This window comes from Streptomyces sp. NPDC028928 (genome assembly GCF_055564915.1).
In genome coordinates this window covers 323077-379648 of sequence record NZ_JBVHVI010000009.1, presented here as the reverse complement: position 1 = coordinate 379648, position 56572 = coordinate 323077, and the positions used below count along the sequence as shown (strand labels likewise).

Below are 56572 nucleotides of genomic sequence, written 5' to 3'. Positions count from 1 at the left end.
CAGCCGAGATGCACGTGCAGCAGTGCGGCGGCGGCGACCGGGCCCGGGTGCGGCGGCAGGAAGGCGTGGGTCATGGACAGGCCCGCCAGGAGGGGCAGGCAGTACAGGAGGATCGACTTGCCGGTGGGGGTACCCCCTGAACCGGAGCTTGTCGGAGGTTCTTGGGGGAGCTTCGCCGCCGCGTAGACGATCGGGGCCAGGACGAAGATGCCGACGTCGAAGAAGACCGGGATGCCGAAGACCAGGCCGGTCAGGCCCATCGCGAGTGGGGCCCGGCGCTCGCCGAACAGGGTCAGCAGGCGTGAGGCCAGTACCTCGGCGCCGCCGCTGACTTCGAGGATCGCGCCGAGCATCGTCCCCAGGCCGATGATGATCGCTACGTGGCCGAGGATGCCGCCCATGCCGGACTCGATGGTGGACACCGCGTCCGAGCGCTGGACCGTGCCGAAGAGTTCGGTCACCGAGAGGCCGGCCAGCAGGCCGACGGCCACGGAGACGGCGAGCAGGGCGACGAACGGCTGGAGCCTGACCCGGATGATCAGGAAGAGGAGCAGGGCTATGCCTAGGCCGGCGACCGTGAGGAGGCCGGGGGTGCCGTCGAGGAGGAGGAGCAGGCCTCCGGTGTGGGGTGGGGTGGCTGGAGCGGGGGCGGCGAGGAAGTAGGACATACGGGGGTCCTCTACGTAAATGCATGCTGCTTTCGGGCAGGGGGGATCGCGGCACGGCGCCCGGGAGCGCGCCGTGCCGGCTATCGCGTGCGTGCGGGAGTTGAGTGGGGGGACGTCAGCCCAGTACGGCGAGCGCGTCGATCTCGATGAGGAGGCCGGCCGGCAGGCCGACGTAGACCGTCGTGCGGGCGGCGGGCGGCTGGGTGAGGCCCTGCTCCTCGAAGTAGGCGTTGTAGATGTCGTTCATCTCGGCGAAGTGGGCCGTGTCGGTGAGGTAGACGCGGATCATCATCACGTCGTCCCAGGTGGCGCCGCCCTCCTCCAGGATCGCCTTGACGTTGGCGAGGGTCTGGAGGGTCTGCTCGCGCAGGGTGGGGCCGGCGGGCGTCGGGGGCTTGCCCTCCTCGGCGGGCAGGAAGCCGACCTGGCCGGCCACCTGGAGGATGTTGCCCTTCTTCACGCCGTGCGAGAACTTCGCGGGCGGAGTGGTGTGGGTCTTCGGGGTGAGCGCGATCTTGTCGGTCATACGGTGGGGTCCTTCACTGGGGTTCGTCCGGAGTACTCGCCGCTGATCGCGTCCGCCTTACGGCGTACCAGCGGGAGCAGGGTGAGGAGTTCCTCGGCGGTGACGACCACGTTCGGCGCGGACACCGACATGGCGGCGACCACCCGGCCGTCGGCGCCGCGGATGGGGGCGGCGACGCAGTTGATGGACTCCTCGTGGCCACCGAGGTCGGTGGCCCAGCCCTGTTCGCGCACCGTGGCCAGTTCCTTCAGGAAGGCGTCGGCGTTCGGGGTCGAACGGGGGGTGTAGAGGGGGTAGTCGAGCCGCTCGGCGAGAGCGCGGCGCTCGGGTTCGGGCAGGTCGGCGAGGAGCAGCTTGGCCACGGCGGCGACGGTGATCGCGACGGGCTTGCCGATCCGGGAGTACATGCGGACCGGGTAGCGGCTCTCCACCTTGTCGATGTAGAGGACCTCGTTCTCCTCGTGGACGGCGAGGTGGACGGTGTGTCCGCACTGCTCGTTGAGCCGTACGAGGTGGGGGTGGGCGATCTCGCGGACGTCGAGGTTCTCCATCGCCTCCTGGGCGAGGGCGAAGAGGCGGGCGCCGAGGCGGTAGCGCTGGTCGGACTGGCGGTAGACCAGGCCGTGTTCGTGCAGGGTGCGCAGGAGGCGGAGGGCCGTGGACTTGTGGACGCCGAGGCGGTCGGCGACCTGGCCGAGGTCGGCGGGGCCCTCGGCGAGCAGCGGCAGGATGCTCAGGGCGCGGTCGACGGTCTGACTCATGGGATGTTCGCCTCCTCCGGGGCCCGATCGGCCTGCGTCCAGCCGGGGCCGAGACGAAGTCTCCCCCATGCGTCGTCGTCCAGGGCGGCGAGGCGGTCGGCGTGGGCGCGGGCGGGGGGTGGGGCGAGGTCTCCGGGGGTGGTGAGGGCGGCGGCGGCGAAGAGGTGGCCGTGGTGGAGGCGGTCCCGCACGGGGAGGCCGCGCAGGGTCGCGGAGAGGAATCCGGCGGCGAAGGCGTCTCCGGCGCCGGTGGTCGCCACGACGGCTGTGCGCAGGGCCGGTTCGAAGGTGCCGGCTCCGCGCTCGCCCGTACACCGTCGTGCGAACGCCGTCGCCCCCTTCTCGCCCTGCTTCACCACCAGCGTCCCCGGCTCCGGCAGCTCCCTCCGGATCGCGTCGGGGCCGCCCGTGACACCCCACGCCTGCTCCGCCTCGTCCTCCCCCACGAACACGAGGTCCGCGCGCCGCGCCAGTTCCAGCAGCACCCGGCCGCCCTCGCCGTCCCGCCACAGCCCCGGCCGGTGATTGACGTCGAAGGACACCAGGGGGCGGCCCGGGGCGGGGGCCGTCAGCGCGTGCAGCAGGTCCAGGCAGTCCTCCGACAGTGCCGCCGTGATGCCGGACAGGTGCAGGACGCGTGCGGCCCGTAGCGCCGCCAGGTCCACGGTGGTCACGGACATCGCCGACGCCGCCGAGCCCGCCCGGTAGTACGCCACCTCGTGCGCGCCCGTGCCCCGGTCCCCGGCGGTGCGGAAGTACACCCCGGTGGGCCGGTGCGGGTCCCGGCGGACGGCGGAGACGTCGACGCCGTACCCGGCGATCCGCTCCACGAGATGGTCGCCGAAGCCGTCCGCGCCGACCCGGCCGACCCAGCGTGCCGTGTGCCCGAAGGCGGCCAGGGCGCAGGCGACGTTGGACTCGGCGCCGCCGATGGCCCGGTCGAAGGAGGGGACGTCGGCGAGGCGGCCGGGGCGGCTGGGCAGGAAGGTGACCATGGTCTCGCCGAGCGTCGCCACGTCCGCGATCTTCCACGCCTGTGCAACGGCCGGGGCGTAAGCAGCGTCGTCGATGATGACTCCTGTCGAGAACTCCTGTCGAGGTCCGGGTGACGGCTCCGTTGACCCGGTGTTCGGCGAGATGCTAGACACCAGTAGCAGTACATGCAATGACCGTTGCAGATAGTGCAACGGTCGAGAGAGGGGCTCCATGGGCACCGAAGCGCTCACCCGCCTTGCCGAGGAACGTGTCGACCACCGCTTCAAGGGCCTCCCGCCGGATGCCGACGGCCTCACCGTCGCCGAGCTGACCGCCCAGCGGCGCAACCTCTTCCGGGACGGCGACGGCTTCACCACGCCCGTGCTCGCCCTCTCCGCCGAGCGCCTGGAGCACAACCTCGCGCTGATGGAGACGTACACCGCCCGGCACGGTCTGGCCTTCGCCCCGCACGGCAAGACCTCCATGGCCCCGCAGCTCTTCCACCGCCAGATCGAGCACGGCGCCTGGGGGATCACGCTGGCCCTGCCCCACCAGGTGCGGGTGGCCCGGGCGTTCGGGGTCCAGCGCGTGTTCCTCGCCAACGAGCTGGTGGACGCCTCCGCCCTGCGCTGGATCGCCGGCGAGCTGGCCGCCGACCCGGAGTTCCGGTTCGTCTGCTACGTCGACTCGGTGCGCGGGGTGGAGCTGATGGACGCGGCCCTCGGCGGCACCGCCCGCCCGGTGGACGTCGTCATCGAGCTGGGCGCCGGGGAGGGGGCCCGGACCGGGGTGCGGTCGGAGGCGGACGCCCGCGCCGTCGCCGACGCGGTGGCCGGCACCGGGACGCTGCGGCTCGTCGGCGTGGCGGGGTACGAGGCGCAGGTGCCGGACGCCTCCCCGGAGCGGGTGCGGGCGTGGCTGGAGCGGCTGGTCGCGCTCGCCGTGGAGTTCGACCGGGCCGGGCGCTTCGCCAAGGCGGGCGGCGAGGGGGGCGAGGCGGGCGAGATCGTGGTGAGCGCGGGCGGCAGCGAGTGGTTCGACGCCGTCGCCGATGTCTTCGCCGGCATTCCGGAACTCTCCCTGCCGGTGCTGAAGCTGCTGCGCTCGGGGGCCTACGTCTCGCACGACGACGTGCACTACCGCCGGCTGACCCCGTTCAACCGGGTGCCCGAGGAGGGCGCGCTGGAGCCCGCTTTCCGGCTGTGGGCGCAGGTGGTGTCGCGGCCGTCCCCGGCCGAGGCGTTCGTCAACGCGGGCAAGCGGGACGCCGCCTACGACCTCGACCTCCCGGTGGCGCAGGTGGTACGCCGGGACGGTACCGAGCGTGCGGCGACCGGGATCGAGGTGACCGCCCTGTCCGACCAGCACCTGTGGCTGCGCACCGGGCCCGGCGCGGATGTCGAGGTCGGCGACTGGATCGGCTTCGGCCTCTCCCACCCGTGCACGTCCTTCGACAAGTGGCAGCTGATCCCGGTGGCCGAGGCGGACGGCACGGTGGTCGACTACATCCGTACCTTCTTCTAGGAGGCCCGTGTGGAGGACCTGGTCATCCGGGACGCCGACGTGGTCGACGGCAGCGGCGCACCGTCGTACCGCGCCGATGTCGTGATCGACGCCGGCCGGATCGTCTCGATCGTCAAGGAGGCCGCGGCGGCGGGCTGCCAACGCCCCAGCGCCATGCGGGAGATCGACGCCGAGGGCCTGGTCCTCTCCCCCGGCTTCATCGACATGCACGCCCACTCCGACCTGGCCCTGCTGCGCGACCCGGACCACAGCGCCAAGGTCGCTCAGGGGGTCACGCTGGAGGTCCTCGGGCAGGACGGGCTGTCGTACGCCCCCGTGGACGACCGCACACTGGAGGAGGTGCGGCGGGCCATCACCGGCTGGAACGGGTACGGCGACGACATCGACTTCGACTGGCGCAGCGTCGGCGAGTACCTCGACCGGCTGGACCGGGGCATCGCCGTGAACGCGGCCTATCTGGTCCCGCAGGGTACGGTCCGGGCGCTCGCCGTCGGCTGGGAGGACCGCCCGGCCACCCCCGAGGAGCTGGCCCGGATGCGGCGGCTGGTGGCGGAGGGACTGGAGCAGGGCGCGGTCGGGCTGTCCTCCGGGCTGACGTACACGCCCGGGATGTACGCCGGGGACGGCGAACTGACCGAGCTGTGCCGGGTGGTGGCGTCCTACGGCGGCTACTACTGCCCGCACCACCGCTCCTACGGCGCCGGCGCCCTGGAGGCCTACGCCGAGATGGTGGAGCTGGCCCGGGAGGCGGGCTGTCCGCTGCACCTCGCGCACGCGACGATGAACTTCGGCGTGAACCGGGGCCGGGCGCCGGAGCTGCTCGCCCTGCTCGACCGGGCCCTGGACGCGGGCGCGGACATCACGCTGGACACCTATCCCTACACCCCCGGCTGCACCACCCTGGCCGCACTGCTGCCGAGCTGGGCGAGCGAGGGCGGGCCGGAGGAGATCCTGGCCCGGCTCGCCGACCCGGAGACGGCCGAGCGGATCCGGTACGGCCTGGAGGTCACCGGCTCGGACGGCTGCCACGGTGTGCCGGTGGAGTGGGAGACGATCGAGATCTCCGGGGTGACGGATCCGGCGCTGGCCGACCACGTGGGCCGTACCGTGCGGGAGGCGGCGCGGACGCGCGGCGAGGAGCCGTGGGTGACAGCGCGTCGGCTGCTGGTCGGCGACCGGTTGGGTACGACGATCCTCCAGCACGTCGGCCATGAGGAGAACGTCCGGGCGATCATGCGGCACCGCGCGCACACGGGCGGGTCCGACGGCATCCTGCGGGGCAGCAAGCCGCATCCGCGGGCGTACGGCACCTTCCCGCGCTATCTCGGCCACTACGTGCGGGAGTTGGGGGTGCTGACGCTGGAGGAGTGCGTCGCCCACCTCACCTCCCGGCCCGCGGCGCGGCTGCGGCTGCCGGACCGCGGGCTGGTGCGCGAGGGCTACCGGGCCGACCTGGTGCTGTTCGACCCGGAGACGGTCGCGCCCGGCGCCACCTTCGCCGAGCCGCGCACACTGCCGACCGGGATCCCGTACGTACTGGTCGACGGCCGGTTCGCCGTCGAGGACGGCCGGCGGACGGACGTCCTCGCGGGAAGGTCCGTCCGCCGTACGCCGCTGTGAACCGTGTTTACGGCTTGGGCAGGGTGCAGCCGGCCGCGCTCAGGTTGAGCTTGTTGCCGGTGGTGAAGCAGGCCGGGATGTTGTAGGTCTCCTGGGCGTAGTTGATGCCCTGGCGGACGGTGACGTTGCCGTTCGCGTCGACCTCGCACGGGTTGTTCACCGTGCACCGCTCGCCGTCCTCGTTGCCGGTGTTGTTCACGGCGACGACCTTGCCGGTGGTGGTGTCGATGACAGGGGAGCCGGAGGTGCCGCCGATGGTGTTGCAGGAGGAGGTGTAGCGGACCGAGTCCTTGAAGGTCCAGTCACCCTCCTTCAGTTGGTACACGAACCCGTCGATGTTGCAGCTGTAGATGCGCTTCCAGTAGCCGGAGACCACCTTGATGGAGGTGCCGGCGACCGGGTGCGTGTCCTGCACGGTGAGCGGGCTGATGCCGTACGTGCTCTTGATCGCCGCGTACGTGGTGGTGGTGCGGTAGATCGTGACGTCCGTGTCCGTCATGGTCGAGTAGACGACCTGGTTGGCGCGGAGCGTGCCGATCCTGGTACCGGCGGAGTTCAGCAGGCCGAAGCTACGGCTGGAGGACTGGCCGGTGATGACCTCGCCGGGCCCCGGCATGCCGGTCTCCAGGCAGTGGCCGTTGGTCAGCACGAGCGCCGGGTCGGTGTCCGCGGAGTTGGGGAAGCGGATGACCGAGCCGGAGCAGTTGCTGAGCGAGACGGTGCCGGCGAAGCTGACGGTCGCTTTGACGGCCTTGGTGGTGTGCGGGGCGGTGGTCTCGGCGGCCGTGTGCGGTGCGGCGACCGCCGGGGTCGCGCCCAGTCCGGCTATCGCCAGGGCGGAGAGCGCGGCAAGGAGAGGCTTGTTCACGTGGGGGTCCCCTCTTACGACTGGGGCGACCGGAGTTCCTTCCGGTCGCCCACTCGGTTGTCATGCGCATTCTCAGCACCGGAGAGGCGCGGGGACAAGACACCGCGTCAGGTCATAGGGGTTTCCCTGTGCGCACGCCCGACGGCGCGACCACCCGCGGCCCGGAACAATCCGTCACCGGCGTGCTGCCCTAGAGGAGTTGAGAGGCACCGCGCCCGCGCCCGCGACCCGGGCCATGGGGAGCGCCGGACGGCAAGCCGCCCGGCGCTCGGACCCTACGGGTGTTTCGTGACAACCGCGGACCTTGGCGCTGACCGTCGCCGTCGGAGCCGACGCCGGGGCCGTCACCCGACCCGCCGCTCGCATACCCGGCGGTGGCGGCGCCCGGGAAGGAGGCTGCGAGGAGCCGACGCCGCCGGGAACACGCCTTCCCGCCGGGCCCGGGGACGCGCACCCGCGCTCCAGCCGGCGCCGGCGCTCGGCGCCACGGGTAGTTCGTGGCGCCGTGCCCGCGCCGCGGCCCGGGACGTCGGAGGTGCCGGGCGGCGACACCGTCGGCGTAATCGTGCTCGCCGTCGGAGCCGACGCCGGGGCCGTCACCCGCCCCACCCCCGCATCCCCGGCGGGGGCGGCACCCGGGGAGGAAGCAGCGAGAAGCCGACACCAGCCGGGACGCCGTGCCTGGCGAGGCGGTGTTCCCGCCGGGGTTCAGGGCGCGCGTCCGCGCTCCAGACGGTGTCGAGGCCGTGGGCCCGGGGGTGTCGTCCGTTCCGTCGCTCGCCGCGCCGGTGCCGGCACCCCTGACCCAGGCGGCGCCGGTGTTCGGCCGCTACGGGTGTTTCGTGGTGCCGTGGCCGCGGCCGCGGCCCGGGACGTCGGAGGTGCCGGACGGCGACAGCGTCGGCGTGGTGGTCGTCGCCGTCGGGGTCGGGGCGTCGGACGCCGACGAGGCCGACGTCGAGGCCGTGGGCCCTGGGGTGTCGTCCGTTCCGTCGCTCGCCGTGTCGGTGTCGGCGCCGGCGTCCGGGGAGGTGACGCCGGGCGGGGCGGAGCCGCCGGGGCCGGAGGCGGCCGGGGAGGTCGCGCCCGGAGAGGGGGTGTCCCCGTCGGGGCTCGTGGGCGCGGAGTCGGCGCCCGCGCTCCGGCCGGACCCGGGACGCGCGCCGTCCGGGGAGTCCGAACCGCCCAGCGCGGCGAACGCCGCGACGGCACCGGCCACGCCGAGGACGCCGGCGACGACCGCCACCCGGCGCCGGCCGCCCGAGCGCCGTGCGGCACGCCGCCGGCCGGCCCTGCCCTCGCCGGGCTCGCGCGGCCCGGCCGGGGCGGACGGAGCCGGCACCCCGGTCTGCTCCGAGGGCTCGGCGAGCGGGGGGAGTTCGCGCGTGTCGTCGTAGGTGTTCTGCCAGCCGTGCGCGGCGGCGGGGTCGGCGTACTGCTCGTACGCGGGGGCCGGAGCCGGCTGCGGGTGGTACACGTTCGGCTGGACGCCGGGCGCGCCGCCCGCCGCCTGCATGCCGTACGCCCCCGCCTCGTACTCCCGTTCCGTGGACATGCCAGCGGATTGTAGGGAAGCAAGAGACTCCTGAGACAGCCAGAGTCGATATCCGGGCAAATCTCTGTGTCTCACGTGGCGGAAAACACGGGCCATGAGGCGTTACCGGGCCGTAAGCTCACGGACATGCAGGTGATCCAGTCGACCAAGCTCGCCAATGTCTGTTACGAGATCCGGGGCCCGGTTCTCGAAGAGGCCATGCGGCTTGAGGCGGCGGGCCACCGCATCCTCAAGCTCAACACCGGCAACCCGGCCGCCTTCGGCTTCGAGTGCCCCCCGGAGATCCTGGAGGACATCCTCCGCAACGTCTCCACCGCGCACGGCTACGGCGACGCCAAGGGACTGCTCGCCGCGCGCCGCGCGGTCGTGATGCACAACCAGACCATCGGGATCGAGACGGACGTCGAGCACGTCTTCATCGGCAACGGTGTCTCCGAGCTGATCGTGATGGCGATGCAGGGCCTGCTGGACGACGGCGACGAGGTGCTCGTACCGAGCCCCGACTACCCCCTGTGGACGGCCGCCGTCTCCCTCTCCGGCGGTACGGCGGTGCACTACCGCTGCGACGAGCAGTCGGACTGGATGCCCGACCTCGCCGACATCGAGCGCAAGGTCACCGACCGCACCAAGGCGATCGTCATCATCAACCCGAACAACCCCACGGGCGCGGTGTACGACGAGGCGGTGCTGAGGGGACTGACCGACATCGCCCGCCGGCACAACCTGCTGGTCTGCTCCGACGAGATCTACGACAAGATCCTCTACGACGGCGCCACACACACCCCGACGGCCGCGATCGCGCCGGACCTGCTGACGCTGACGTTCAACGGCATGTCGAAGGCCTACCGGGTGGCCGGCTACCGCGTCGGCTGGATGTCGGTCTCCGGCCCGCGCGCGCACGCCGACTCCTACATCGAGGGCCTGACGATCCTGGCCAACATGCGGCTGTGCGCCAACATGCCGGGGCAGCACGGGGTGGTCGCCGCGCTCAGCGGACGCCAGTCGATCAAGGACCTGGTGCTGCCGGGCGGGCGGCTGAAGGAGCAGATGGACACGGCGTACGAGCTGCTGACGCAGATCCCGGGCGTGAGCTGCGTACGGCCGAAGGGCGCGCTGTACCTGTTCCCGCGGCTGGACCCCGAGGTCTTCAAGATCAAGGACGACCGGCAGCTGGTCCTGGACCTGCTCCGGCAGGAGAAGATCATGGTCGTCCAGGGCACGGGCTTCAACTGGCCCGAGCAGGATCACTTCCGGGTGGTGACGCTGCCGTCCGTCGGCGATCTCCGGGACGCGGTGACCCGGATCGGGAACTTCCTGGACGGATACAGCCAGCGGTAGTCGACGGACTTCATTCCGTGACCCGACTCAACTTTAGACGAAATCCAAGCTAGGATGGCTTCCTGTCAGAGCACAGGAGGCCATCACTCATGTACGAACCGATCCGCACCAAGTCGGTCCACAGCACGATGGCCGGCACCCCCTCCGACTTCCCGCACCGCTCGCGCGAGGAGGAGCTGGACATCCAGCTCGCCGGACACCTCGCCGCGCTCCTCGCGGTCACCGACGAACTGCGCGCCCTGACCCCGTCCCCCGAGCTGGACACGGCGGCGGAGCGCCTTGCGACGCAGGTGGCCCGGCTGCGGGGAGGACGTACGCCGCTGCGGGCGGCACCGGCCGCGGCCGGTGACCCCGCCGCCCTGCACCGGCGCGCGCACACCCTCGCCGGCCGCGCCCTGGTGGTCGCCGCGTCGCGCGCCGACACCGCGGCGGCGATCCTGGCGGCACAGCGGATGGACGCGCACACCGCCGCACTGTCCGGACCGGAGGCTTCCGAGCCGAAGGCTTTCAGCACCGCCCGCTGACCCCCTCCGGGGGTTCCCTCGAACGGCCCCGGTCCGCGTGCACCGCAGCGACGCGCGGACCGGGCGCCCTACACCGCGCTCGGCTCGGGCCCGGGTGCCTGATCGCCGTAGGGGCGTGTGCCGTCCCGCGGCTGCCGGCCCGTCGTGGGTTCTCGCGTAGTTCCCCGCGCCCCTGAGTGCGCGCACGACCGGCCGAGGAGTCCCGCACCCGGTGCCGGGAGGACCGGGTGCGGGAAACCGGAGGGCGGCGGGCTCAGCGCCTGACGTACACCGTGGCCGACGCCGTCGAGCCGGTGTGCAGGTCGTCGCCGGGCCAGCTGACCGTGTAGGTCACCTCGCGCCGGGTGCGCGGCAGGTCGTCGACGGTGAACGTGCCGTCGGCGGCGACGGTCACCGGCGACAGGGTGCCGGTGCCGAGCCGGTCCGTGCGCTTCACGGTCAGCACGGCCCGCTCGGGCAGGGACTTGCCCTGGGCGGTGAACGTGCCGGTGATGTGGACGCCGCCGCTCATCGTGGCCTCCTCCGGCGCGGTCAGCGCGATCGCGCTGAGCGCCTTGCCGACGGTCACGGTGTGGGTGATGTCGGTGGCGGGGCGGTGGGTCAGGTCGCCGAGGAAGGACACGCTGTAGGTGGCCTCGCCGACCAGGTCGGGCTCGTCCAGGACGGTGAAGGTGCCGTCGTCCTTGACGGTCGCCGTGCCGAGCTGGTGGGTACCGGTCGCGTCCTTGCGTACGGCGGTCACCTTCAGCGGCTGGGCGGGCGCGGGGCCGTCCCACTCCAGCCGGCCGCGCACGGCCAGCGGCTCGCCCGCAACGGCCCCGGCGGGGCTGTGGGTGAGGTCGCCGGCGAAGCGGGTGTCGTACTGGACGGCGGGCGGCTGGATGACGTGCAGCCAGTACTCCTGGCCGGTGCCGCCCCGGGTGACCGCGAAGAGCCGGGCGCCGTCCTGGGACCAGGCGAGGCCCCGCGGGGCGACGCCGTTGCCGTCGAGGCTGCCCTCGAAGGCGAACTCCAGCGGCGGTGTGCCGTCGGTGGGGTCGGCGCTCTGCACCAGCAGGTCGGGCGTGCTGCCGAAGGCCTGGGCGCCGCGGGCGATGTACCTGCCGTCGCCGCTGAAGGCGACCGCGGTGGACGCCGCTCCGGCGGGCAGCGCCTGGTACTGGCCGGACGCGTCCGACAGGTCGGCGTTCAGCAGCCGGGTGCCCGCACCGGCGTCGGCCACGGCGACCTTGCCGCCGTCCGGGCTCACCGCCATGTCCTTCAGGTCGAGAGCGCCCTTGCCGTCGCCGTCCGCGAACCGGCGGGAGGCGTCCCGCACCGGGGTCGCGCCGCTGACGTCGAAGGAGGCGAGGAACGGGTTCGCGGCACCGCTCTCCTTGGGCTGCCCCATGAGGAGACGGTTCTGCCCGCGGGCTCCCGCGGCCAGCTGGAGCCGGCCGACGTCGTTCCAGCCGGTGCGGTCGACCGCGCCGCCGGTGAGCATGTCCAGGGCCGTGGAGGCCGTGTCGCACTGGTAGCTCTGGTAGACGTAGGCGTCCGTGCTCCACACCGTGCCGCCGGCGAAGGCGAGCTGCCGGCCGCAGGTGTCGTAGGGCGCGGCGTACGCGCCGTTCTGCTGGAGCGTGGTGGTGTCGTAGCCGATGACACGGCCGCGCTCGCCCACGTACAGCGTCGCCGCGTCCTCGCTGAGCGCCACGCCCGAGACCGCGGGCTCGTGCTGGAGCGTGGTGACCTTCTGGCCCTGGAAGTCGTAGACCACCACGGTGCCGCCGGAGTTGGTCTCGCGCTGGTCGGCGACGTAGACGCGCTGGTGCACCGAGTCGACGGCCAGGCCCGAGTATGACGAGATCGGCAGCTTGGCCACGGCGTCGGACGCCGCCGCGTGGGCCGCGGGCGCGACCGCGACGGTCAGTCCGGTCCCGGCGAGTGCGGCGGCGAGCAGCGTGGCCGCGAGACGTCTGGGTCGCTGTGCTGTATTCAACTGTGCCCCCCACAGGCTGAATTCGGGCGCTCCACCGCCGTCGGTGAGGCGCCTGTGCACCCATGAAACAGGTGTGAAGATCCCGTGAGCAAGGGGGCGCGCACGGGAAGGGCCCCGCACGCCGTTGTGCGGGGCCCTTCCCGGGGTTGTTCCACGGCCGGTCGTGACGATCGCTGGTCAGGGCACATCCTGGCCGGCCGTGGGGTCTTCGGCGGGACCGGTCAGCCCAGGCGCTCCACCAGCGCGCGGTACTGGTCCCACAGCTCCTTCGGGGTGTGGTCACCGAAGGTGTTGAGGTGGTCGGGGATCAGGGCGGCCTCCTCGCGCCAGATCTCCTTGTCGACGGTGAGGAGGAAGTCCAGGTCGGAGTCGGCCAGTTCGAGGCCGTTCGTGTCCAGCGCGTCCTTCGTCGGCAGGATGCCGATCGGGGTCTCGACGCCCTCGGCCTTGCCCTCCAGCCGCTCCACGATCCACTTCAGCACGCGGGAGTTCTCGCCGAAGCCGGGCCAGACGAACGTGCCCTCGTCGTTCTTGCGGAACCAGTTGACGTAGTAGATCTTCGGCAGCTTGGACTGGTCCTTGTCCTTGGCGACGTCGATCCAGTGGGCCATGTAGTCGCCCATGTTGTAGCCGCAGAACGGCAGCATCGCGAACGGGTCGCGGCGCAGCTCGCCGACCTTGCCCTCGGCGGCGGCGGTCTTCTCGGAGGCGACGTTGGCGCCGAGGAAGACGCCGTGGTTCCAGTCGAAGGACTCCGTCACCAGCGGCACGGCGGTGGCGCGGCGGCCGCCGAAGAGGATCGCCGAGATCGGCACGCCCTTGGGGTCCTCCCACTCGGGCGCGATGATCGGGCACTGCGAGGCCGGCACGGTGAAGCGGGCGTTGGGGTGGGCGGCCGGGGTCTTCGAGTCCGGCGTCCAGTCGTTGCCCTTCCAGTCGGTCAGGTGGGCCGGGGGCTCCTCGGTCATGCCCTCCCACCACACGTCGCCGTCGTCGGTGAGCGCGACGTTGGTGAAGACCGCGTTGCCCCACAGGGTCTTCATCGCGTTGGCGTTGGTGTGCTCACCGGTGCCGGGCGCGACGCCGAAGAAGCCGGCCTCGGGGTTGATCGCGTAGAGGCGGCCGTCCTCGCCGAACCGCATCCAGGCGATGTCGTCGCCGATGGTCTCCACCGTCCAGCCGGAGATCGTGGGCTCCAGCATGGCGAGGTTGGTCTTGCCGCAGGCGCTCGGGAAGGCGGCGGCGACGTACTTGGACTCGCCCTGCGGCGGGGTCAGCTTCAGGATGAGCATGTGCTCGGCCAGCCAGCCCTCGTCACGCGCCATGACCGAGGCGATGCGCAGCGCGTAGCACTTCTTGCCGAGCAGGGCGTTGCCGCCGTAGCCGGAGCCGTAGGACCAGATCTCGCGCGACTCGGGGAAGTGCGAGATGTACTTGGTGGAGTTGCAGGGCCACGGAACGTCCTCCTGGCCCTCCTCCAGCGGGGCGCCGAGGGTGTGGACGGCCTTGACGAAGAAGCCCTCGTCGCCCAGCTCGTCCAGGACGGCCTGGCCCATGCGCGTCATCGTGCGCATGGAGACGGCGACGTACGCGGAGTCGGTGATCTCCACGCCCAGCGCGGACAGCGGGGAGCCGAGCGGGCCCATGCAGAACGGGACGACGTACATGGTGCGTCCCCGCATGGAGCCCCGGAACAGGCCCTTCTCACCGGAGAAGATCTCCCGCATCTCGGCGGGGGCCTTCCAGTGGTTGGTCGGGCCGGCGTCCTCCTCCTTCTCGGAGCAGATGAAGGTCCGGTCCTCGACGCGCGCGACGTCGGTCGGGTCGGAGGCGGCGTAGTAGGAGTGGGGGCGCTTGACGGGGTCGAGCTTCTTGAACGTTCCCTTGGCGACCAGTTCCTCGCACAGCCGCTCGTACTCGGCCTCGGAGCCGTCACACCAGACCACGCTGTCCGGCTGCGTCAGTTCAGCGATCTCGTTGACCCACGAGATCAGTTCCTGGTGGTTGGTGGGGACGACGGTGGGAGCCGCGATGTCGCGCGCCACGATTGCTCCTAAGTGAGGGTTTTTGTGTTTGTCCGCCCCGTGGGGGCCGCGACCCGGATGCTTCGTAGCCCGCTCATCCGGTGCCGACCGCACTCATTTGATCATCCGAGTCTAGTGCCCATCTGTCCAGAGGGCATCACAGGTGAGCGGCGTGAGGAATCACACGATTTCCATGACTCTTTGCGTCCACGTTGGATTCAGCTGAAGGACTTTTTGCCCGACCGGCCCGGGACGAGGCGAATGACCGTGCGTTGATGAATGACTTACGGCGGCGTAGGTACCATGCGGCGCATGACTGCGCCCGTTCCCGACGCGCCCACGGACACGCCGGCCGCCGGCCGCGGTCCCGTCGCGCTCTCCCTGCCGCATCCGGTCAAGCCGAGGCTCCGCGGCTGGCTGCACCTCGGCATGTTTCCGGCCGTACTCATCGCGGGCCTGGTGCTCACCGCCCTCGCCGACTCCACCAGAGGCCGCATCGCCTGCGGGATCTACGCCCTGACGGCCTGCCTGCTGTTCGGCGTCAGCGCGCTGTACCACCGGGGCAACTGGAGCCCGCGCATGGACGGCGTGCTGCGCCGCCTGGACCATGCCAACATCTTCCTGATCATCGCGGGCACCTACACCCCGCTGACCCTGCTGCTCCTGCCGGACGGGAAGGGCCAGTGGCTGCTGTGGGGGATCTGGGGCGCCGCGGCGGCGGGCATCGCCTTCCGCGTCTTCTGGGTCGGCGCCCCGCGCTGGCTGTACACCCCCTGCTACATCGCGATGGGCTGGGCGGCGGTCTTCTTCCTGCCCGACTTCCTGCGCACGGGCGGCATCGCCGTGCTGGTGCTGGTGGTCGTCGGCGGGCTGCTCTACAGCGCCGGCGGCGTGATCTACGGCATCAAGCGCCCGAACCCGTCACCGCGCTGGTTCGGCTTCCACGAGGTCTTCCACACCCTCACCCTCGCCGCGTTCGTCGTCCACTACGTCGGGATCTCGCTGGTGGCGTACCAGCACGCGTAGCTCCCCCTCCCCACTCCCTCCAGGGCCACGGCCGCCGAGCCGTGGCCCTTACTTATTGACACCTCCATGATTTTGAGAGTTACTCTCATTTCATGGCAGCTATCACTTCTCCCCATCCTCGCCGCTGGTGGGCGCTCGGCGCCCTGGTCGCGAGCATGCTGGTGCTCGGCTTCGACACGACGATCCTCAACGTGGCCCTGCCGACCATGGCCGAGCAGCTCGGCGCCACGACGGGCCAGCAGCAGTGGATGGCGGACGCGTACGTCGTCGTCTTCGCCGCGCTGATGCTCCCCGCCGGCCTGCTCGGCGACCGGTTCGGGCGCCGCCGGATGCTCCTCGCCGGGCTCGGCGTCTTCCTCGCGGGCTCGGTATTCGGCTCACTGGCCGGCGACGTCAACGCCGTGATCGCCGCCCGCGCGGTCATGGGCGTCGGCGCGGCGCTGATCATGCCGCTCGCCCTGTCCGTGCTGCCCTCGCTGTTCGGTGCGGACGAGCGCACCAAGGCGGTCGGACTGATCTCCGCCGCCTCCGCGCTCGGCATGCCGCTGGGCCCGATCGTCGGCGGTTGGCTCCTCAACCACTTCTGGTGGGGCTCGGTCTTCCTGATCAACCTGCCGATGGCGGCCCTCTCCATCGTCGCCTGCGTGTTCCTGCTCCCCGAGACCAGGGACCCGGCCTCCCCGAAGGTCGACGTCCTCTCCACCGCGCTCACCGCGACCGGCCTGGGCGCCCTCATCTACGCGATCATCGAGGCCCCCGACCGGGGCTGGGGCGACCCCCTGGTGCTGGCGGTGTTCGCCGCGTCCGCCGCGCTCCTGAGCGGCCTGGTGCTGCGCGAACGCCGGGCGGTCCGGCCCATGCTCGACATGACCCTGCTCGGCCGGCGGGGCTTCCTGCTCAACACCGTCGCCGCCACGCTGGTGATGTTCGTGCTGTCCGGCCTGATGTTCGTGCTGCCGCCGTACCTCCAGGCCGTCCTCGGCAACGACGCCTTCGGCACCGGCCTGAGGCTGCTGCCGATGATGGGCGGGCTGCTGGTCGCCGCGCGGGGCGCCCAGCCGGTGGTCGCCCGGTTCGGTGCCCGGGCCGTGGTCAGCGCGGGTCTGGTGGTGCTCGCCTTCGCCGCCCTGCTGGGCAGTCGTACGACGGTGGACTCCGGCTACGGCTTCACCGCGCTGTGGCTGTCGATCACGGGCATCGGCTTCGGCTTCTCGGTGGTCCCGGCCATGGACGGCGCCCTCGGCACGCTGCCCGCCGACCGGGCCGGCAGCGGCTCCGGGCTGCTCATGACCCTCCGCCAGGTCGGCGGTGCCATCGGCATCGCGCTGCTCGGCAGCCTCCTCGCGGACGCCTTCCGGGACCGGCTCGACGTCACCGGGCTGCCCTCCGCCGCCGCGGACACCGCCGGGGAGTCCGTGGTGGCCGCCCACCTGGTCGCCGAGAGGACCGGCTCCGCGCACCTCGCGGCCTCCGCGAACGCCTCGTACGTGCACGGCATGACCCTGGTGCTGCTGGTGTGCGCGGCGGCCTCCCTGGTGGCCGCCCTGCTCGCGGCGCTGCTGCTGCCGAACGCACCCGCCGCCCGGCGCACGGAACGGGAGGAGACCCCGGCCGTGGCCCCCACCACGGCGGATGCCGGACAATGACCGGCATGACGGCCGCACGCTCCCCCCTCTCCCCCGCCGACCGCCCGCAGCTGGGACTGCGTGAACGCAAGAAGATCAAGACCCGCGAGGCGATCCGCGCCGCGACCTACGCGCTGATCAAGGAACAGGGCTACGACGCCACGACGATCGAGCAGATCGCCGACCGCGCCGAGGTGTCGCCGTCGACCGTCTTCCGCTACTTCCCGACCAAGGAGGACATCGTCCTCACGGACGAGTACGACCCCCTGATGCTGGCGGAGCTGCGCGCCCGGCCCGCGGGGGAGTCGTGGACGGACTCGGTGCGGTACGTGCTGCACAAGGCCTTCGACGCGATGATGGCGGAGGACCCCGAGGTGGTCCGGCTGCGGGCGCACCTCGCGGTCCAGGTCCCCGCCGTCCGCTCCCGCATGGTCGAGAGCATGTCGGAGACCGGACGCCTGCTCCGGACGGCCCTCGCCGAACGCTTCGGCCTGGCCCCGGACAGCCTGGAAGTGCGCGTCTACGCGATGGCCCTCGTCGGCGGCCTGATGGAGGCCAACATGGCCTGGGCGGAGAACGACTTCAAGGACGACCTGCGCACCATGCTGGACCGCGCCCTCGACGTCCTGGAGCACGGCCTCCCCACCGGAAAACCCTGAGGCCACGGCCCGATCCCATGACATCCTGGCCGGGTGAACGGTCCCGAGATCCACGTCGAGTTCGCCCCCGAACTGGCCCTGTTCGTCCAGCGTGAGCCGCACCGGACGCTCGTCACCGACGGCGTCTCCAGCCTCGGCCATGTCATCGAATCCGCCGGGGTCCCCCTCACCGAGGTCGGCGCGCTGGTCGTGGACGGCCGCTCGGTCCCGCCCTCGCACATCCCGGCGGCGGCCGAGCGCGTCGTCGTCCGGCCGGTGGAGCGGCCCCAGCGGGTGCCCGGCGCGCCGCTCCGCTTCCTCCTCGACGTCCACCTCGGCACACTGGCCCGCCGGCTGCGGCTGCTCGGCGTGGACACGGCGTACGAGTCGACGGACATCGGCGACCCGGCGCTCGCCGCCCGCTCCGCGGCCGAGAAGCGGGTCATGCTCAGCCGCGACCGGGGCCTGCTGCGCCGCCGGGAGCTGTGGGCCGGCGCCTTCGTCTACAGCACCCGCCCCGACGACCAGCTCCAGGACGTCCTCGACCGCTTCGCCCCCGACCTGCGCCCCTGGACCCGCTGCACCGCCTGCAACGGCCTGCTGAAGGAGGCCACCAAGGCGGAGGTCGCCGGCCAGCTCAAGGGCGGCACCCAGCGCTCGTACGACGTCTTCGCCCAGTGCGCGGCCTGTGGCCGCGCCTACTGGAAGGGCGCGCACCACGACCAGCTCGAAGCCATCGTGGAGCGCGCCCTGAAGGCGCGCTAACGCTTCCTCAGGTCCCCCTTCCCGCAGGCGATGCCGTCCTTGTCGCGGTCCAGGTGGTGCCGGTCGCGGCCGTGGACCTCGAGACGGCCGTAGCCCTTGCCGAGCAGCCAGGCGCAGCGCTCGGCCCGCGGCATCTTCGGGAACGTCCAGGGCACGCACTGGTCGATGCGGCCGTAGGCGTGGTCGCAGCCGTCGTAGCCCTCGGCCATCCGCACGCCCCGGTGGTGCTCGTGCGTGGTCTCCTGGGTGGCGCTCGGCCGGAGTTCGTCGGCGAAGGACTGCACGCGGGCCGCGGCGACCTGGCCCTCGGAGCCGACGCGGACCCACTTGGACACCGACGGGACACCGTTCGCGTCGACCACCGACAGCATGTACCAGCCGGGCGGTGCCAGGTTCGGATTGCTGGTCAGGCTGAGGTCGAGGGTGGTGCCGTCGACGGTCATCGGCAGGTCGACGTAGCGCTGGTTGGGGTCGGAGGAGTGGGTGACGGCGGCCGGGCGGATCAGGGAGGCCTTCACCACGGGCTTGTCGACGGTGATCCGCTGTGTGGTGCCGTACGTCCAGCGGGTGCCGGCGAGCGAGGTGATCTGCGGCCGGTCGCCCTTGAACAGGTACGGCGGCTGGTAGATCGACACGCGTTGGTCGAAGGAGCCGTCACCGGGGTTGTTGCCGATGCTGAGCACCCGGCCGTCCGGCAGCAGCGTGGAGGAGGAGTGGTAGGTCCGCGGGACCGGGTCGGTGGCCAGGCCCGCCTGGAAGGTGTTGGTCGCCGGGTCGTACAGGGAGGCCTCGAAGACGGGGTCCTCGCGGTAGGTGTGCAGGGCGCCGCCGGTCTCCAGGACCGTGCCGTCGGGCAGGATCACCGCGGAGACGTACACCTTGCCCTGGGTGCCGGTCTGCGGGCTGCCGTCGGCGTAACGGCCCTGCGGCAGGTCGGGTCCCGGCACGTAACCCGGTGCGCCGGCCTTCAGGTCGATCAGGTCGGTCAGCCGGTGGGCGTCCGGGGAGACGGTGTGGTTGCCGCCGCCCATGGTGAGCACCTTCTGGTCCTGGGCGGGTGGCAGCAGCACCGACATGGACTGGTCGCGCTCGTCCTTCTTGCGCAGTCCGGGCACCTCGCCGATGGTCCCGGCGTCGTAGTCGTAGACGGAGGCGCCGGTGCCGGGCAGGCCGCCTCCGAAGACGTGGCTGCCGGTGTAGAAGAGGCGGCCGTCCTGGAGCAGGATCATCGACGGGTACAGGCCCCAGAAGGACCAGGCCTGCTTGGCCTCGCCCATCGGCAGCCACTTGTTCCGGGCGTAGGAGAAGTGCTCGTTGACGACGGTGCCGGCGGAGTCCTCGCCGAGCCCGCCGAGCGCGATGACGTCACCGTTGCCCATCGCGGTCGCGGACGGGTACCAGTGCCCGGCCAGCATGTCGTTGGCCTTGACGTACGTGTTCTGCGCCGGGTCGAAGACGTAGCTGCTCCTCAGGCCCTTGTAGCCGACGCTGCCGTCCGGGGAGGCGTAGTCCTTGTTGCCGCCGACCACCAGCACCCGGCCGTCCGGGAGCTGGACGTGCCCCGCGCAGAAGAAGTCCTCGGGGGTGGGGATGTCGGTGTAGGTGCCGGTCGCCGGGTCGAACAGGCTGGTCTTGAAGGTGCCGGCGGCGAACGCGTCCCGGTCGTTTCCGGAGCCGGCGATCAGCAGCACCTTGCCGGTGTGCAGCAGCACCGAGTGGATGGCGCGGACCGGGGAGTTGACGGACTGCACGGTCCACTTGCCCCGGCACTCCGGTCCGGTGCCGCCCGTCGTACAGGGATCGGGTGCGGCGGGGACGGTGGCGTCGGTCATCGCGTAGTCGTCGGTGGTGAGGGTGCCGACGCCGTACAGGGCGCCGCCCCAGGTGATCTGGTCGGTGTTCGGCGGGATGACCGGGGTGCGCACCTCGGTGCGGGCCCAGCCGGCCGACTGGGGCAGCGTCTTGAGGTCGGTCCAGTAGACCCAGCCCTGGGCGGTGTCGTGCCGGAACAGGGTGAACGCCACGTCCGGGGTGCTCGACCTGTACCAGAACGACAGGTCGTACTGGTGGTCCGAAGTGACCTGCGGTGCGCAGGAGTTCTCCAGCATCATCGTCTTGCGGTCGCCGTCGGCGCGCCGGGTCAGCTGGACGCGGACGGCGCGGCTGCCGCTGTGGGCGTCGTCGGTGACGGCGAAGGAGAAGTCGTTGTCCCCCCAGCCCGACTTCTCGAAGCACTGCGGGAACCGGGACGGTCCGTCGAGGACCTCCAGACCCGGGTTCCTCACCAGGTTGCTCGCGGCGGTGGCGCTCTGCGCGCCGAGCGGGCCGAGGCCGAGCGCCGCGGTGAAGAGCAGCAGCGCGGTCAGCAGCAGGCGGGTCCGGGTGGGCCGGGCTCCGGAGGGTCTGCGCGAGCGATACGGCATGACGGTGTACGGCAAGAGGTCCCCCCTCTTTCTGGTGCGGGCCCTCCAGCCGGCCGGGGCGGCCGGTGCGGAGGATGTCCCTCCGGGCCCGGCCCATACGGCCGACCCGAAGCATGTCCCTCCGGGACCAGCCCACACAGCCGACCCGGAGCATGTCCCTCCGGGACCGGCTCACGCGGCCGACCCGGAAAATCCCCCCGGGCCCAGCCGACGCGACCGACCCGGAGAAGCTCCCCGGACTCAGCCCACAGGCCGACCCGGAAAATCCCCCCAGGCCCAGCCCACGCGACCGACCCGGGACTCTCCCCCCGGATTCAGCCGGCGCGGCCGATGCGGAGGATGTCGATCCGGCCGCCGCCCTCCCCGAAGGTGGCGACCGGCGTGCCGTGCGCGAACAGGGCGCGCAGCGTGGGCAGGTGCTGCCGCTCGCCGCGCAGGGCGGGCGTGGACACCACGTAGTCGATGTCCTTCCAGCCGTGCGGCAGGGTCTTGGTGACCGCCGGGTCCTGGTCCAGCTTGTAGTGCCAGATGACGCCGGTGCCGGGCCGGTATCCGGCGTCGACGGCGTCCAGCCAGAGCACGCCGTCGGTGACCAGGCGGACCTGGTCGCGGTCGCCGGTGTTGGTCTCGCGCAGCCATCGGGCGGCGTCCCGGTAGGTGCGGTTGTCGTCGGCGGTCGTGGCCAGCCGGTCCTGGTGGTACCAGCTGGGGCCGACGGCCACCGCGGCGGCGAGGACCGCGGCGAGGGCGGCGGCGGACCGCAGCCGGGGCCGGCCGGGCAGCCGCCCGATCAGCTCCTGGGCGAGCCCGGCGAGGGTCAGCGCGAGGAAGGGCAGCACCTGCACGATGTACATCTGCGGCAGGTATCCGCCGGGCCGGAGCGCGACCAGGGCGAGCACCAGGACGCCGAGGGCGGCGGGCCGCAGCCGCCGTACCGGAAGCGCGGCGAGTGCGGCGACGGCCCCGCCGATCAGCAGGTACGGGTCGCGGGTGAGCCAGTCGGCGAACAGCTGGTGGGCGTCGGTGCCGGCCTGGAAGGCGGAGCCGCTGCCCTCCCGCCCGCCGAGCTGGAACCTGAGCGTGCCGAGCAGCGAGACATGGCCGGCGCCGGGCAGCAGCTCGCCCTTGAGCAGGGCGTACAGCGGGTAGAACAGACCGGTCAGCACGAAGCCGGAGAAGAAGCCGGCCAGGGAGAACTTGCGGGTGCTGGAGTGGCTGCCCTGCCACATCGCCACCAGCAGAACCGGCAGCAGCACGCCGATGGTCTCCTTGGAGAGCACGGCGAGCGCGAAGGACATGCCGGCCGCGACGTGGTGCCACAGGTGGCGGCGCGGCGAGAGGGCGAAGGCGAACGCGGCCAGCGCCCACAGGACGGCGAAGTTGTCCAGGTAGATCTGCCGCTGCAGGACGACCGCGAGCGGCGACAGCGCGTACAGCAGGACGGCGCCCGCGGCGGTGGGCCGGGCCAGGCCGAGGCGGCGGCCGACGACGTGGACCAGGACGCAGGTCACGGCGGCCACCGGCAGCATGGCGATGCGCCCCTGGACGAAGGTGGGCAGGTCGGGCAGGAGCAGGTCGGTCAGCCAGGAGACCGAGGAAAGCTGTATCCAGCCGAGCGGCGGGTGGTCGTACCAGTAGGTGTAGTGCGCGAGTTCCCCGTGCCGGACGGCCCAGGCCTGCGCGAGATAGGTGCCTTCGTCGTCATTGGGAAACGGGTATTCACCTATTCCCCGCGCGCGCACCAAGAGCGCGATGATGATTACCGGCGCAACCCAGAAATAATCCTGCCGAAACAATGTGCGACGTGTCGCGGCCCGGTTCTCTTGCGAATTCTCCGCCTCCGGCCGGAGAACAACAGCAGTCCCCATGCGGAATCCCCCACCCCCATTTATGGCCCGACTCACCCCAGGGACCTCCCCCTCGAACCCCCTGGAAATCGGGCAGGCCGCAGCATCATGGCACAGGTCGACCCACTCCACGTACGGAATGTTGAATTCCGGTCGTGCACGGAGACCGCATTGCCGGAGAATTGGTGAACCTGCTAGCTTCGCTGGAAAGCTCGCCGCGATCGTTTTTCGATCACGCGTTTGCGATCCCGCGTTTCCGATCATGCGGATCACGCGGCGAATCACCCCCGGAAGGCCGGGGGAAGTGGGCCCGGGGGGAACCGGGGGGTTGAGATGGGCCCGACGATCGCGTTCCGCTGCGCGAGCACGAGGAAGACCAGGGAACCAAGGGGGGAATTCGTGGTCTCCGCTGTCCTGTTCATCGATTCCGTCGTCCTGATGGTGGCCGCAGGCGTCACGCTGTGGTGGATGCTCCATGCCTGGCGCACCCCGGAGACGCTCGAGTCCACGGCGTTCGCCGAGCCCGACGGCAAGCCCGGCCTGTCCTTCTCGCTGCTGGTCCCGGCCCGGCACGAGGAGGCCGTCCTGCGGCACACCGTCGAGCAGATGCTCCGCATCGACCATCCGTCCTACGAGATCCTGGTGATCGTCGGCCACGACGACCCGGGCACCGCCGCCATCGCCGGACAACTCGCCGAGGAGCACCCGGAGAAGGTCCGCACGGTCGTTGACACCCACGAGGTGAAGAACAAGCCGCGCGCCCTCAACACCGCGCTGCCGCACGCCCGCGGCCAGGTCATCGGGGTCTTCGACGCCGAGGACGTCGTCCACCCCGAGCTGCTCGACCACGTCGACTTCGCCTTCCGGCGCGAGAACGCCGACGTCGTCCAGGGCGGTGTCCAGCTGATCAACTACGAGAGCAGCTGGTACAGCCTGCGCAACTGCCTGGAGTACTTCTTCTGGTTCCGCAGCCGGCTGCACCTGCACGCCCGCAAGGGTTTCATCCCGCTCGGCGGCAACACCGTCTTCGTCCGCTCCGACCTGCTGCGGGCCACCGGCGGCTGGGACGGCAACTGCCTCGCCGAGGACTGCGACCTGGGCGTACGGCTGTCCAGCGGCGGCGCCAAGGTCGTCGTCGCCTACCACTCCGCGCTCGTCACCCGGGAGGAGACACCCGACTCCCTCACGGGCCTCTACAAGCAGCGCACCCGCTGGAACCAGGGCTTCCTCCAGGTGCTGCGCAAGGGCGAGTGGCGCCGGCTGCCCGGCGTCGGCCAGCGGCTGCTCGCCCGCTACACGCTGAGCACGCCGTTCGTGCAGGCCGCGACCGGCGTGATGATCCCGCTCGGCATCCTCGCGGCGCTGATCGGCGGCGTACCGCTGCCGTTCTCCCTGTTCGCCTGGCTGCCCATGCTCCCGATGGCCGCGATGGTGGTCTTCGAGGCCGTCGCACTGCACGACTTCGGCAAGGAGTACGGCTTCCGCATCGGTGTCCGGCACTACGTCAAGCTCATCGCCGGCGGTCCGGTGTACGCGGTCGTCCTGGCCGCCGCCGCGCTGCGAGCCGTCTGGCGCGAGTACACAGGCCGGCACGACTGGGAGCTGACCTCCCACGTCGGCGCCCACCTGCCCGTGCAGACCCCGCAACCCCAGGAGTCCCGGTGACGGCGCTGCCCGCCCATGTCTCGATCGTCGTCCCGACCTTCAACGAAGCGGACAACATCCACGCCCTGCTCACCCGCATCACCGCCGCCGTCCCGGACGGTGTCCGCGCGGAGGTGGTCTTCGCCGACGACTCCACGGACCACACCTGCGCGGTGATCGAGAGGGAGGCGGCGCACGTCCCCTTCCCGGTCGTCCTGCACCACCGCCCGGAACCGACCGGCGGCCTGGGCGGAGCGGTGGTGGAGGGCTTCACCCGCGCCACGGCCCCCTGGATCGTCGTCATCGACGCCGACCTCCAGCACCCGCCGGAGCTGGTCTTCGAGCTGATCGCGCGGGGCGAGGCGACCGGCGCGGAACTGGTCGTGGCCAGCCGGTACGCCGCCGGCGGCGACCGCGGCGGCCTGGCCGGCGGCTACCGCAGGCTGGTCTCCAGCTCCTCCACCCTGCTGGCCAAGTCCCTGTTCCCGCGCGCCCTCAGCGGGCTCACCGACCCGATGAGCGGCTTCTTCGCCATCCGCCGTACGGCGGTGGACCGGGCCGCCGCCGAGGGCGAGGGCCTGCAGCCGCTCGGCTACAAGATCCTGCTGGAACTGGCCGTACGGTGCCGGCCGCGCGGGATCGCCGAGGTGCCGTACGCCTTCGGGGAGCGGCACGCGGGCGCGTCCAAGTCCACGGCGCGGGAGGGCATGCGCTTCCTGCGCCACCTGATCACCCTGCGCACCGCCGACCCGCGGGCCCGCGCGGTCGTCTTCGGCCTGATCGGCCTGTCCGGCTTCGTCCCCAACCTGGTCCTGCTCTGGCTGCTGACGAGGGCGGCCCCCGAACTCCCCTACGCCCCCGCCGAGATCATCGCCAACCAGGCCGGGCTGCTGTGGAACTTCGCCCTGATCGATTCCTTCGTCTACCGCAACCAGCGCCGCCACCACCGGCGCGCGGTACGGCTCCTCACCTTCGCGGCCGTCGGCAACGCCGACCTCGTCGCCCGCATCCCGCTCGCCGCGCTGCTCATCGCGGCCGGGGGGATGTCACCGCTTCCGGCGACCGCGCTCGCCATGACCGTTGTCTTCACGGCCCGCTTCCTGGTGGTGGACCGCTGGCTGTACCGCCGCCTCCGGGTACGCGTCGCCCCGGCCGCCGCACCGGTGCCGGAGGCGGCGGAGGCGGTGCCGGACCCGCTGGGCTGACTTCCCCGGTCAGGACCTGGCCAGCCGTGCCTTCAGGGCCGCCGGGTCCGTGGTCGGCAGGTCGCAGACGAAGCCCCGGCAGACGTACGCGGCCGGGGCGCCGTCGATGAGGGTGCGGCCGGCGAGCAGGGGGAACTCGTCGCTGTCCGGGGTGCCGCAGGCGGTGACGGCGCCCGGGGCGGTGCCCAGCAGCGCCGTACGGTGCAGGGCGGCCGTCCGCTCGTCGTCCGGGGAGGGTCCGACGACCGCCACCTCGCGCGGCCCGTCGAGCAGCGCCTCGGCGACGGCCAGCCCCCATCCGATGAACCGGGGCACGCGCGGCCCGAGCGTCTTCACGATCCCCAACGCCCGCTCGGCGGCGGTCCGGTGGGCCTCGGAGCCGGTGTGGGCGGCGTAGCTCAGCAGCGCTCCGGCGGCGGCGGTCCAGCCGGAGGGGGCGGCGTTGTCGGTGGGGTCCTGGGGCCGGCGGATGAGCGGCTCGGCGTCGGAGGCGGTGTCGTACAGGGCGCCGGTCCCGGGGTCGGTGAACCGGGCGAGGACATGGTCGAGGAGCAGTCCGGCGAAGTCGAGCCAGACACCCTCGCCGGTCACCGAGGCGAGCGCGAGGAAGCCCTCGGCGACGTCGGCGTAGTCCTCCAGCACGCCCGCGTTGGGGCCGACCCGGCCGTCCTTGCTGGTGCGGGCGAGCCGGGCGTGTTCGTCCAGGTGGACGCGGACGAGCAGGTCGGCGGCGCCGAGGGCGGCCTCGGTCAGGTCGGGCCGGTCGAAGTAGGCACCGGTCTCGGCGAGCGCGGCGACGGCGAGCCCGTTCCAGGCGGCGACGACCTTGTCGTCCCGGCCGGGCGCGGGCCGCCGCGTGCGCGCGTCGAGAAGCCTCTGCCTGATGGACGCGACCTTCTCGGCGTCGAACACGCCCTCGGTCTGCGGGAGCTGGAGCACGGACTGCCCGTGCTCGAAGGTGCCCTCCTCGGTCACGCCGAAGTACGGGGCGGCGAGTTCGGCGTCGTCGCCGAGCACCGCACGCAGCTGCTCGGGCGTCCAGACGTAGTACGCCCCTTCCACGTGCCGCCCGCTGCCGTCGTCGCTGTCGGCGTCGAGCGCGGAGGCGAACCCGCCCTCCTCCGTACGGAGTTCCCGCACGAGGAAGTCGGCGGTCTCCAGCGCGACCCGCCGGGCGAGATCCGAGCCGGTGGCCCGCCACAGGTGGGCGTACACCCGGCACAAAAGGGCATTATCGTAAAGCATCTTTTCAAAATGGGGCACGATCCAGTCACGGTCGACGGAGTACCGGGCGAACCCGCCGCCGAGCTGGTCGTAGATCCCGCCCCGGGCCATTCGCTCACACGTGTCCTGGGCCATCTGCAGCGCGCCCTCGGCACCCGTCCGCGCGTGGTGCCGCAGCAGGAACTCCAGCACCATGGACGGCGGGAACTTCGGCGCACCGCCGAATCCTCCGCGCTGCGGGTCGTACTCGCGGGTGAGCCCGAGCAGCGCCTGCGCGAGTTCCGCCTCGCCGGGCGCCTCGGCGGCGTGCCGGACGATCTCCCGCTGGGAGAGGTCCCGGACGATCTTCCCGGCGACGTCGGCGACCTCGTCCTGGCGGGTGGTCCAGGCCTGCTGCACCCCCTCCAGCACCTGCCGGAAGGACGGCATGCCGTGCCGCGGGGCGGGCGGGAAGTAGGTGCCGAAATAGAACGGCTCGGCGTCCGGGGTCAGGAAGACGGTCATGGGCCAGCCGCCCTGGCCGGTGGCGGCCTGTACGGCCTCCATGTAGACGGCGTCCACGTCCGGCCGCTCCTCGCGGTCGACCTTGACGCTGACGAAGTGCTCGTTGAGGTAGTCGGCCGTGGCCTGGTCCTCGAAGGACTCGTGCGCCATGACATGGCACCAGTGACAGCTGCTGTACCCGACGCTCAGCAGCACGGGCCGCCCGGTCCTGCGGGCCTCCTCGAAGGCCTCGCCGGACCACGGCCACCAGTCGACGGGATTGTCCGCGTGCTGGAGCAGGTACGGGGACGTCTCATGGGCCAGTCGATTCGGCATACCCCCATCCTGCCGCAGCACCCTGCGTGCGGGAGGTCAGGGCTGGGCCGCGTCGGACATCAGGCCCGGCCCGCATCGGACGTCAGACCGGGCTGACATCGGACACCAGGCCTGACTGACGTCGGACATCAGGCCTGACCGGCGTCGAATGTCCGGCCCGTCAACCCGCCGAGCCGGCGTTCCCCCCGTCGACCCGCTCCTCCGTCCGCTCCTCCAGCGGCTCTTCCAGCGGCTCCGGAACGGCGTAGAACCGCATCAGCACCGGACGCGCCCCGTCCGGGGCCTCCTCCCGGGAACGGCTGTACCGCTCCAGCAGAGCGTGGTACTCCCGCATGAAGGCGAGCAGTTCCGCCCTGGTCATCCAGGTGCCGTGGCGCTGGACCTGTGCCCAGCCCTCGGGGCCCCGGTACTCCTGGTGGGCCCGGCGGTACAGCGCGGTGTCGAACTCGATCTTCAGATGGGCCAGCTCGGCGGCTGCCGCGTACTCCTCCGGGCCCATGGCGGCCGGGTCGGGCGTGGTGTGCCGGAAGGGCAGCACCCGCCACCACCGCTCCCGCCCGCCGGACTTCTCCGGGATCTCCTCGATGAGCCGCTGCTCGGCGAGTTTGCGCAGGTGGTAGCTGGTGGTGCCGGAACTCTCGCCGAGTTCGCGGGCGAGCACGGTCGAGTTCGCCTCGCCGTGCCGGCCGAGGTAGTCGAGGATCCGGCGGCGCAGCGGGTTGCCGAGGGACTTGTAGAGGGCGGTGCGCTCCAGGCTGGTCATCTCGGGCAGGCCGTCGGTCATGGGCTCACGGTAACGCGGGCGTCCCTGACCGGTCCCTGAGCCACCCTGAGAGATCCCTGAGGTCTGCCGAATTTTCTTTGCAGAGTTTTCTCTGCGGTCTACGGTGGAGGCAGTCGGTTCGGTACGCAGCGGTTCGTCACGGCGATGAGGGGGCCCGGGGTGAAGAGGACGAGGAAGTGGACGCTGATCCTGCTGGGGACGGCAGCGGTGCTGCTGGTGCCGTGGATGGCGGTGCTGGCGGTGACCCTGCCCGGCAGCACCCGGGTGCACCACTGGTCCCTGGCCTGGATTGGCCTGGACGTCCTCCTGGCGACCGGCTGCGCCGCCACGGCTCTCCTGGGCCTGCGCGGCGACCCCCGCTCCCGCCTCACGGCCTCGGCGACGGCCAGCGTGGCGGTCCTGGACGCCTGGTTCGACATAACCACCGCTCACACGGGCACCGCCCTGCTCCAGGCCCTCGCCTGCGCGGTGGCGGAGGGAGCGGTGGCGGGGGTGTGCGTGGCGCTGGCGCTGGCGAAGGGGGTCGGGCGCGTGGAGTCCCCGTGAGCGCGGTCCCGGCACACTTCCCCCACATCCCTCCGATCGTCACCCCCTCCCGCTCCCGCCTCCCCCGAAGGACACTCGTAGCCGAAGGAGTTGCCGCCGGAGGGGGACGGGACATGCGGGACGGTCATCGGGCGGAGGCCGAGCGGTTGCTGGTGCGGGCCGTCGAGGAGGAGGTACGGCGGTCGGGCGGGCGGGTCGACGGCCAGGTTCTGCTGTCGCGGGCGCGCGGTGCGCTGGACGCGATGGCGGGGGCGGCCGGCGAGGAGTACGAGGCCTACACCCGCGCGCTGGACGAGGCGGAGGCCGGCCGGCTGACCTTCGGCCAGCGGTACGCGCGTGCGGGCGCCGGAACGGCCCTGCTGGTGGCGGCCGTTGCCGCCGTCGCCGCCGCCGTGGCCGACCTGTCCCTGGGGACCGGCACCGGTACGGCCCTCGGGGCGGGTGCCACCGCCGCCGTGGTGGGCGCCGCGGCCACGGTGGTGAAGGTGGCCGGTGCGCATCTGCCCGCCGCCCACCACCGCGCGGGCGCGGCCGGCCAGCCCGGCGGCCCGGAGCAACTGCGGCTTCAGTGGCTGACCGCGCTGGAGGTGCGGGGCATCCGCCCGTTCCTCGACCAGCAGCGGGTGCTCAGCGCCTCCACGGGCGCGAAGAAGACCGGCGGCGGCCCGGCGTTGCGCGGCGCGGACAAGAGCGCGGCGGCCCGCAGGCGTTCGGTGCTGGAGCAGTCGTTCGGTCAACTCCCGGAGGCCGACGGGCCGTTCGCGGGGCGCCGGGCGGAGCTGGGGCGGATCAGACAGTGGGCGCAGGCGGCCCGCGCGGCCACGGAGACCCGGCCGACGGTGGTCGTGCTGCACGGCGAGCCCGGCTCCGGCCGGACCACGCTCGCGGTGCGCGCGGCGCACGAGCTGCGGGACCACTTCCGGGGCGCGGTGGTGGTCGATCTGCGCGGCGGCAGCCGGGACGAGGCGCCGCTGTCCACCCGGGACGCGCTGCTGCACCTGCTCAACCGGCTGGGCGCGCCCCGCGAGCAGCTGCTGTTCCGGGAGCGGTCCTCCCCCGATCAGCAGCTCAAGCGGCTCGGCGAGCTGTACCACCGGCATCTGACCGGGCTGCCGGTCACGATCGTGCTGGACGACGCCTCGGATCCGGAGCAGGTGCGCGCCCTGGTGCCCGAGCGGTCCGACAGCCTGGTCCTGGTCACCGCCCGGACCCCGCTCGACCTGCCCGCCGACCTGCCGGCCTGGGTGCACGAGCTGCCGGTGCCGGCGCTGGACGCGGCGGGCGCCGAGGAGCTGCTGAGCGCGGCGGCGGAGGACGCCTCGGGGCCGTACGACGCCGAGTCCGCCGACCGGGTCCGCGAGCTGTGCGGGGGGCTGCCGCTGGCGCTGCGGGTCGCGGGCTCCGCGCTGGGCCCGCGCTCACCCCGGCAGCTGGCGGCGGACCTGGGCGCGTACGGCCCGGTGGAGCCGGTGGAGCGGGCGCTGTGGCTGCGCTACACCGACCAGCCGGAGCCCACCCGGCGGCTGCTGAGAAGGCTCGCGCTGGCGGGCCGGGCCTCGCTGGGCGCGGCGGCGGCGGCATCGCTGCTCGCCACCGACGAGGCGGAGGCCACCCGGCACCTGGTGGCGCTCGCCCGGGCCGGGCTGATCGACCATGTGCGCGGCAGCCGGTTCCGGCTGCACGACCTGGTGCGGGCGTTCGCGCACGCCCGGCTGCTGGACGAGGAGGACCCGGCCGAGCGGGCGGCGGCGCAGGAACGGCTGATCGTGAACTACGCCGAGCTGGCCGACTCGGTGCTGCGCCTGGTCGACGGGAACATGTCGACGCGGTCGAACCAGTTCGGCTCGCACGGCTTCCCCTCGCTCGACGAGGCGCTGCGCTGGCTGGACGACGAGTCCAGCTTCATCACCGCGGCCCTGCGGCACGCCGAGGGTGTGGACCAGGCGGCGGTACTGAACCTGCTGGGCGCGCTGTGCGACTACTGCCTGCTGCGCGGGGACCTGTACCGGCTCGGTGAGATCAGCGAGCTGGCGCAGTCGGTGGACCAGGGGCTGCTGGTCCGCTCGGTGCAGTGGCGCACCGGCATCGCGGCCCGGCAGCTGGGCGAGCTGGACAAGGCGCGTACCACGCTGGCCTCGGTGGTGGACCTGTACCGGGAGGCCCATCACGAGGCGGGGGCGGCCCGCGCGCTGACCTCGCTCGGGATCACGCTGCACCACCAGGGCAACCTCACCGAGGCCGCCGCGAAGCTCCAGGAGTCGCTGGACCTTCAGCAGGCGCCGGAGCTGGCGACGGACCGGGCGTGGACGATGCACGCGCTGGCGGCCGTGCAGCGGGACCGGGCCCGGCTGGCGGAGGCGCTGGACCTGCTCACCCGCTCCCTGGTCCTGCACCGCGAGGGCGGCTCGGTGCACGGCGAGGCCTGGGCGCACTTCCAGCTGGGGCAGCTGGCGCTGCGGCTGGGGGACGTACCGCGCGCGGAGACGGAGTTGCGGGCGGCCCTGGAGCGGTACGGCAGGACGCGGGACGCCCGCGGCGAGGCGTGGGCGCTGACCCAGCTGGCCCGGGCCCGGCTGGTGGCCGGAGACGCCTCCGCCGCCGTGGAGGGCCTGCGCCGGGCGGTGACCCGGCACCGGGACAACGAGGACGCGCGCGGGGAGGCGTGGACGCTGTACTACCTGGGGCAGGCGCTGGAGGAGACCGGCGAACTGGACCAGGCGGTGCGCGACCTGGAGCGGTCCCGGACGATGTTCTCCCGGATACGGGACGTCTACGGCCTGGCCTGTGCCCGGCACCACTCGGCGCGGGCGACCCGGGACCAGCGGGCCGCGCAGACCGGCTCGCTGCGCAACTCCGGGTTCGCCCGTCAGCTCCTGGTGGACGCGCGCGCCGACTTCCAGCGGATCGGTGTGGCCCACGGCGAGGCCTGGACCTGTCTGGAGCTGGCGGTGGTGGACGCGGGCAACGCGCGCACGCAGCAGGCGCTGACGCTGTGCGACGAGGCGCTCACCCTGTTCTCGTCCTACGGCGACCGGCGCGGCGAGGACTGGGCCCGCTTCCTGCGCTGCACCCTGCTGCCGTACGCGGCGCCGGGCGGGGTGGAGGTGGGCACGGCGGTCGCCCAGGAGGAGCTGGCCCAGCTGGCCCGCGCCACGCATCCGCTGCGGGACGAGAAGCTGGACGACTACGTCCCGGCGTACGCCCTGCTGCTGGAGCGGGGCGTCCAGCTGGAGGCCGGCTGGCAGGCCTGGCGTCTGCGCATGACTCCGGACCGCCACGCCCGGGAGGTGATGGGGGTGGCGGTACCGGCGGGGCACTGACCCGCGCGGGTCAGCCCCGCTGCGCCGAGGGGCCGGCCTTCTGCCCGGCGTCCCCCGCCTCGGCGTCCGGGGCCTCCTTGAAGTCGACCTTCTGCATGTGCTTGCTCATCGACTTCATCAGGCCCCACACGGCCAGGGCCATCACCGCGAAGACGATGAAGCCGAGGACTCCGGGGGTGACCTTGTTCTGGTCCACCTCCTTGGCGAGGGGGACCAGGTGCGTCACTGCCAGGCTCACGCTTGCGCTCATGTCAGGCATTGTCCCGGATGCCCGCGAAGAGGTCGTCCTCGGGGATGGAGGTATCGACGAGAGACTTCGCCAGCTCGTACTCCTCGGTGGGCCAGACCTCCTTCTGGAGCTCCAGCGGCACCTTGAACCAGCCGCCGTCCGGGTCGATCTGCGTGGCGTGAGCGATCAGCGCCTTGTCGCGGATCTCGAAGAAGTCCGCGCACGGGATGTGCGTGGTCAGGGTGCGCTCGGTGCGCTCGATCTCGTTCCACCGCTTGAGCCATTCGCCGTACGGCGACTCCAGGCCGCGGTCGAGCATGGCCTGGTGCAGCGCCTCGGTGCGGGGACGGTTGAAGCCCTGGTTGTAGTAGAGCTTCAGCGGCTGGTAGGCGGGGCCGAACTCGGCCTCGGGGTACTTCTCGGTGTCCGCCGCGCCCTCGAACGCCACCATGGAGATCTTGTGGGTCATGATGTGGTCGGGGTGCGGGTAGCCGCCGTTCTCGTCGTAGGTGGTGATCACCTGCGGGCGGAAGGAGCGGATCTGCTTCACCAGCTCGCCGGCCGCCTTGTCGACGTCCTCCAGGGCGAAGCAGCCCTCGGGCAGCGGGGGCAGCGGGTCGCCCTCCGGCAGGCCGGAGTCCACGAAGCCGAGCCACTCCTGCTTGACGCCGAGGATCTCCCGCGCCTCGTCCATCTCCTTGCGGCGGACCTCGTGGATGTGCTCCTCGATGTAGGTGTCGCCCTGCAGCTTCGGATTGAGGATGGACCCGCGCTCTCCGCCGGTGCAGGTCACCACCAGCACGTCCACCCCCTCGGACACGTACTTCGCCATGGTGGCCGCGCCCTTGCTCGACTCGTCGTCGGGGTGCGCGTGAACGGCCATCAGTCGCAACTGGTCAGTCAAGACTCAATCCTCGGTAAGTCGGCGCCCCCGTGGCTCCGGGTGCGATGAAACTGGTGTCGTCCCGAAGGGACGTCGTTGAGGGGCGGTGGTCGGGTGGCGGGCGGGCGGCTTCTATAGTGACCGAATCGGGGGGCGAATAATTCCGCGGAGAGGACGATCATGAGTACCGCGAGCACGCGGCTGCCCGAGGGCCGCTACGGCCGTTCCTCGGACCGGCGCGCCGACCGCAGACTCAGGATCGCCGGCTCGGTACTGGGCGCGGCCCTGATCGCACTGGTCGGCTTCTTCTTCTACCACTACGTCACCAAGAGCGAGATCAGCGCCGCGGTCATCTCCTTCAAGGCGTCCGACGACGCGGTCCGGGTGCATCTGGAGGTGCACAAGGACGCGGGCGCCTCGGGTTACTGCACCGTGCGCTCCCAGGCGGCCGACGGCGCCGAGGTGGGCCGGGCCGACTTCCGCTTCTCCGGATCGGCCACGCGGATCGACAAGGTGGTCACGCTCCGTACGACGGCCGAGGGGACGACGGCCGAGCTGCTGGGCTGCCACGCCGGCTGAGGACCGTGCGGTCCGGTGTGACACCTCCCGGGTTCACCCGGAATGCGTAGGCGCTGACCTGCGTCGATGCAATTCTGGTGGCTTATGTCCTCCCCCTTCCGCCATTGAATTGTTAGGCTCGTGGTTTCGCCCATCCGAGAGGGAACATGCTTCTGGGTAGGGCGATGCTTTGTATTCCCAGTACCGACGAGGAGCACCCTGTGACCCAGACCAGCGAGAACGTCACCTGGCTGACCCAGGAGGCGTACAACAAGCTCAAGGACGAGCTTGAGTACCTTACTGGTCCTGCGCGCACGGAGATCGCCGCCAAGATCGCGGCCGCGCGCGAGGAGGGCGACCTGCGCGAGAACGGCGGGTACCACGCGGCCAAGGAGGAGCAGGGCAAGCAGGAGCTGCGTGTGCGCCAGCTGACCCAGCTCCTCGAGAACGCCAAGGTCGGCGAGCCGCCCGCCGCGGACGGTGCCGTCGCGCCCGGCATGGTCGTCACGATCGCCTTCGACGGTGACGAGGACGACACGCTGACGTTCCTGCTCGCCTCCCGCGAGTACGCGAGCGCCGACATCGAGACGTACTCCCCGCAGTCCCCGCTCGGCTCGGGTGTCATCGGCCACAAGGTCGGCGAGGACGCGGAGTACGAGCTGCCGAACGGCAAGAAGGCCTCGGTGCGCATCCTGAAGGCCGAGCCGTACACGGGCTGACCCGGCCCCCGGTCCGCTTCCGGCCCCCGGCCGCCCTCAGGGCGGCCGGGGGCTTCGTCATGACCGGCGAGCGCGTGGGGTGTGCCGTGGATCAGTCGATGACGGTGTAGCCGGCGTCGCGCAGGGCCTGGCCGACCTCGGCGCAGTGGGCCGGGCCCTTCGTCTCCAGGTGCAGCTCGACCTCGGCCTCGGTGAGCCCGAGCCGGGGATCGGTGCGGACGTGGCTCACGTCGAGGACGTTGGCGTCGACCGCCGACAGCACCCCGAGGAGCGTGGCGAGCGCACCCGGCCGGTCCGTCAGCCGCAGCCGTACGGCCAGGTAGCGGCCCTGCGCCGCCATGCCGTGCCGCAGGACCCGCTGCATCAGCACCGGGTCGACGTTGCCGCCGGAGAGCACCGCGACGACCGGGCCCTCGAAGGCGTCCGGCGCGGCCAGCAGCGCGGCGACCGGGCTGGCCCCGGCCGGCTCCACGACCAGCTTCGCCCGCTCCAGGCAGAGCAGCAGCGCCGCGGACAGCTGGTCCTCGCTGACCGTGCGCACCTCGTCCACCAGCTCGCCGACGATCCCGAACGGCACCACGCCGGGCCGCCCCACCTTGATGCCGTCGGCCATCGTCGCCGGGTTCCGGAGCGACACCGGGCGCCCGGCGGCCAGCGAGGGCGGGTAGCAGGCGGCGCCCTCCGCCTGTACGCCGACGATCCGGACGTCCGGCCTGAGCGCCTTCACCGCCACCGCGATACCGGCCGCGAGTCCGCCGCCGCCCATGCCGACGACGATCGTCCGCACCTCCGGGCACTGCTCCAGGATCTCCAGGCCGACCGTGCCCTGGCCGGCGATCACGTCGGGGTGGTCGAAGGGGTGGATGAACACCGCGCCGGTCTCGGCGGCGTACTCCTGGGCGGCGTGCAGCGTCTCGTCGACCACCTGGCCGTGCAGGCGCACCTCGGCGCCGTAGTCCCGGGTCGCGCTGATCTTCGGCAGCGGGGCGCCCTTCGGCATGAACACCGTGGCGTGCACGCCGAGCAGCGAGGAGGCCAGCGCCACGCCCTGCGCGTGGTTGCCGGCGCTCGCGGCCACCACACCGGCCGCCCGCTCCTCCGGCAGCAGCCCGGCGATCCGCACGTAGGCGCCGCGCAGCTTGAACGAGCCGGTCCGCTGCAGGTTCTCGCACTTCAGGTGCACCGGCGCGCCGACCAGCTGGGTCAGGTGCCGGCTGCCCTCCATCGCGGTCACGCGGGCGACGCCGGAGAGCATCTTCTGGGCGCCGCGCACGTCGTCCAGGGTGACGGAGCGCAAGGAGTCGGCCGTGCGGTAGCTCATGACTCCAGCATCGCAGTTCACGTTTGCGCACGACGGGTGTGACCAAGCAGCGAGACCGGTTTGTGCAGCGCCGGTACGGCCTGGCGCCGGGCCGCGTACCCTGTCCCCCAACCCAGCAGCCCTTCATGAAGCGAGCCTCCGGCCATGCCCACAACACCTGAAATGTCGATGGACATGACGACCGTCGGTGACACCGGTCTCCTCGACACCCTCCAGCACGAGGTGGCGGTGTTCGCCCGCCGCGCCGAACAGACGCGGCTCGGCGGCGTCGGCCAGGTGCGCAACTCCATGGACCGCGCTGCGTACCTGCTGCTCAACCGCCTCGACAAAGAAGGCCCGATGGGCGTCAAGGCGCTCGCCGCGAGCATGGGCATCGACTCCTCCACGGTCACCCGGCAGGTGGCGCCGCTGGTCGACACCGGGCTCGTCAAGCGCACCTCGCACCCGGAGGACGGGCGCGCCGTGGTGCTCCAGCTGTCGCCGCGCGGCGCCGCCCGGCTGGAGGAGGTGCGCTCGTCCCGGCGTCAGCTCATGGCCGAGCTGACACACGACTGGGCGCCGGAGGAGCGCGAGCAGTTCTGCACGCTCCTCACCCGCTTCAACGTCGCGCTCTCCGCCCGGATGTCGGTGCAGGGCGTCGCGGCGGCGGAGCAGCCGCCGGCTTCCTGAGCGCGCAGCGCACCGCGGGGGTCCGCACCTCTTGACCCCGGGCCGCCGCTGGCCTCATATGAGACCGGGTCCCGACCAGGACCCCGTCAGGGGGAGGCGTGGTGCGTGATCGGCAAGTGGCCCGTGATGCCCGCCGGGCCCGGGAGTTCGAGGCGTTCGTCGCGGGCGCGGCCGGGCGCCTGCTGCACGCCGCCATGCTGCTCACCGCGGAGGCGCCGGAGGCCAACTCGCGCGCGCGGCGCCTGCTGACGCTCGCGCTCGCGCACACCTACGCCCGCTGGGACCGGCTGCGCGGCGAGGATCCGTACGACTGCGCCCGCCAGTACCTCGCCACGCGCTTCGCGCGCACCACCTGGCACCGGTACGTCGTCTTCGGCCGCGCCCGCCCGGATCCGCGCAGTCCGCTCGCCGCGCTCACACCGCAGGAACGGCTCGTCCTGGTCCTGCGGTTGTACGAGGGTGTGGCCGAGGAACAGACGGCGGCGCTGCTCGGCCTGCCCGCGGAACGCGTCCACACGCTCTGCGACCGGGCGACGGCCACGGTGCTGCATCCGGGCCGCCCGGCCCCGCGCACGGCGAACACGAGGGTGGCGCCGTCATGAGCGCCGCCGACGGCGGGGGGAGGCCGGGGTGAACCGGGGCGAGCGGGAGGCCGCTGTGCGGCGGATCATGGAGCGGGGCGGGGCGCCCCTGCCGCCGGATCTGTACGGGGACGCGGTACGCCGCGGGGACCGTCTGCTGCGGCAGCGGCAGCTCGTCCGCCGTGTGCTGTGGCTGCTGGCGTTCGCCGCGGCCGTCGCGTTCGCGGTGTGGGCGGCCGAGGCCCAGCCGTGGGCGGAGCCGCCCTCGCAGACGACTCCACCGCTCACCGGCTGGTGACGCCGGGCTGTCAGCCGAGGGCCTGCTGCAGGTCCTCCAGCAGGTCGTCGACGTTCTCGATGCCGACGGACAGGCGGACCAGGTCGGCCGGGACCTCCAGCGCGGAGCCGGCCGCGGAGGCGTGCGTCATCCGGCCGGGGTGCTCGATGAGGGACTCGACGCCGCCGAGGGACTCCCCGAGGGTGAACACCTGGGCGCGGTTGCACACCTCGACCGCGGCCTGCTCGCCGCCCTCGACGCGGAACGAGACCATGCCGCCGAACGCCTTCATCTGCTTGACGGCGATGTCGTGGCCGGGGTGGTCGGGCAGCCCCGGGTAGAGGACGCTCGTCACACGCGCGTGCCGGGTCAGCATGTCGGCGATCTTCGTGGCGTTCTCGCTGTGCCGGTCCATGCGCACCGCGAGGGTCTTGGTGCCGCGCAGCACCAGCCACGAGTCGAAGGGGCCGGCGACGGCGCCCATCGCGTTCTGGTGGTAGGCCAGCTCCTCGCCGAGGGCCGGGTCGGAGACGATCAGCGCACCGCCGACCACGTCCGAGTGGCCGCCCATGTACTTCGTCAGGGAGTGCACGACGACGTCGGCGCCGAGCGAGAGCGGCTGCTGGAGGTAGGGGGTGGCGAAGGTGTTGTCCACGACGAGCTTGGCGCCCGCGTCGTGGGCGACAGACGCGACGGCGGCGATGTCGGTGATGCCGAGCAGCGGGTTGGAGGGGGTCTCCACCCAGACCGCCTTGGTCTTCGGGGTGATCGCGGCGCGGACGGCGGCCGGGTCGCTGGTGTCGGCGACCGACCACTCCACGCCCCAGCGGGTGGCGACCTTGGCGAACAGCCGGAAGGTGCCGCCGTAGGCGTCGTTGGGGATCACCACGTGGTCGCCGGGGGTGAGCAGCGTACGCAGCAGGGTGTCCTCGGCCGCCAGGCCGGACGCGAAGGCCAGGCCGCGGCGACCGCCCTCCAGCGCGGCGAGGTTCTCCTCCAGGGCGGTCCGGGTCGGGTTGGCGCTGCGGCTGTACTCGTAGCCGCCGCGCAGCCCGCCGACGCCGTCCTGCTTGTAGGTCGACACCTGGTAGATCGGCGGGACGACCGCGCCGGTGAGGGGATCCGCGGTGTTGCCCGCGTGGATCGCGAGAGTCTCGAAGTGCTGACTGATGTGCCTGTCGCTCATGTCCACCGAGCGTAGTCCGCCCGACCCGCTCCCGATGCCCACCGAGCCCTGCCCGGCCGGAAGACGGCCTCGGCGGCCCGCGCCGGGGCTGTCATGCGCAGGTCGGGAGTTTTCCACAGGGCCGGGGTGGGGTTCGCCAAGGGTCGGCCGTGTCTGGTTCGCTTGAGGCATGGCGATTCTCTGGCTGCTGATGGCGCTGCTCATGCTGAGCCTGGTGCTGCTCCCGGTCATGCGGCGCAGGCGCGGGATGATCGAGCAGGTTCCCCCGGGACACCCGGACGCCGCCGACCCGGCGGACTACGGCTTCGTGCGCCAGGAGGAGCTGGACGTGCGCCTGCCCGGCCCGGACCAGGACCTGCTGGCGGTCCTGGAGCTGGTGCAGCGCACCCGGGACTACCGGGCCGCGGCCCAGCTGCTGGCCGGCACCGAGGCCGAGGGCGAGCTGCGCTGGCAGCGGGTGCAGGCGTTCGCCGGCGCCGCCGCGCTGGAGCTGCAGCAGCGGCCCGGCGGGATACACGAGACGCCGGGCGGCCAGTGGCTGCGGGTGTGGCGGGCCGAGCAGCCCAAGGACGCGGGCGGTGCCGCCGTGCACGCGGAGTTCCTGGTGCAGCAGGCCTGGCGGACGGCGACACCGGGCACGGACGAGTTCCGGATCATCATGGAGGAGGCGCGGGAGGCCTGCGCCCAGGCGGCGCTGCTGGCCCCCGGCGATCCGGTGCCGTACGTCATCGAGCTGTCCATCGCGCGCGGGCTGGCCTACCCGCAGGCCGAGTTCGACCAGCTGTGGCTGAAGATCCTCGACCGTGCCCCGCAGCACATGGGCGCACACCTCGCCGCGCTGCACTACTGGTGCGAGAAGTGGCACGGCTCGCGCGAGCAGGCGTACTCCTTCGCCGAGGCCGCCGCGGCCCGCGCCCCGGAGGGCTCGCTGCTCGCCGCGCTGCCGCTGTTCGCGGTGTTCGAGCACCTGCCGGAGGTGACGATGGTCAGGAGCTTCTTCCAGAGCGAGGTCATCACCAAGGCGATCCACGGCGCGCTGCACGCGGTCCACGCGGCCCGCCCCGACGACCCGACGCTCCCGCACGTCCGGCATCTGCTGCTGTTCTTCCTGGTCCGCGCCGAGCGCTGGGCGGAGGCCATGCAGCAGCTGATACACATCGACGGTCATGTGGGGGCGCTGCCGTGGACCCTGTCCACCGACCCGGCCGCCGAGTTCGCCGTGGCCCGCGCGCTGGCGGTGGCCGGTTACGAGGCCAACGGCGGCAGCCCGGCCGGCCTCCCCGGCTGACCGACATTGCCCTTCTGACCTGCGGTAGGGCATACTCCGCATCCCCCCACACCGCACCGCAAGCACCACCGGCACCACAAGCACCACCACCCGACCGACCGGGCCTGTCGCCCGTCGGCGTTGTCATGTCCCTTTTCTGAGGTCCTGTGGGGGGATCTGCCCGATGGGCGCAACTCTGCGCGCGCTGCGCGCTCTCGTCCTGCTGCTCGGCTTCTATCTGCTGAGCCTCGTCCTGCTCGCCGCGCTGATCGGCCTCGATGTCCTCGTGTTCAGCTGGGGACACGGCCCGCTCACGGCGAAGGTCGGCTTCGTCACCGTGCTGCTCGCCATCCCGGTCGTCCGCGGCATGCTGATGCTGCGCACGCCCAAGGGCGAGGACGGCCCCGGCATCCCGGTCACCGAGGCCGACGAGCCCCGGCTGTGGGCGCTGGTCCGGGAGATCGCCGCGGCGGCCGGCACCCGCGCCCCCGACCGGATCGTGCTCACCGGCGAGGTCAACGCGGCCGTCAGCGAGGATCCGCGGCTGCTCGGCCTGCTTTCCGGCCCGCGCCGCCTCTACCTCGGCGTCCCGCTGCTGACCGGCCTGACCGAGGCCCAGCTGCGCTCCGTACTCGCCCACGAGTTCGGGCACTTCACCGGCGGTGACACCCGGCTGTCCGCGCTCGTCGTGCGCGGGCGCGTGCAGATCGGCCGGGTCATCGGCCAGTTCCACGAGAAGGCGGACGGCAAGGTGGCCGCCGACCGGGCCCGGCAGGAGCGGGCGTCCGCCAAGCGGGTCGCCAAGGGCAAGAAGGCCAAGCAGGTCGACACGACCGGTGTCGGAGCGACGTACCGGACGATGGCGCGGATCTACACCGCGTACGGCAAGTTCTACCTGCGCGCCTCCCTCTCCACGGCGCGCGGCCAGGAGTTCGCCGCCGATCTGACCGCCGCCCGGATCGCCGGCCGCGACGCGACCTCGTCGGCGCTGCGGGAGATCCCGGTCCTGTCCGCCTCCCACGACTTCTACCTGGAGTCGTACGCCACCCTCGGTCTCCAGGCCCGGCTGCTGCCGCCGCGCGGTGAGTTCTTCGGCGGCTTCGGCCGGCTGCTGACGGCCCGTGAACTGGAGCTGGTGGACCTCCGTTCGGAGCTGCCGGAGGAGCCGGCGGGGCCGTACGACTCCCACCCGCCGATCGCCGAGCGCGTCCGCCGCATCGAGGCGCTGCCCGCCGACGGCCGCACCGAGGAGGCCAAGGGCGCGGCGCTGGCCCTGCTGACCGACCCGGCACGCACGATGGCCGCGCTGGAGGACGCCGTCCTCGCCGACGAACTGCTGCGCTACCCGCGCGCGGCCGGCTGGGAGGAGCTGCTGGACGCCTCGATGGCCGCGGGCCTGTCGGCCGCGCAGACCCCGCTGCACCGGGCGCTGAGCGGGTACACCGGCCGGCCGGCGACGCTGTCCGCGCTGCTGGACGTCATCGACGACGGCCGGCTGTGGCGGGTGGCGGAGAAGCTGCCGCTGTCGGAGGAGGCGGCCGCCGCGAAGGGGCGGGCCTTCCGCGAGTTCGTACGGCCGGTGCTGCGCCGCTCGCTGCGCACGATGGTGCTGGCCGAGTTCAGCTCCCGTTCGCTGCTGCACTGGGAGTTCTCCTGGACCCAGCCGGCGTCGGTACGGCTGCCGGGCTGGGGCTCACAGACGGAGCAGGACGGTCCCGAGGCCGAGCTGGAGGCGGCGGTGGAGGCGGCCCTCGCCGACCACCCCGACACCACTCGGCTGCGGGCGCTGCTGCCGCCGGCCACCCAGAACGCCTGACGGACCGCGGCCTCCAGCAACCCGCCTCCCCCCTCCCCGTAAAACCCCGCCCCCCGCTGCCCCCAAGAACGAAACGGACCGACCCCCGATGACCGTCCTCTTCTGGATCCTGGGCGTCCTGGCCGTCCCCACGCTCATCTTCGTGCTGTGGCTGGCCTGGGTGTTCCTCAAGGAACTGTTCAACCCGAGCCCCGACGACGACGCGGAGGCGACGGAGGCCGCCGAGGCCGCGCAGGCCGCGGAGAAGCTCGGGCTGCTGCCCGCCGAGCGGCAGAACACGGACCTCGCCGCGCCCCTGCCCGCCGAGTGGGCCGGTGTGCTCGCCGCGGTGCGCGGCGGCGACTGGCTGCCGGCCGCCGACCTGCTCGCGTCGCTGGGCCGGGACTGGGAGCGCCGGTCGGCGGTCGCCTATCTGCTGGCCGAGTGCGCGGCCGAGGAGGACGCCTGGCTGCTGGCGTGGGAGGCCGTGCGGCGCGACGATCCGGACGCGGCCGTGGTCCGGGCGCGCAGCACGGTGATCCTCGCCTGGAAGCTGCGGGGCGCCAAGACGGCCCAGTACACGACCAGGGAGCAGGCCGAGGCCTTCCACCGCACGCTGACCGGTGCCCGCGAGGAGATCGCCAGGGCCGCGGCGCTGAACCCGGACGACCCGACGCCGTACGTCGCGGAGATCTGGGTGGCGCTGGGCCTCGGCTACCCGAACGCCGAGATGGACAAGCTGTGGGCGGAGATCACCACCCGCGCCCCGCACCACTACGAGGCCCACTTCTCGGCGTTGCAGTACTGGTGCCAGAAGTGGCGCGGCTCCGAGCGGCAGGCCATGGAGTTCGCCGAGCGGGCCGCGGCCGACGCACCGCTGGGCAGCCTGCTGACGGCGCTGCCGCTCATCGCGCACTTCGAGCACGACGACTCGGAGGACACCGCGGCCGACAACACCCCGGAGATGCTGGCCCGGGTCGAGGCGGCCCTCGCGGACGCGGCGGCGGCCGACCCGTCCCACCCGCGGCTGCCGGAACTGCGTCACCTGCTGGCGTTCTACCTGCACCTGCAGGACCGCAACGAGGCGGCGCTGGAGCAGTTCAAGCTGGTCGACGGGCATGTGAACGCCCTGCCGTGGCGCTACCGGAACGACAAGGCCGGGTACTACTGCCAGGTCCGCAACACCGTGGTGCGCGAGGTGGCCCAGACCGCGCCGACGACCGCCTGACGGGACGCGCGGGATCGCCCGGACGGTGCAGCGGCCGCCGGCGGGCTAGTGCGGCCTGGGCGGGACCGCGGTGTCCTGCCCGGTCGGCGTGGCGGAGGCCGGGGCGTGACGGTCTGCGTGCACGGCGCGCAGCAGGTGCCGTAGTTCCGCTCGCTCCTGCTCCAGGCGGGCGGCTCGGGCGTCGAGTTCGCGGAGGCGTTCGGTCAGGGTCCGGCCGACGCCCGGGCAGGCGGTGAGGGACGGACCTGTCCCGGTGTCCGTCGTGCACGGCAGCAGGGTGGCGACCACGCGGGTCGGCAGGCCTGCGGCGAGGAGGGTGCGGATGCGGTGGACGCGCTGGACGTCCGACTCCTCGTACGTGCGGTAGCCGTTGGCACGGCGGTGCGGGGTGAGGAGGCCGGCGCTCTCGTAGTGGCGCAGGAGGCGGGGGCTGGTGCCGGTGCGGGCCGCCAGTTCGCCGATCAGCACGGTGTGGTCCTCTTTTCCGTCTCGCTTGACCTTGTCACTGTGTGAGGCTGCAACTCTCCCCCGGAGAACGGGATTCCGCGAACCCTGGGGAGAGACAGTGATCATCGATGCGCACGGGCATGTCCACGACCCCGTAGGCCTCCACCTGGACGCCCTGGACGCCGCCGGTGTCGACCGGGCCGTCCTGTTCCCGACCCGGCCGCATCCCGAGCGGGCCGGCGATCTGCCGTCGCTGCGGCGGGAGTTCGCGGTGCTGGACGGTGCGCTCGGCGGGCGCGGCGGGTCACGGGCGGCCTTCGCCGGTGCGCTGGACGAGGTGACCGCCGCGGTCGCCGCGCATCCGGACCGGTTCGTCGGGTTCGGGTCCGTGCCGCTGGAGCTGCCGGCGGAGGAGGTCGAGCGGGCCGTCGCCGAGGACGTCGTCGGGCGGGGGCTCGCCGGGATCGGGGAGCTGACGCCGGCGCCGGGGCGGGCCGGGCGGCTGGAGCCCGTGCTGAGGGCCGCCGCCGACCACGGCGGGCTGCCCGTGGTCGTGCACGGCTTCGCACCCACCACCGCGGACGACCTGCGCACGCTCGCCGCTCTCTCGCGCCGCCACCCCGGCGTCCCGCTGGTCGTCAGCCAGCTCGGCGGCCTGCACTGGATGGAGGCCGTGGAACTGGTGCGGGACACGCCCGGCATGTACCTGGAGCTGTCGACGGCGTTCCTGGTCATCGCCGTACGGCTGGCCGTCCGCGAACTCCCCGAGCGCACCCTCTTCGGCTCCGACGCGCCCTACGGCGACCCCGTCGTGGCCCGCGTGATGGTGGAGCGGGCCACGGCCTCCGGCGAGGTCCGCGACCGGGTGCTCGGCGGCACCGCGGCCGAACTGTTCCGCGTGCCCCGCCAGCCCGTGAACACGTGTGAGCCCGTGAGCACGTAAATCGGGCGACGGCTTCGGCTTCCGCCCCGTAGATTCGCCCCTTACGTCTGCGGAGCCGCAGAGATCGACGAGGTCGAAGGGGAGGGCATGGGCAGTCCTGTGTTTCTGATCGGTGGTGGCTGGGCCCGCGCCGAGGTGTACGAGCCGTTCCTGCGCCGGGTGCGCGGGGAGCGGCGCGTCGGGTGTCTGGTTCTCGACGAGGGGGACGGGGCTGCGCAGTTCGAGCGGTACGCGGTGGCGCTGGGGAAGGCGGACCCGGCGTGCGTGCCGGTGCCGTTGCTGGTGCCGCTCGGCGGCCGGTTCGAGCCGGAGGCCGCGCTGGACGGGATCGACGGGCTGCTGGTGTGCGGCGGGCTGACGCCGGCGTACCAGGAGGCGCTCGCGGACTGCCTGGAGCGGCTGCCGGAGCTGCTGGCGGCGCGCGGTCTGCCGTACGCCGGTTTCTCCGCCGGTGCCGCCGTGGCCGCGCGGCGGGCCGTGGTCGGCGGGTGGCTGGTGGACGGGGTGCCGGTGTGCCCGGAGGAGACCGGGGAGGATCTGGCGGAGGTCGAGGTGCGGCCGGGGCTCGGGCTGGTGCCGTTCGCGGTGGATGTGCACGCCGCCCAGTGGGGCACGCTGCCGCGGCTGGTGTCGGCGGTCGCGCGAGGGGAGGTGCCGTACGGGGTCGCCGTGGACGAGAACACGCTGCTCGCGGTCGGGGACGACGAGGCCCGGGTGTCCGGGGCCGGGCGGGTGCATGTGGTGCGGCCCGCGGCGGACGGGGGCGCGGTGGTCCGGGCGTACGGCGCCGGAGAGGGCTTCGGTCCGAGGTAGCGGGTGAGCGCCCCGCAGGGGCCCGGGCAACTGCGCGAGCGCCCACGACGCACCCGCACCCGGCGGACGGCCCGCAGCAGGCAGACGGTCCGCCGCAGGCCGTAGCCCAGCGGGACCACGACCCGGCAGGACTACGGCCCAGCAGGACCGCGGGTCAGATCGTGGCGGTGTCGATGACGAAGCGGTAGCGGACGTCGCTCGCCAGCACCCGCTCGTACGCCTCGTTGATCTGGTCCGCGCTGATCAGCTCGATCTCGGCGCCGAAGCCGTGCTCCGCGCAGAAGTCCAGCATCTCCTGGGTCTGCGCGATGCCGCCGATCATGGAGCCCGCGAGGGTCTTGCCGCCGCCGATCACCGAGAAGAGGTTGAGGGAGATCGGCTCCTCGGGGGCGCCCACGTTCACCAGCGCGCCCTCCGTCTTCAGCAGCGCCAGGTAGGCGTTGAAGTCCAGCGGGGCCGACACCGTGGACACGATCAGGTCGAACGTGCCGCGCAGTTCCTCGAAGGTCTTCGGGTCGCTGGTGGCGTAGTAGTGGTCGGCACCCAGCTTGAGGCCGTCCTCCTGCTTGCGCAGGGACTGCGACAGGACCGTCACCTCGGCGCCGAGAGCGTGCGCGATCTTCACGCCCATGTGGCCGAGGCCCCCCATGCCGAGGATCGCGACCTTCTTGCCGGGGCCGGCGTTCCAGCGCTTCAGCGGGGAGTAGAGGGTGATGCCGGCGCACAGCAGCGGCGCGGCCACATCGAGGGACAGACCGTCGGGGATGCGGACGACGTAGTTCTCGTCCACGACGATCTTCTGCGAGTAGCCACCGTAGTTGGGGGTGCCGTCCCGGCCGATGGCGTTGTACGTGGGGCCGAAGCTGCCGTTCGAGCAGTACTGCTCCTCGCCGCGCAGGCAGTTCTCGCACTCGCGGCAGGAGTCGACCATGCAGCCGACGCCCACCCGGTCGCCGACCTGGAACTTCGTGACGCCGGGGCCGACCTCGGCGACGACGCCGGCGATCTCGTGGCCGGGGACCATCGGGAAGATCGCCTCGCCCCAGCCCTCCCGGGCCTGGTGGATGTCGGAGTGACAGATACCGGCGAACTTGATGTCGATCAGGACGTCGAACTCGCCGACCGCGCGTCGCGCGATGGTCGTCCGCTCCAGCGGTGCCTTCGCGGCGGGCGCGGCGTATGCGGCAACAGTGGTCATGCCGTGGATCTCCTAGCGAGGGGTCTCGCGCCCGGCTGCCTTCCTGCCGGGCACGGCCTCCAGCCTGCCGCGCGGCGGGCCGGCCACCCAGACCACGGCTTTGCGTACGACCGCTGTGCGTACCACTGGCGGGGTCAGGCTCGTGTGCGTACGACCAGGAATACTGGACGTATGGAGAGCAGGGACGAGCAGCCGGACGCAGTGGTCGCCACCGGCCGGACCCTGGACCGGCGGGCGGAGCTGAGCGAGTTCCTGCGCAGCCGGCGGGCCCGGCTGAAGCCGGAGGACGTCGGTCTGACCGGCTTCGGGCGGCACCGCAGGGTGCCGGGGCTGCGCCGGGAGGAGCTGGCGCAGCTGGCCGGGGTGTCGGTGGCGTACTACACCCGGCTGGAACAGGGCAACGGGCGGAACGTGTCGGCGGAGGTGCTGGCCTCGATCGCGCGGGCGCTGCGGCTGACGGAGGCCGAGCACGCGCACCTCACCCACCTGGCGAAGCCGAAGGCGCACAAGAAGAAGCCGGCGGCGCGGCAGCAGCAGGTGCGGGGGGCGCTGCGGCAGCTGCTGGACACGATGGACGGCGTACCGGCGTACGTGGTGGGCCGACGGGCGGAGATCCTCGCCTGGAACCGGATGGCGGCGGCCGTCTTCGGTGACTGGGCGCAGCTGCCGGCGGCCGAGCGGAACTGGGCGCGGCTGGTGTTCCTGCACCCGGACTACCGGGACCTGTTCGTCGACTGGGAGCAGAAGGCGATCGACATCGTGTGCGCGCTGCGGATGGACGCGGGCTGCCATCCGGACGATCCCCGGCTGTCGGCGCTGGTGGGCGAGCTGTCCGTGAAGAGCGAGGAGTTCCGCCGGCTGTGGGCCACGCACGACGTCAGGGAGAAGAGCCACGGCCTCAAGCACCTGCACCATCCGCTGGTCGGCGACCTGGCCCTGAACTTCGAGAGCTTCCGCCTGACGGACGGCTCGGACCAGTCCCTGGTCACCTACCACGCGGAGCCCGGCTCCCCCTCCGCCGAGTCCCTGCGTCTGCTGGCCAGCTGGGGCGCGGACGCGACCCGCGCGGCGACGCGATGAGGGGCACACCGGAGGCTGACCTCCGGTGTGCCCCTCACCCAGGGAGCGCTACGGCCTACTTGCCGAAGTACGCGTTGTAGATCGTGATCTCCGACGTGTTGCCCTTCTTGTCGGTGATCTTGGCGCGGAACGAGATCGCCTTGTTCTTCGCCGGGTTCTTGACGGTGATCTTGCCGTTCTTGACGGTGACCTTCTTGAAGTTCTTGCCGTCGTAGGAGACGTAGACGGCGAGGGACTTCAGGTTGCGGCCCGCGGCCGAGCCCTCGACGGTGACCGGGAAGGTGACCGTCTTGCCGGCCGTGACCCGGCTGTCGAGGCCGGTCGTGGCGCCGAAGTGCAGCGCGGAGGCGGGCAGCTGGGTGAAGTCCGCCTTCTTGGAGCGGAAGGTCCAGGCCGCGTCGATGCGCGTCGAGGCCTCCGCCACCTTCGAGGACCGCTTGACCGAGGTGGTCAGCTTGTACGCCGCGTCACCGGCGGGGACCTTGAAGGGCTTCTCACCGAACAGCGGGTCGTTGTTGGAGCCGACCTTGGTGCCGTTGCGGTACAGGGTGGTGTTCACCGAGGTGTACTGCGAGTACCCGGCGTGCTTGCCGGAGTCGGCGAACAGCGGCAGCGAACCGAAGATCTCGTTGCCGTCCCGGAAGATGCCGAAGCCGGTGCCCACGTGCGGGCCGAAGACCGCGGTGTTGACCGTCTTGGTGTAGGTCCGGCCGGCCTTGAAGCTGAACTGGCCGAGGCCGTAGCCGGCCTCGTTGACCGGGAAGCCGTCCTGGTCGACGCCGCCGTTCTGCTGGAACTCCAGCTGCCACTTCACGCCGCCGGTGGCGGACAGGTGCAGGGTACGGGTGCCGGGCAGGTTCTGCGGGACGCTGACGGAGGACGCGCCGGAGCTGCCGGGCAGCCAGCCCACCGCGTCGATCGAGCCCTTCTTGCCCTTGGCCGCGGCGCCGAGCCGGGCCTTCACCGTGGCCAGCTCGCTCGCCTTGTAGTGCTTGGTGTAGCCGGTGGCGAGCTGCTTGACCGCGCCGCCGGAGGTGACGTCGTACTGCTCGGTCGCGCCCTTGCTCCAGTGGCCGTCCCACTGCTGGCGCAGTGAACCGGCGGGCAGCTGCGGGCCCAGGTGGGCGGTGCGGAAGTTCTTGTACGTGTCCAGGAACCAGCCGTAGCCGTACTGGTTGTCGCCGATCGAGACGTCGAAGCCCGGCGAGGCGAACAGGGACTTCGCGCCCGAGGCCGGAATGGTGATGTCCACCGGCTTGGCCTTGCGCGCGTCGATGGTGATCGTCTGCTTCTTGCCGACGGTCAGCTTCGGCTGCGCGATCCAGTCGATGCCCTTGGTGGCGTCCTGCGGGTCCGCGTAGACGGAGGTGTTGAGGATGTACGTGCCCTTGGGCGCGCGCACCTTCACCGTGCCGGACTTGTCGTACGGGTTCAGCCAGACGCCGCCGGCCAGGCCCGCCACGCCGCTGAGGTCGGCGCCGTAGTTCGGGGTGGGCTTGCCGTCACGGCCGATGAACTTCAGTGTGATGTCGTACGACTCCACCTCGCGCTGCACCGCGGCGGCCGTGCGGACGGTCTGGCCGCCGCCCGTCGCCGTCACGTACGCGGAGTAGGCGCCGTCGACGGTGCCGCCCAGCTTGGTGTCGACGGTGAGGTCGACCGCGGCCTTGCCGTGCGCCGGGACGGTCACCTTCGTCGCGCCGAGCTTGAAGAAGCCCGCCGGGGCCGCCGCGCCCTTGGGGTTGGTGGCGGTGCTGCTCAGGGTGAGCGTGACGTCCTTGTCGCCGAGGTTGCGGTACGTCAGCTTCTTGGTGACCGGCTTGTCGTCGGTGTGCGGCCACTGCTGCACGCCGAAGCTCACCGACACCGGGTCGGCGACGATCGACTGCTTGATGGCCTTGTCGACCTGGATGCGGCCCGAACCCTGCTGGAACGGGGTGTACTTGCCGCCCTTGGTGGAGCCGGTCAGGGCGCCCTTCAGCTCGGAGTAGCCCCAGTCGGGGTGCTCCTGCTTGAGGATGGCGGCGGCGCCCGCGACGTGCGGGGTGGCCATCGAGGTGCCGGAGATGGTCAGGTAGCCCTCGGGCTTCTCGCCGACCTCCTGGTCGATGACGCTGCCCTTGGCCGCGGCGGCGGTGATGTCGACGCCGGGCGCGGTGACGTCCGGCTTGATGGCGCCGTCGCCGACGCGCGGGCCGGTGGAGGAGAAGTCCGCCAGCTTGTCCTTCTTGTCGACGGCGCCGACGGTGAGCGCGGCGTCCGCGCTGCCCGGCGAGCCGATCGACTGGGGTCCGTCGTTGCCCGCGGCGATCGCGAACAGGACGCCCTTCTCGGCGGAGAGCTTGTTGACCTCGGCTTCGAGCGGGTCGACCTCGGGCGTGTCGTAGCCGCCGAGGCTCAGGTTGATGACATTGGCGCCCTGCGCGGCCGCCCACTCCATGCCGGCGAGGATGCCGGAGTCGTCACCAAAGCCGGAGTCGTCCAGGACCTTGCCGTTGAGGAGCTTGGCGTCGGGGGCCACGCCCTTGTACGTGCCGCCCGACTTGGCGCCGGTGCCCGCCACGATGGAGGCGACGTGCGTGCCGTGTCCGAAGTGGTCGGTGGCGTCGGCGGCGGCGGTGAAGTTCTTGGACTCCAGCACCTGGTTCTTGAGGTCCGGGTGGCTGGTGTCGACGCCGGTGTCGAGGACGGCGACCTTGACGCCCTTGCCGGTGTAGCCGGCCTGCCAGGCGGTGGGGGCGCCGATCTGCGGCACGGACGTGTCCAGGCTGGCCTTGCGGACGCCGTCGAGCCAGACGTGCGCGATGCCGGAGGCGGTCCGGTCGCCGTTGGTGACGGCGTCCCACAGCTCGGCGGTGGCCTTGACCGGGGTCTGCACGGCGTCCGCGTTGAGCGCCTTCAGGCTGCGGCGCAGGGTGCCCGCGTCCCGGACGTCGGCCTTGGCGCCGGTGGCGGCGCCGCGGTAGCCGACGATGACCTTCAGGCCGTTCTTCTGGGCCTTGCGGGTGGCGGCCTTGTTCAGCTCGGTGACGTCGAACAGGCGCTGGTCGAGCGTGCCGGAGGCGACCAGGTGGGCCGCGTCGGCCGGGATGACCAGGGTGTGGCCGGCGGCCTTGCGGACCTGGAAGGGTATGTGCTCGCGCCCCTTGGCCCGTTCCAGGCCGACGATGCGGCCCTTGGCGTCGAGGGCGACCCGGTCACCGGTGATCAGGGTGACGTGATGCTGGGCGGTGACCTTCGAGGCGGCGGCGACGGTCGCCGCGGCGCCTGCGGGCTTCGCCGACGCGGGGCTGGTCATTCCCGCTGCGAGGGCGACCGCTGCGGCCGTCGCCACGGTGGCCGCAGCTGCTCTTTTCACTTGTCTGCGCAAGTTCTCCCCCTGGAGATGGAGTACCGGGTGAATTCCCCGTTCACCCGGCCGGGGGTGGACTCGCATGGATGAACGTCAACCCCCCGGGTCACGAAGTATGCCGGGGGGTGATCAGAGGCCTCAATAGCGGAGAGGGAGGTGAGAAAGCGCGTACGGGAACTGTTACGCGGCGGCCGGAACACCGTTACAGAACCGCGAAGTGCGTTGCGTTCCGCCGGTGTTATACGCCGTCAGGTTCCCGCGTTCTCCTTCACGGTGATCCTGCCCTTGCGCAGGGTGGCCAGACGCGGGGCCTTCTTCGCCAGCGTGGAGTCGTGGGTGACCATGACGAAGGTCAGCCCGTGCTCCTTCCACAGGCGTTCGAGTACGTCCATGATCTCGTCCCGCATGCCCTCGTCCAGGTTGCCGGTCGGCTCGTCGGCCAGCAGCACCTTGGGCTTCTTCACCACGGCCCGGGCGATGGTGACGCGCTGCTGCTGTCCGCCGGACATCTCGCCGGGGAGATGACCGAGGCGTTCGCCGAGGCCGACCGATTCCAGTGCCTCGGCGGCCAGTTCCCGCCGTTCCCTCACCTTGATACCGAGGGGGACGAGGGCGGTTTCCACGTTCTCCTGGGCGGTGAGGGTGGGGATGAGGTTGAACGACTGGAAGACGAAGCCGATGTTCTCGCTGCGGACTCTGGTGAGCCGCGCTTCGGTCAGCTCGGCCAGGTCCGTGCCGTCGAGGACGACTTCGCCGGAGGTGGGGCGGTCGAGGGCGCCGAGCATCTGGAGGAGGGTGGATTTGCCGCCGCCGGTGGGGCCCTGGATGACGAGCCTGTCCCCGTCGGCGATGGTGAGGTCGATTCCGTCGAGGGCGTGGACGGTGTCCTTGCCCCGGGTGTAGCGCTTGGTGACGTTTCTCAGTTCGTACATGGGTGGCTCCCGGGATCGTCTTCGGTTGCGGGCGGGTGGGGGTTGCTCGTCACTCCACCCGCCTCAGCGCGTCCGCCGGGCGGAGCCGGGACGCCCGCCAGCCGCCGAACGCGCCCGCGATCAGGCCGCCCGCCACCGCGAGGCCCACCGCCAGGACGATCGTCGTCACGCTCACCGGGGCCGTGAGGGCCACCTCCAGGGTCTTCGCCGTCCCACGGCCGGGGCCGCCCGGCAAGCCGCCGCCACCGCCGCCGAAGCCGCCACCCGTGCCGCCGCCCAACTGGGCCTGGAGGCTCGGGCTGACGGCCGTGACGGCGTAGGCGCCCGCCAGACCGAGGGCGATGCCGAGGGCCCCGCCGACCAGGCCGTTGACGACGGCCTCGCCGACCACCTGCCGGGTCACCCGGCCCGACTTCCAGCCCAGTGCCTTGAGCGTGCCGAACTCGCGGACCCGGCGGGAGACCGCCGAGGAGGTGAGCAGGCCGGCGACCAGGAAGGCGGCCACCAGCACGGCGAGGGACAGCCACTTGCCGACGTTGGCGGCGAGGGAGGAGGCGGTGGACAGGGAGCCGGAGACGGTGTCCGCGAGGTCGGCGGAGGTGGTGACCGTCGTACCGGAGACGTTCTTCTGGATCGCCGACTTGACGCTGTCGATCTTCTGCGAGTCGGCCGCCTTGACGTAGATCGTGGTGACCTTGTTCTTCGAGTCGCTGAGGGTCTGCGCCTGCTTCAGCGGGATGTACAGGTCGGCGGCCGGGTCACCGCTGTCGGCGGTGGCGATGCCGATCACCTTGAACGTGACGCCCTTGACGGTGACGCTGGAGCCGACCTTGTACTTCTTCTCCTTGGCGTAGGCGGAGTCCGCCACGACGACCCTGGCATCGGTCTCCGTCGCCTTGAAGGTGCGGCCGCTGGTGATCTTGGAGGAGGTCAGCGGGCCGAGTGCGGGCTTGGTGACGTCGGTGCCGTAGACGGAGTAGTTGTTGACGTCGAAGTCGGCGCCGCCGCCCTTCACCTCGCCCTGCGGCTGGCCGTCTCCGCCGCCGCGCTGGAATCCGCCGGCGCCTCCGTCGCCGTTCTGCTGGAACTGACCGCGTGTGAACTGGCCGCTGACCTTGAGGACCTGCAGGCTCAGTCCGCCGACCGCGTCAAAGACACCGGCCTGCGCGCCGACCTCGGTCACCGTGGAGGCCGGCAGTGTCTGGAAGCCCTGCACCGTCACGCGGTCGCTGCTCTGCGTCGTGGAGTCGTCGTCCCCCGCGTCGAACCGGAAGCGCGGACGCTCGGAGCCGGCGGTGGCCGACGCCGCCTTGGTGACCGTCATGTCCGTACCCAGCCCGTACAGCGACTGGAGGACCTTGTCCTGGGCCTTGCCCATGCCGTTGGACACGGAGTTGACCACGATGACCAGCGCGATGCCCAGCGCGAGCCCGGAGGCGACGACGAGGGCCGCCTTTCTACGGCGGCGCAGTTCGCGCCTCAGGTAGGTGAAGAACATGGCCGCAAGCTAGGGACGGACCGTGATGACACCATAAGGCGGGCATAAGAGGAGCATGAGAAGGCTGGGCCCGGGCCCGAAAACGCCGGTGCCGCCCCTGGGGGCGGCACCGGAGCTGCGGGTGAGCGTGCGTCAGACGGCCGAGCCGGCCTTCCACTGCGCCCAGTCCATGTTCCAGCCGTTGAGGCCGTTGTCCGGGGAGACGGTCTTGTCGCCGGTGTTCTGGACGACGACGACGTCACCGATCAGCGTGTGGTTGTACAACCAGGCCGCCGGGGTGCTGGGGTCGTTCGCGCCCTTCTTGTCCTGCAGGCCCACGCAGCCGTGGCTGGTGTTGACGTTGCCGAACACCGAGGGGGCGCCCCAGTAGTTGCCGTGGATGAAGGTGCCGGAGGTGGTCAGGCGCATGGCGTGCGGCACGTCCTTGATGTCGTACTCGCCCTTGCCGTCGTCGTCGGTGAAGCCGACCGTCGCGCCGTTCATCCGGGTCTCCTTGAACTTCTCGGAGATCACCATCTGGCCTTCGTACGTCTTGTTGTCGGGCGAGCCGGCGGAGATCGGTATGGTCTTGACGACCTTGCCGTCCTGCGTGATCTTCATCTGCTTGGTCTGCGCGTCGACGTAGGAGACCTGGTTGCGGCCGATGTGGAAGGTGACCGTCTTCTGCTGGACGCCGTAGACGCCGCTCGCGCCCTGGACGCCGTCGAGCGCGAGCTTCAGGGTGACGGTGGAGCCTTCCTTCCAGTACTCCTCCGGACGGCAGTCCATGCGGTTGGCGTTGAACCAGTGGCAGGCGACCTCCTGGCCGCTGCTGGAGCTGACCGTGATGCCCTTCTGCACGGCGGCCTTGTCGGTGATCGCCTTGTCGAAGTTGATGGACACCGGCATGCCGACGCCGACCGTGGAGCCGTCGTCCGGGGTGAAGGTGCCGATGAAGCTGTTGGCCGGGGAGACCGTGGTGAAGGAGGCGTTCTCGTGGGCTATCCGGCCCTCGGAGTCCTTGGCCTCGGCGGCGAGCTTGTAGGTGGTGGAGCGCTCCAGCTGGACGCTGGGCTTCCAGCTCTTCTTGTCGGCGGACAGCCGGCCGGCGACGGCCTTGCCGTCCTGGGTGGTCATCGTGACACCCGTGAGGGTGCCCTTGCTCACCGTGACGGCGGCGGAGTTGTTGATCGAGGCGTTGTTGGAGCCGTCCTTGGGCGTGATCGTGATCTGCGCCTCGGACGACTTCTCGGCCGCCGCCTCGTCCACCTTGGCCTGCGAGGTGTCGCCGCTGCCGCCGCCGGAGGCATCGTCGCCGCCGGAACACGCCGTGAGCACCAGCACACCGCCGAGCAGAGCGGACGCGGCCGCCAGGCCCTTGCGCCGCTTACTGTCCGTCATCACAAGCTTCTCCATCGTTGCCGAGTCGCGATAACCCCGAGAGTCCCCGTCGAGAACCTTCAACGCTACGGCCGGTTCCCCCCGTTCCACAGACCGCGGATCTGTGGGGCATCCCACGTCCGCGGGGCGCGGTCGCGGGCGGTACGGGATCCGGTCCGTGCACCCCCCTGGGACGACGAAACCCCGGACGGCGGTTGCCGTCCGGGGTCTTGGGTGCCCCAGGACGCTCAGCCGATGCCGTCCTCTTCCTCGTCGTCCGCCCCATCATCCTCGTCCAGGTCCCAGTCGGGCGAATCGGGGTCGAAGTCGATCCGCTCGCTGGACCAGGAGGCCTGCTGGAGCTCCACCCCGGGTACCTCGGCGACCAGGTCGAACGGGTCCACGAGATAGGCCAGGGCCTCCGCGGTGTCCTCCGTCACAGCGCTCTCGGCGTGGGTCCGCTCCGCCTCGGGCAGCTCGGAGTCCTCGGCGACCCGGCGCAGCGCGGCCTTGGTCACCTCGTCGTCGTCCTGCACCTCCAGCACCAGCTCCACGCGAAGCCGTACAAAACGTGATGTGTCTTCAGCAGTCATGGCGTGAGCGTACGGCGGAAACCTCCCGTGACTTTCCTGTGACCCGCGCCTTTCACTAACATCGCCCCACACGGCCAATTCGCCAGCTGCACAAGGGGATCGATATTCCGTGTCATCCGCTCGCCGTCCGCTGCTGACCGCCACCGCCGCGGGCACCCTGCTCTGCGCGCTGTGGTTCGTCCCGTCCGCGAACGCCTCGCAGGACGCCCCGGCGAGAGAGACGGCGACCACCTCCGTCTCGACGCGGGTCACACACGTCACGCAGGCCAGAGCGGTGACGGCGGCGACCACCGAGTCCGCGGACCGGGCGGCGGAGGAGACCGAGCTGGCCGACACGGGAGCCTTCGACACCACCCCGTACGTCATCGGCGGCAGCCTTTTCCTCGCCGTGGGTGCCGGATTCGTGGTGTATTCCGTACGTCGGGAACGCATGGGGTTTTAATCTGTCTTGACGAATCCTTGACAGCGCCCACATAGTTCGCTCATGAAGAGATCATCGGGCGTGCGGCTGTGCGCCACCGCAGCTGTGAGCGCGCTGTCGCTCGCCCTCATCACGGGCTGTGCCGACGGGTCGAAGGACTCTGGCACCTCGGGCAAGGACGCGGCGAATCCTGCCGCGAAGGCGCTGAGCGCCACGGAGTTGAAGAAGCGGATCATTACCCAGGGCGACGTGCCCGGGCAGAAGGTCGGCGAAGTCGAGGGCGGCGTCCCCGACGAGAGCAAGGTCAAGGCCGACGACGCCAAGTGCGACCCGGTGCTCCAGGCGTTCACCGGCATCGCGCCCGGCTCCCCGGCGGCCAACACCAGCAAGATGGCCACCGAGGACAAGAAGGACCCCACGGACGACGCCACCTCCATGGACGACCTGGAGAGCGGCAAGTTCGAGGACGCGATCAACGAGTCCATGAACCTGGACGTCACCGTGGTCACGCTGGCCTCGTACGACGGGGACGGCGCCGAGCAGGGCCTGAAGTCGGTCTCCGACGCGGTCAAGGCGTGCGCGGGCGGCTTCTCCGGCGAGCAGGACGGCGAGAAGGGCAAGTTCACCAAGGTCGCCGAGGAGAAGTCCTCCGGCACCGGTGACGCGTCGGTCGCCTTCACCGCGGTCAACGACGCGGGCAAGGACGGCTCCCTGCCGCTGCACGCCGAGGTCGTGCGGCACGGCAACACCCTCGCCGTGTACACCACGATCAACATCGGCGCGATGATGAGCAAGAAGGCCTACACGGTCTCCGCTCCGGTCGTGAAGGCGCAGGCCGCCAAGCTGAAGTGACGTTTCGGCCGTAAGCGTCGAGGGGCCCCGGCAGCTGCCGGGGCCCCCCCCTCTTCCCCCGAACGTCCCCGGGATAGGGCGGGGGACCTTCTTCCGGGCGCCCAGAGGGTATCACTCACCACCAACGCGTCGAGGGTGGTC

48 protein-coding genes (1 of these 48 cut by a window edge) are annotated in these 56572 nt (G+C 71.9%); 25 read left to right on the top strand and 23 right to left on the bottom strand.

Annotated elements, in window-relative coordinates; translation table 11 throughout:
- The 4 genes from ACZ4U1_RS23600 to ACZ4U1_RS23585 all read right to left on the bottom strand — a co-directional run.
- A protein-coding gene (locus tag ACZ4U1_RS23600; protein WP_467905687.1) for a GntP family permease crosses the window boundary here: on the bottom strand, positions 1-668 show its beginning. The gene continues 850 nt to the left of window position 1, outside the view; 668 of the gene's 1518 nt are visible here — the first part of the coding sequence; it begins with the start codon at positions 666-668; its stop codon lies beyond the left edge, outside the window.
- 115 nt (positions 669-783) lie between these two features.
- The gene (locus ACZ4U1_RS23595; protein WP_467905686.1) at positions 784-1194 is read right to left on the bottom strand and encodes a RidA family protein; all 411 of its coding nucleotides are present in this window, start codon (positions 1192-1194) and stop codon (positions 784-786) included.
- The gene (locus ACZ4U1_RS23590) at positions 1191-1955 is read right to left on the bottom strand and encodes an IclR family transcriptional regulator (protein ID WP_467905685.1); all 765 of its coding nucleotides are present in this window, start codon (positions 1953-1955) and stop codon (positions 1191-1193) included. Before ACZ4U1_RS23590 ends, ACZ4U1_RS23595 begins: the two co-directional genes overlap by 4 nt.
- Positions 1952-2980, bottom strand: coding sequence for a sugar kinase (locus ACZ4U1_RS23585; protein ID WP_467905732.1), 1029 nt, complete (start codon positions 2978-2980; stop codon positions 1952-1954). Before ACZ4U1_RS23585 ends, ACZ4U1_RS23590 begins: the two co-directional genes overlap by 4 nt.
- Positions 2981-3161: 181 nt before the next feature.
- Between ACZ4U1_RS23585 and ACZ4U1_RS23580 the strand changes: the two genes are divergently transcribed.
- Positions 3162-4454 (top strand): amino acid deaminase, encoded by a 1293-nt coding sequence (locus ACZ4U1_RS23580; protein WP_467905684.1) that lies wholly within the window; start codon positions 3162-3164, stop codon positions 4452-4454.
- A gap of 9 nt (positions 4455-4463) precedes the next feature.
- Positions 4464-6074 carry an N-acyl-D-amino-acid deacylase family protein gene (locus tag ACZ4U1_RS23575; RefSeq protein ID WP_467905683.1) on the top strand — a complete coding sequence of 537 codons (1611 nt, stop codon included), beginning with the start codon at positions 4464-4466 and terminating at the stop codon, positions 6072-6074.
- 7 nt (positions 6075-6081) lie between these two features.
- Here the strand turns inward: ACZ4U1_RS23575 and ACZ4U1_RS23570 are convergent, their stop codons facing one another.
- Together ACZ4U1_RS23570 and ACZ4U1_RS23565 are read right to left on the bottom strand one after the other, a co-directional pair.
- Positions 6082-6942: a S1 family peptidase gene (locus ACZ4U1_RS23570; RefSeq protein ID WP_467905682.1), complete on the bottom strand. Its 861-nt coding sequence runs from the start codon at positions 6940-6942 to the stop codon at positions 6082-6084.
- 829 nt (positions 6943-7771) lie between these two features.
- Positions 7772-8497 (bottom strand): hypothetical protein, encoded by a 726-nt coding sequence (locus tag ACZ4U1_RS23565; protein WP_467905681.1) that lies wholly within the window; start codon positions 8495-8497, stop codon positions 7772-7774.
- A gap of 126 nt (positions 8498-8623) precedes the next feature.
- Here ACZ4U1_RS23565 and ACZ4U1_RS23560 point away from each other — a divergent pair, with 126 nt between their 5' ends.
- Together ACZ4U1_RS23560 and ACZ4U1_RS23555 are read left to right on the top strand one after the other, a co-directional pair.
- Positions 8624-9835 (top strand): pyridoxal phosphate-dependent aminotransferase, encoded by a 1212-nt coding sequence (locus ACZ4U1_RS23560; protein ID WP_467905679.1) that lies wholly within the window; start codon positions 8624-8626, stop codon positions 9833-9835.
- Positions 9836-9924: 89 nt separating this feature from the next.
- Entirely contained in the window at positions 9925-10359 is a 435-nt protein-coding gene (locus ACZ4U1_RS23555) for an SCO4983 family protein (protein WP_467905678.1), read from the top strand.
- A 253-nt stretch (positions 10360-10612) separates the two neighbouring features.
- Here ACZ4U1_RS23555 and ACZ4U1_RS23550 read toward each other — a convergent pair whose 3' ends face one another.
- A complete protein-coding gene (locus tag ACZ4U1_RS23550; protein ID WP_467905677.1) occupies positions 10613-12340 on the bottom strand; it encodes an Ig-like domain repeat protein in 1728 nt (575 codons plus the stop codon).
- A gap of 221 nt (positions 12341-12561) precedes the next feature.
- Positions 12562-14385 carry a phosphoenolpyruvate carboxykinase (GTP) gene (locus tag ACZ4U1_RS23545; RefSeq protein ID WP_467905675.1) on the bottom strand — a complete coding sequence of 608 codons (1824 nt, stop codon included), beginning with the start codon at positions 14383-14385 and terminating at the stop codon, positions 12562-12564.
- Positions 14386-14676: 291 nt separating this feature from the next.
- On the opposite strand from ACZ4U1_RS23545, the gene trhA reads away from it, so the two are divergent.
- The 4 genes from trhA (at position 14677) to ACZ4U1_RS23525 (ending at position 18418) form a co-directional block, all read left to right on the top strand.
- On the top strand, positions 14677-15390 hold the full coding sequence (trhA, locus tag ACZ4U1_RS23540; protein WP_467905673.1) for a PAQR family membrane homeostasis protein TrhA: 714 nt from the start codon (positions 14677-14679) through the stop codon (positions 15388-15390).
- 92 nt (positions 15391-15482) lie between these two features.
- The gene (locus ACZ4U1_RS23535) at positions 15483-17036 is read left to right on the top strand and encodes a DHA2 family efflux MFS transporter permease subunit (RefSeq protein WP_467905671.1); all 1554 of its coding nucleotides are present in this window, start codon (positions 15483-15485) and stop codon (positions 17034-17036) included.
- Positions 17037-17041: 5 nt separating this feature from the next.
- The gene (locus tag ACZ4U1_RS23530; protein WP_467905669.1) at positions 17042-17674 is read left to right on the top strand and encodes a TetR/AcrR family transcriptional regulator; all 633 of its coding nucleotides are present in this window, start codon (positions 17042-17044) and stop codon (positions 17672-17674) included.
- Positions 17675-17707: 33 nt separating this feature from the next.
- Positions 17708-18418 (top strand): Mut7-C RNAse domain-containing protein, encoded by a 711-nt coding sequence (locus ACZ4U1_RS23525; protein WP_467905667.1) that lies wholly within the window; start codon positions 17708-17710, stop codon positions 18416-18418.
- Here ACZ4U1_RS23525 and ACZ4U1_RS23520 read toward each other — a convergent pair.
- Positions 18415-20841 carry a galactose oxidase-like domain-containing protein gene (locus tag ACZ4U1_RS23520; RefSeq protein WP_467905666.1) on the bottom strand — a complete coding sequence of 809 codons (2427 nt, stop codon included), beginning with the start codon at positions 20839-20841 and terminating at the stop codon, positions 18415-18417. The genes ACZ4U1_RS23525 and ACZ4U1_RS23520 overlap by 4 nt on opposite strands.
- 314 nt (positions 20842-21155) lie before the next feature.
- Positions 21156-22583, bottom strand: a complete 1428-nt coding sequence (locus ACZ4U1_RS23515; RefSeq protein ID WP_467905730.1) for an ArnT family glycosyltransferase — start codon at positions 22581-22583, stop codon at positions 21156-21158.
- Between the two features lie 543 nt (positions 22584-23126).
- Here ACZ4U1_RS23515 and ACZ4U1_RS23510 point away from each other — a divergent pair.
- Positions 23127-24353: a glycosyltransferase family 2 protein gene (locus ACZ4U1_RS23510; protein WP_467905729.1), complete on the top strand. Its 1227-nt coding sequence runs from the start codon at positions 23127-23129 to the stop codon at positions 24351-24353.
- On the top strand, positions 24350-25537 hold the full coding sequence (locus ACZ4U1_RS23505) for a glycosyltransferase (RefSeq protein WP_467905664.1): 1188 nt from the start codon (positions 24350-24352) through the stop codon (positions 25535-25537). The genes ACZ4U1_RS23510 and ACZ4U1_RS23505 overlap by 4 nt, the downstream gene beginning before the upstream one ends.
- A 9-nt stretch (positions 25538-25546) precedes the next feature.
- Here the strand turns inward: ACZ4U1_RS23505 and ACZ4U1_RS23500 are convergent, their stop codons facing one another.
- Both ACZ4U1_RS23500 and ACZ4U1_RS23495 read right to left on the bottom strand, forming a co-directional pair.
- On the bottom strand, positions 25547-27580 hold the full coding sequence (locus ACZ4U1_RS23500; protein WP_467905662.1) for a thioredoxin domain-containing protein: 2034 nt from the start codon (positions 27578-27580) through the stop codon (positions 25547-25549).
- A 160-nt stretch (positions 27581-27740) separates the two neighbouring features.
- Positions 27741-28364, bottom strand: a complete 624-nt coding sequence (locus ACZ4U1_RS23495) for an ArsR/SmtB family transcription factor (protein WP_467905661.1) — start codon at positions 28362-28364, stop codon at positions 27741-27743.
- A 159-nt stretch (positions 28365-28523) separates the two neighbouring features.
- Here ACZ4U1_RS23495 and ACZ4U1_RS23490 point away from each other — a divergent pair, with 159 nt between their 5' ends.
- Both ACZ4U1_RS23490 and ACZ4U1_RS23485 read left to right on the top strand, forming a co-directional pair.
- Complete coding sequence (locus ACZ4U1_RS23490; protein ID WP_467905659.1) at positions 28524-28910, top strand: hypothetical protein; 387 nt, start codon at positions 28524-28526, stop codon at positions 28908-28910.
- A gap of 113 nt (positions 28911-29023) precedes the next feature.
- A complete protein-coding gene (locus ACZ4U1_RS23485) occupies positions 29024-32230 on the top strand; it encodes a tetratricopeptide repeat protein (protein WP_467905657.1) in 3207 nt (1068 codons plus the stop codon).
- 10 nt (positions 32231-32240) lie between these two features.
- Here ACZ4U1_RS23485 and ACZ4U1_RS23480 read toward each other — a convergent pair whose 3' ends face one another.
- Both ACZ4U1_RS23480 and mca read right to left on the bottom strand, forming a co-directional pair.
- On the bottom strand, positions 32241-32489 hold the full coding sequence (locus ACZ4U1_RS23480; protein WP_467905655.1) for a hypothetical protein: 249 nt from the start codon (positions 32487-32489) through the stop codon (positions 32241-32243).
- Entirely contained in the window at positions 32482-33363 is an 882-nt protein-coding gene (mca, locus tag ACZ4U1_RS23475) for a mycothiol conjugate amidase Mca (protein ID WP_467905654.1), read from the bottom strand. Before mca ends, ACZ4U1_RS23480 begins: the two co-directional genes overlap by 8 nt.
- A gap of 159 nt (positions 33364-33522) precedes the next feature.
- Here mca and ACZ4U1_RS23470 point away from each other — a divergent pair, with 159 nt between their 5' ends.
- Together ACZ4U1_RS23470 and greA are read left to right on the top strand one after the other, a co-directional pair.
- The gene (locus tag ACZ4U1_RS23470) at positions 33523-33921 is read left to right on the top strand and encodes a DUF4307 domain-containing protein (protein WP_467905653.1); all 399 of its coding nucleotides are present in this window, start codon (positions 33523-33525) and stop codon (positions 33919-33921) included.
- 200 nt (positions 33922-34121) lie between these two features.
- A complete protein-coding gene (greA, locus tag ACZ4U1_RS23465) occupies positions 34122-34619 on the top strand; it encodes a transcription elongation factor GreA (RefSeq protein ID WP_171153308.1) in 498 nt (165 codons plus the stop codon).
- Between the two features lie 91 nt (positions 34620-34710).
- Here the strand turns inward: greA and ilvA are convergent, their stop codons facing one another.
- The gene (gene ilvA / locus ACZ4U1_RS23460; RefSeq protein WP_467905651.1) at positions 34711-35940 is read right to left on the bottom strand and encodes a threonine ammonia-lyase; all 1230 of its coding nucleotides are present in this window, start codon (positions 35938-35940) and stop codon (positions 34711-34713) included.
- A 162-nt stretch (positions 35941-36102) separates the two neighbouring features.
- Here ilvA and ACZ4U1_RS23455 point away from each other — a divergent pair, with 162 nt between their 5' ends.
- From ACZ4U1_RS23455 to ACZ4U1_RS23445, 3 genes are all read left to right on the top strand, one after another.
- Positions 36103-36609, top strand: a complete 507-nt coding sequence (locus ACZ4U1_RS23455; RefSeq protein WP_467905728.1) for a MarR family winged helix-turn-helix transcriptional regulator — start codon at positions 36103-36105, stop codon at positions 36607-36609.
- Positions 36610-36710: 101 nt separating this feature from the next.
- A complete protein-coding gene (locus tag ACZ4U1_RS23450) occupies positions 36711-37211 on the top strand; it encodes a sigma factor-like helix-turn-helix DNA-binding protein (RefSeq protein ID WP_467905650.1) in 501 nt (166 codons plus the stop codon).
- A 28-nt stretch (positions 37212-37239) separates the two neighbouring features.
- Entirely contained in the window at positions 37240-37488 is a 249-nt protein-coding gene (locus ACZ4U1_RS23445) for a hypothetical protein (RefSeq protein ID WP_467905649.1), read from the top strand.
- A gap of 10 nt (positions 37489-37498) precedes the next feature.
- Here the strand turns inward: ACZ4U1_RS23445 and ACZ4U1_RS23440 are convergent, their stop codons facing one another.
- Entirely contained in the window at positions 37499-38653 is a 1155-nt protein-coding gene (locus tag ACZ4U1_RS23440) for a cystathionine gamma-synthase (protein WP_467905648.1), read from the bottom strand.
- A 169-nt stretch (positions 38654-38822) separates the two neighbouring features.
- Here ACZ4U1_RS23440 and ACZ4U1_RS23435 point away from each other — a divergent pair, with 169 nt between their 5' ends.
- The 3 genes from ACZ4U1_RS23435 (at position 38823) to ACZ4U1_RS23425 (ending at position 42943) form a co-directional block, all read left to right on the top strand.
- The gene (locus tag ACZ4U1_RS23435; protein WP_467905646.1) at positions 38823-39941 is read left to right on the top strand and encodes a hypothetical protein; all 1119 of its coding nucleotides are present in this window, start codon (positions 38823-38825) and stop codon (positions 39939-39941) included.
- Between the two features lie 163 nt (positions 39942-40104).
- Positions 40105-41736, top strand: a complete 1632-nt coding sequence (locus ACZ4U1_RS23430; protein ID WP_467905645.1) for a M48 family metalloprotease — start codon at positions 40105-40107, stop codon at positions 41734-41736.
- 88 nt (positions 41737-41824) lie between these two features.
- Positions 41825-42943, top strand: coding sequence for a hypothetical protein (locus tag ACZ4U1_RS23425; RefSeq protein WP_467905644.1), 1119 nt, complete (start codon positions 41825-41827; stop codon positions 42941-42943).
- A 45-nt stretch (positions 42944-42988) separates the two neighbouring features.
- On the opposite strand, the gene ACZ4U1_RS23420 is transcribed toward ACZ4U1_RS23425, so the two are convergent.
- On the bottom strand, positions 42989-43411 hold the full coding sequence (locus tag ACZ4U1_RS23420) for a MerR family transcriptional regulator (RefSeq protein ID WP_467905643.1): 423 nt from the start codon (positions 43409-43411) through the stop codon (positions 42989-42991).
- Positions 43412-43508: 97 nt separating this feature from the next.
- Between ACZ4U1_RS23420 and ACZ4U1_RS23415 the strand changes: the two genes are divergently transcribed.
- Positions 43509-44333, top strand: a complete 825-nt coding sequence (locus ACZ4U1_RS23415) for an amidohydrolase family protein (RefSeq protein ID WP_467905642.1) — start codon at positions 43509-43511, stop codon at positions 44331-44333.
- A gap of 87 nt (positions 44334-44420) precedes the next feature.
- The gene (locus ACZ4U1_RS23410) at positions 44421-45146 is read left to right on the top strand and encodes a Type 1 glutamine amidotransferase-like domain-containing protein (RefSeq protein ID WP_467905640.1); all 726 of its coding nucleotides are present in this window, start codon (positions 44421-44423) and stop codon (positions 45144-45146) included.
- A gap of 154 nt (positions 45147-45300) precedes the next feature.
- On the opposite strand, the gene ACZ4U1_RS23405 is transcribed toward ACZ4U1_RS23410, so the two are convergent.
- The gene (locus ACZ4U1_RS23405) at positions 45301-46344 is read right to left on the bottom strand and encodes an NAD(P)-dependent alcohol dehydrogenase (protein ID WP_467905639.1); all 1044 of its coding nucleotides are present in this window, start codon (positions 46342-46344) and stop codon (positions 45301-45303) included.
- Between the two features lie 171 nt (positions 46345-46515).
- Between ACZ4U1_RS23405 and ACZ4U1_RS23400 the strand changes: the two genes are divergently transcribed.
- Positions 46516-47424, top strand: a complete 909-nt coding sequence (locus tag ACZ4U1_RS23400) for a helix-turn-helix domain-containing protein (protein ID WP_467905637.1) — start codon at positions 46516-46518, stop codon at positions 47422-47424.
- 55 nt (positions 47425-47479) lie between these two features.
- Here ACZ4U1_RS23400 and ACZ4U1_RS23395 read toward each other — a convergent pair whose 3' ends face one another.
- The 5 genes from ACZ4U1_RS23395 to ACZ4U1_RS23375 form a co-directional block, all read right to left on the bottom strand.
- Positions 47480-50722, bottom strand: coding sequence for a S8 family peptidase (locus tag ACZ4U1_RS23395; RefSeq protein WP_467905727.1), 3243 nt, complete (start codon positions 50720-50722; stop codon positions 47480-47482).
- 302 nt (positions 50723-51024) lie between these two features.
- Positions 51025-51708 carry an ABC transporter ATP-binding protein gene (locus ACZ4U1_RS23390; protein WP_467905636.1) on the bottom strand — a complete coding sequence of 228 codons (684 nt, stop codon included), beginning with the start codon at positions 51706-51708 and terminating at the stop codon, positions 51025-51027.
- A gap of 49 nt (positions 51709-51757) precedes the next feature.
- Complete coding sequence (locus ACZ4U1_RS23385; protein ID WP_467905635.1) at positions 51758-53206, bottom strand: ABC transporter permease; 1449 nt, start codon at positions 53204-53206, stop codon at positions 51758-51760.
- Between the two features lie 132 nt (positions 53207-53338).
- The gene (locus tag ACZ4U1_RS23380; RefSeq protein WP_467905634.1) at positions 53339-54586 is read right to left on the bottom strand and encodes a L,D-transpeptidase; all 1248 of its coding nucleotides are present in this window, start codon (positions 54584-54586) and stop codon (positions 53339-53341) included.
- 227 nt (positions 54587-54813) lie between these two features.
- Complete coding sequence (locus tag ACZ4U1_RS23375; protein ID WP_467905633.1) at positions 54814-55158, bottom strand: hypothetical protein; 345 nt, start codon at positions 55156-55158, stop codon at positions 54814-54816.
- A gap of 109 nt (positions 55159-55267) precedes the next feature.
- On the opposite strand from ACZ4U1_RS23375, the gene ACZ4U1_RS23370 reads away from it, so the two are divergent.
- Both ACZ4U1_RS23370 and ACZ4U1_RS23365 read left to right on the top strand, forming a co-directional pair.
- Complete coding sequence (locus ACZ4U1_RS23370; RefSeq protein WP_467905632.1) at positions 55268-55600, top strand: hypothetical protein; 333 nt, start codon at positions 55268-55270, stop codon at positions 55598-55600.
- Between the two features lie 42 nt (positions 55601-55642).
- Positions 55643-56431 carry a hypothetical protein gene (locus ACZ4U1_RS23365; protein WP_467905631.1) on the top strand — a complete coding sequence of 263 codons (789 nt, stop codon included), beginning with the start codon at positions 55643-55645 and terminating at the stop codon, positions 56429-56431.
- Positions 56432-56572 lie beyond the last annotated feature (141 nt).

What these genes read in the sequence shown, in the direction of transcription:
- ACZ4U1_RS23595 (WP_467905686.1), bottom strand. Translation starts at nt 1,194, where the DNA reads ATGACCGACAAGATCGCGCTCACCCCGAAGACCCACACCACTCCGCCC.
- ACZ4U1_RS23590 (WP_467905685.1), bottom strand. Translation starts at nt 1,955, where the DNA reads ATGAGTCAGACCGTCGACCGCGCCCTGAGCATCCTGCCGCTGCTCGCC.
- ACZ4U1_RS23580 (WP_467905684.1), top strand. Translation starts at nt 3,162, where the DNA reads ATGGGCACCGAAGCGCTCACCCGCCTTGCCGAGGAACGTGTCGACCAC.
- ACZ4U1_RS23565 (WP_467905681.1), bottom strand. Translation starts at nt 8,497, where the DNA reads ATGTCCACGGAACGGGAGTACGAGGCGGGGGCGTACGGCATGCAGGCG.
- ACZ4U1_RS23560 (WP_467905679.1), top strand. Translation starts at nt 8,624, where the DNA reads ATGCAGGTGATCCAGTCGACCAAGCTCGCCAATGTCTGTTACGAGATC.
- ACZ4U1_RS23555 (WP_467905678.1), top strand. Translation starts at nt 9,925, where the DNA reads ATGTACGAACCGATCCGCACCAAGTCGGTCCACAGCACGATGGCCGGC.
- trhA (WP_467905673.1), top strand. Translation starts at nt 14,677, where the DNA reads ATGACTGCGCCCGTTCCCGACGCGCCCACGGACACGCCGGCCGCCGGC.
- ACZ4U1_RS23535 (WP_467905671.1), top strand. Translation starts at nt 15,483, where the DNA reads ATGGCAGCTATCACTTCTCCCCATCCTCGCCGCTGGTGGGCGCTCGGC.
- ACZ4U1_RS23530 (WP_467905669.1), top strand. Translation starts at nt 17,042, where the DNA reads ATGACGGCCGCACGCTCCCCCCTCTCCCCCGCCGACCGCCCGCAGCTG.
- ACZ4U1_RS23520 (WP_467905666.1), bottom strand. Translation starts at nt 20,841, where the DNA reads ATGCCGTATCGCTCGCGCAGACCCTCCGGAGCCCGGCCCACCCGGACC.
- ACZ4U1_RS23510 (WP_467905729.1), top strand. Translation starts at nt 23,127, where the DNA reads ATGGTGGCCGCAGGCGTCACGCTGTGGTGGATGCTCCATGCCTGGCGC.
- ACZ4U1_RS23500 (WP_467905662.1), bottom strand. Translation starts at nt 27,580, where the DNA reads ATGCCGAATCGACTGGCCCATGAGACGTCCCCGTACCTGCTCCAGCAC.
- ACZ4U1_RS23495 (WP_467905661.1), bottom strand. Translation starts at nt 28,364, where the DNA reads ATGACCGACGGCCTGCCCGAGATGACCAGCCTGGAGCGCACCGCCCTC.
- ACZ4U1_RS23485 (WP_467905657.1), top strand. Translation starts at nt 29,024, where the DNA reads ATGCGGGACGGTCATCGGGCGGAGGCCGAGCGGTTGCTGGTGCGGGCC.
- ACZ4U1_RS23480 (WP_467905655.1), bottom strand. Translation starts at nt 32,489, where the DNA reads ATGCCTGACATGAGCGCAAGCGTGAGCCTGGCAGTGACGCACCTGGTC.
- ACZ4U1_RS23470 (WP_467905653.1), top strand. Translation starts at nt 33,523, where the DNA reads ATGAGTACCGCGAGCACGCGGCTGCCCGAGGGCCGCTACGGCCGTTCC.
- ilvA (WP_467905651.1), bottom strand. Translation starts at nt 35,940, where the DNA reads ATGAGCTACCGCACGGCCGACTCCTTGCGCTCCGTCACCCTGGACGAC.
- ACZ4U1_RS23455 (WP_467905728.1), top strand. Translation starts at nt 36,103, where the DNA reads ATGTCGATGGACATGACGACCGTCGGTGACACCGGTCTCCTCGACACC.
- ACZ4U1_RS23440 (WP_467905648.1), bottom strand. Translation starts at nt 38,653, where the DNA reads ATGAGCGACAGGCACATCAGTCAGCACTTCGAGACTCTCGCGATCCAC.
- ACZ4U1_RS23435 (WP_467905646.1), top strand. Translation starts at nt 38,823, where the DNA reads ATGGCGATTCTCTGGCTGCTGATGGCGCTGCTCATGCTGAGCCTGGTG.
- ACZ4U1_RS23430 (WP_467905645.1), top strand. Translation starts at nt 40,105, where the DNA reads ATGGGCGCAACTCTGCGCGCGCTGCGCGCTCTCGTCCTGCTGCTCGGC.
- ACZ4U1_RS23425 (WP_467905644.1), top strand. Translation starts at nt 41,825, where the DNA reads ATGACCGTCCTCTTCTGGATCCTGGGCGTCCTGGCCGTCCCCACGCTC.
- ACZ4U1_RS23410 (WP_467905640.1), top strand. Translation starts at nt 44,421, where the DNA reads ATGGGCAGTCCTGTGTTTCTGATCGGTGGTGGCTGGGCCCGCGCCGAG.
- ACZ4U1_RS23405 (WP_467905639.1), bottom strand. Translation starts at nt 46,344, where the DNA reads ATGACCACTGTTGCCGCATACGCCGCGCCCGCCGCGAAGGCACCGCTG.
- ACZ4U1_RS23400 (WP_467905637.1), top strand. Translation starts at nt 46,516, where the DNA reads ATGGAGAGCAGGGACGAGCAGCCGGACGCAGTGGTCGCCACCGGCCGG.
- ACZ4U1_RS23395 (WP_467905727.1), bottom strand. Translation starts at nt 50,722, where the DNA reads ATGACCAGCCCCGCGTCGGCGAAGCCCGCAGGCGCCGCGGCGACCGTC.
- ACZ4U1_RS23390 (WP_467905636.1), bottom strand. Translation starts at nt 51,708, where the DNA reads ATGTACGAACTGAGAAACGTCACCAAGCGCTACACCCGGGGCAAGGAC.
- ACZ4U1_RS23385 (WP_467905635.1), bottom strand. Translation starts at nt 53,206, where the DNA reads ATGTTCTTCACCTACCTGAGGCGCGAACTGCGCCGCCGTAGAAAGGCG.
- ACZ4U1_RS23380 (WP_467905634.1), bottom strand. Translation starts at nt 54,586, where the DNA reads ATGACGGACAGTAAGCGGCGCAAGGGCCTGGCGGCCGCGTCCGCTCTG.
- ACZ4U1_RS23375 (WP_467905633.1), bottom strand. Translation starts at nt 55,158, where the DNA reads ATGACTGCTGAAGACACATCACGTTTTGTACGGCTTCGCGTGGAGCTG.
- ACZ4U1_RS23365 (WP_467905631.1), top strand. Translation starts at nt 55,643, where the DNA reads ATGAAGAGATCATCGGGCGTGCGGCTGTGCGCCACCGCAGCTGTGAGC.